The organism is Pyxidicoccus xibeiensis (assembly GCF_024198175.1).
Lineage (GTDB): Bacteria > Myxococcota > Myxococcia > Myxococcales > Myxococcaceae > Myxococcus > Myxococcus xibeiensis.
Window position 1 is genome coordinate 173014 of the sequence record NZ_JAJVKV010000004.1, and the last position, 57671, is coordinate 230684.

At 70.0% G+C, this 57671-nt stretch carries 48 protein-coding genes and 2 riboswitches (2 of these 50 only partly in view); of the genes, 18 read left to right on the plus strand and 30 right to left on the minus strand.

Annotation, left to right across the window (positions count from 1 at the left end; genetic code table 11):
• From LXT23_RS18520 to LXT23_RS18545, 6 genes are all read left to right on the plus strand, one after another.
• A protein-coding gene (locus LXT23_RS18520) for a glycoside hydrolase family 2 TIM barrel-domain containing protein (RefSeq protein ID WP_253981529.1) crosses the window boundary here: on the plus strand, positions 1-593 show its end. The gene continues 2761 nt to the left of window position 1, outside the view; 593 of the gene's 3354 nt are visible here — the last part of the coding sequence; its start codon lies beyond the left edge, outside the window; its stop codon occupies positions 591-593.
• 10 nt (positions 594-603) lie between these two features.
• Complete coding sequence (locus LXT23_RS18525) at positions 604-1161, plus strand: hypothetical protein (RefSeq protein ID WP_253981530.1); 558 nt, start codon at positions 604-606, stop codon at positions 1159-1161.
• The gene (locus LXT23_RS18530) at positions 1158-2402 is read left to right on the plus strand and encodes a hypothetical protein (protein WP_253981531.1); all 1245 of its coding nucleotides are present in this window, start codon (positions 1158-1160) and stop codon (positions 2400-2402) included. The genes LXT23_RS18525 and LXT23_RS18530 overlap by 4 nt, the downstream gene beginning before the upstream one ends.
• Before the next feature lie 139 nt (positions 2403-2541).
• Positions 2542-5859 (plus strand): ELWxxDGT repeat protein, encoded by a 3318-nt coding sequence (locus tag LXT23_RS18535; protein ID WP_253981532.1) that lies wholly within the window; start codon positions 2542-2544, stop codon positions 5857-5859.
• Positions 5860-5941: 82 nt separating this feature from the next.
• Entirely contained in the window at positions 5942-7336 is a 1395-nt protein-coding gene (locus LXT23_RS18540) for a hypothetical protein (RefSeq protein WP_253981533.1), read from the plus strand.
• A gap of 127 nt (positions 7337-7463) precedes the next feature.
• Entirely contained in the window at positions 7464-9062 is a 1599-nt protein-coding gene (locus LXT23_RS18545) for a fibronectin type III domain-containing protein (protein ID WP_253981534.1), read from the plus strand.
• 12 nt (positions 9063-9074) lie between these two features.
• Here the strand turns inward: LXT23_RS18545 and LXT23_RS18550 are convergent, their stop codons facing one another.
• Positions 9075-9875: a hypothetical protein gene (locus LXT23_RS18550; RefSeq protein ID WP_253981535.1), complete on the minus strand. Its 801-nt coding sequence runs from the start codon at positions 9873-9875 to the stop codon at positions 9075-9077.
• Between the two features lie 241 nt (positions 9876-10116).
• Positions 10117-11094, minus strand: a complete 978-nt coding sequence (locus LXT23_RS18555; protein ID WP_253981536.1) for a hypothetical protein — start codon at positions 11092-11094, stop codon at positions 10117-10119.
• A 185-nt stretch (positions 11095-11279) separates the two neighbouring features.
• On the opposite strand from LXT23_RS18555, the gene LXT23_RS18560 reads away from it, so the two are divergent.
• Both LXT23_RS18560 and LXT23_RS18565 read left to right on the plus strand, forming a co-directional pair.
• A complete protein-coding gene (locus LXT23_RS18560; protein WP_253981537.1) occupies positions 11280-12170 on the plus strand; it encodes a DUF2381 family protein in 891 nt (296 codons plus the stop codon).
• An 11-nt stretch (positions 12171-12181) separates the two neighbouring features.
• Positions 12182-12676, plus strand: coding sequence for a serine/threonine protein kinase (locus tag LXT23_RS18565; protein ID WP_253981538.1), 495 nt, complete (start codon positions 12182-12184; stop codon positions 12674-12676).
• A 45-nt stretch (positions 12677-12721) separates the two neighbouring features.
• Here LXT23_RS18565 and LXT23_RS18570 read toward each other — a convergent pair whose 3' ends face one another.
• The gene (locus LXT23_RS18570) at positions 12722-13573 is read right to left on the minus strand and encodes an NAD(P)H-binding protein (RefSeq protein ID WP_253981539.1); all 852 of its coding nucleotides are present in this window, start codon (positions 13571-13573) and stop codon (positions 12722-12724) included.
• A gap of 164 nt (positions 13574-13737) precedes the next feature.
• Between LXT23_RS18570 and LXT23_RS18575 the strand changes: the two genes are divergently transcribed.
• Positions 13738-14604 (plus strand): LysR family transcriptional regulator, encoded by an 867-nt coding sequence (locus tag LXT23_RS18575; protein WP_253981540.1) that lies wholly within the window; start codon positions 13738-13740, stop codon positions 14602-14604.
• Positions 14605-14738: 134 nt separating this feature from the next.
• Positions 14739-14861 (plus strand): hypothetical protein, encoded by a 123-nt coding sequence (locus LXT23_RS49705; protein WP_256560948.1) that lies wholly within the window; start codon positions 14739-14741, stop codon positions 14859-14861.
• 132 nt (positions 14862-14993) lie between these two features.
• Here LXT23_RS49705 and LXT23_RS18580 read toward each other — a convergent pair whose 3' ends face one another.
• The 6 genes from LXT23_RS18580 to LXT23_RS18605 form a co-directional block, all read right to left on the minus strand.
• Positions 14994-15935 (minus strand): type VI immunity family protein, encoded by a 942-nt coding sequence (locus LXT23_RS18580; protein ID WP_253981541.1) that lies wholly within the window; start codon positions 15933-15935, stop codon positions 14994-14996.
• Positions 15932-16375, minus strand: coding sequence for a hypothetical protein (locus tag LXT23_RS18585; RefSeq protein WP_253981542.1), 444 nt, complete (start codon positions 16373-16375; stop codon positions 15932-15934). Before LXT23_RS18585 ends, LXT23_RS18580 begins: the two co-directional genes overlap by 4 nt.
• A gap of 222 nt (positions 16376-16597) precedes the next feature.
• Complete coding sequence (locus tag LXT23_RS18590; RefSeq protein WP_253981543.1) at positions 16598-17314, minus strand: M48 family metallopeptidase; 717 nt, start codon at positions 17312-17314, stop codon at positions 16598-16600.
• An 8-nt stretch (positions 17315-17322) separates the two neighbouring features.
• Positions 17323-20415, minus strand: a complete 3093-nt coding sequence (locus tag LXT23_RS18595) for a type I restriction endonuclease subunit R (protein ID WP_253981544.1) — start codon at positions 20413-20415, stop codon at positions 17323-17325.
• On the minus strand, positions 20408-21703 hold the full coding sequence (locus LXT23_RS18600; RefSeq protein WP_253981545.1) for a restriction endonuclease subunit S domain-containing protein: 1296 nt from the start codon (positions 21701-21703) through the stop codon (positions 20408-20410). The genes LXT23_RS18595 and LXT23_RS18600 overlap by 8 nt, the downstream gene beginning before the upstream one ends.
• Positions 21694-24174, minus strand: coding sequence for an N-6 DNA methylase (locus LXT23_RS18605; RefSeq protein WP_253981546.1), 2481 nt, complete (start codon positions 24172-24174; stop codon positions 21694-21696). Before LXT23_RS18605 ends, LXT23_RS18600 begins: the two co-directional genes overlap by 10 nt.
• A gap of 600 nt (positions 24175-24774) precedes the next feature.
• Here LXT23_RS18605 and LXT23_RS18615 point away from each other — a divergent pair.
• Positions 24775-25662, plus strand: a complete 888-nt coding sequence (locus LXT23_RS18615; RefSeq protein ID WP_253981547.1) for an HNH endonuclease — start codon at positions 24775-24777, stop codon at positions 25660-25662.
• 12 nt (positions 25663-25674) lie between these two features.
• Here LXT23_RS18615 and rapZ read toward each other — a convergent pair whose 3' ends face one another.
• Together rapZ and hprK are read right to left on the minus strand one after the other, a co-directional pair.
• A complete protein-coding gene (gene rapZ / locus LXT23_RS18620; protein ID WP_323379021.1) occupies positions 25675-26538 on the minus strand; it encodes an RNase adapter RapZ in 864 nt (287 codons plus the stop codon).
• The gene (gene hprK / locus LXT23_RS18625; RefSeq protein WP_253981548.1) at positions 26535-27500 is read right to left on the minus strand and encodes an HPr(Ser) kinase/phosphatase; all 966 of its coding nucleotides are present in this window, start codon (positions 27498-27500) and stop codon (positions 26535-26537) included. Before hprK ends, rapZ begins: the two co-directional genes overlap by 4 nt.
• 52 nt (positions 27501-27552) lie before the next feature.
• Between hprK and LXT23_RS18630 the strand changes: the two genes are divergently transcribed.
• The 3 genes from LXT23_RS18630 to LXT23_RS18640 all read left to right on the plus strand — a co-directional run bounded on the left by LXT23_RS18630 (position 27553) and on the right by LXT23_RS18640 (position 30357).
• A complete protein-coding gene (locus LXT23_RS18630) occupies positions 27553-29037 on the plus strand; it encodes a glycosyltransferase family protein (RefSeq protein ID WP_253981549.1) in 1485 nt (494 codons plus the stop codon).
• A gap of 61 nt (positions 29038-29098) precedes the next feature.
• The gene (locus LXT23_RS18635; protein WP_253981550.1) at positions 29099-29443 is read left to right on the plus strand and encodes a histidine triad nucleotide-binding protein; all 345 of its coding nucleotides are present in this window, start codon (positions 29099-29101) and stop codon (positions 29441-29443) included.
• 143 nt (positions 29444-29586) lie between these two features.
• Complete coding sequence (locus tag LXT23_RS18640; protein WP_253981551.1) at positions 29587-30357, plus strand: YoaK family protein; 771 nt, start codon at positions 29587-29589, stop codon at positions 30355-30357.
• Between the two features lies 1 nt (position 30358).
• Here the strand turns inward: LXT23_RS18640 and LXT23_RS18645 are convergent, their stop codons facing one another.
• From LXT23_RS18645 to LXT23_RS18730, 18 genes are all read right to left on the minus strand, one after another.
• Positions 30359-32638, minus strand: a complete 2280-nt coding sequence (locus LXT23_RS18645; protein ID WP_253981552.1) for a spermidine synthase — start codon at positions 32636-32638, stop codon at positions 30359-30361.
• A gap of 24 nt (positions 32639-32662) precedes the next feature.
• Entirely contained in the window at positions 32663-34357 is a 1695-nt protein-coding gene (locus tag LXT23_RS18650; protein ID WP_253981553.1) for a carbon starvation CstA family protein, read from the minus strand.
• A 132-nt stretch (positions 34358-34489) separates the two neighbouring features.
• Positions 34490-35272: an ABC transporter ATP-binding protein gene (locus LXT23_RS18655; RefSeq protein ID WP_253981554.1), complete on the minus strand. Its 783-nt coding sequence runs from the start codon at positions 35270-35272 to the stop codon at positions 34490-34492.
• A gap of 4 nt (positions 35273-35276) precedes the next feature.
• Positions 35277-38780, minus strand: a complete 3504-nt coding sequence (locus LXT23_RS18660) for a serine/threonine-protein kinase (protein ID WP_256560949.1) — start codon at positions 38778-38780, stop codon at positions 35277-35279.
• 90 nt (positions 38781-38870) lie between these two features.
• Positions 38871-40559: an FHA domain-containing protein gene (locus tag LXT23_RS18665; RefSeq protein WP_253981555.1), complete on the minus strand. Its 1689-nt coding sequence runs from the start codon at positions 40557-40559 to the stop codon at positions 38871-38873.
• A gap of 154 nt (positions 40560-40713) precedes the next feature.
• Positions 40714-41238, minus strand: coding sequence for a QcrA and Rieske domain-containing protein (locus LXT23_RS18670; RefSeq protein ID WP_253981556.1), 525 nt, complete (start codon positions 41236-41238; stop codon positions 40714-40716).
• A complete protein-coding gene (locus LXT23_RS18675) occupies positions 41235-41978 on the minus strand; it encodes a cell surface protein (protein ID WP_253981557.1) in 744 nt (247 codons plus the stop codon). Before LXT23_RS18675 ends, LXT23_RS18670 begins: the two co-directional genes overlap by 4 nt.
• The gene (locus LXT23_RS18680; RefSeq protein WP_253981558.1) at positions 41975-43276 is read right to left on the minus strand and encodes a hypothetical protein; all 1302 of its coding nucleotides are present in this window, start codon (positions 43274-43276) and stop codon (positions 41975-41977) included. The genes LXT23_RS18675 and LXT23_RS18680 overlap by 4 nt, the downstream gene beginning before the upstream one ends.
• Before the next feature lie 204 nt (positions 43277-43480).
• Positions 43481-44236 carry a cell surface protein gene (locus LXT23_RS18685; RefSeq protein WP_253981559.1) on the minus strand — a complete coding sequence of 252 codons (756 nt, stop codon included), beginning with the start codon at positions 44234-44236 and terminating at the stop codon, positions 43481-43483.
• Positions 44233-45744, minus strand: a complete 1512-nt coding sequence (locus LXT23_RS18690; protein ID WP_253982359.1) for a hypothetical protein — start codon at positions 45742-45744, stop codon at positions 44233-44235. The genes LXT23_RS18685 and LXT23_RS18690 overlap by 4 nt, the downstream gene beginning before the upstream one ends.
• A gap of 141 nt (positions 45745-45885) precedes the next feature.
• Positions 45886-46097: riboswitch (cobalamin riboswitch) on the minus strand.
• Between the two features lie 46 nt (positions 46098-46143).
• On the minus strand, positions 46144-47181 hold the full coding sequence (locus LXT23_RS18695; RefSeq protein ID WP_253982328.1) for a FecCD family ABC transporter permease: 1038 nt from the start codon (positions 47179-47181) through the stop codon (positions 46144-46146).
• Positions 47182-47575: 394 nt separating this feature from the next.
• Positions 47576-47956 carry a hypothetical protein gene (locus LXT23_RS18700; RefSeq protein WP_253981560.1) on the minus strand — a complete coding sequence of 127 codons (381 nt, stop codon included), beginning with the start codon at positions 47954-47956 and terminating at the stop codon, positions 47576-47578.
• Between the two features lie 135 nt (positions 47957-48091).
• Positions 48092-48970: an ABC transporter substrate-binding protein gene (locus LXT23_RS18705; protein WP_253981561.1), complete on the minus strand. Its 879-nt coding sequence runs from the start codon at positions 48968-48970 to the stop codon at positions 48092-48094.
• Between the two features lie 72 nt (positions 48971-49042).
• Positions 49043-50665, minus strand: a complete 1623-nt coding sequence (locus LXT23_RS18710) for an MXAN_6577-like cysteine-rich protein (RefSeq protein ID WP_253981562.1) — start codon at positions 50663-50665, stop codon at positions 49043-49045.
• Positions 50640-52658 (minus strand): TonB-dependent receptor plug domain-containing protein, encoded by a 2019-nt coding sequence (locus LXT23_RS18715; RefSeq protein ID WP_253981563.1) that lies wholly within the window; start codon positions 52656-52658, stop codon positions 50640-50642. Before LXT23_RS18715 ends, LXT23_RS18710 begins: the two co-directional genes overlap by 26 nt.
• 59 nt (positions 52659-52717) lie before the next feature.
• Positions 52718-52954: riboswitch (cobalamin riboswitch) on the minus strand.
• A gap of 6 nt (positions 52955-52960) precedes the next feature.
• Positions 52961-53488, minus strand: coding sequence for an FHA domain-containing protein (locus LXT23_RS18720; protein WP_253981564.1), 528 nt, complete (start codon positions 53486-53488; stop codon positions 52961-52963).
• A gap of 192 nt (positions 53489-53680) precedes the next feature.
• The gene (locus LXT23_RS18725; protein WP_253981565.1) at positions 53681-53974 is read right to left on the minus strand and encodes a hypothetical protein; all 294 of its coding nucleotides are present in this window, start codon (positions 53972-53974) and stop codon (positions 53681-53683) included.
• A 59-nt stretch (positions 53975-54033) separates the two neighbouring features.
• The gene (locus LXT23_RS18730; RefSeq protein ID WP_253981566.1) at positions 54034-54642 is read right to left on the minus strand and encodes a hypothetical protein; all 609 of its coding nucleotides are present in this window, start codon (positions 54640-54642) and stop codon (positions 54034-54036) included.
• A gap of 305 nt (positions 54643-54947) precedes the next feature.
• Here LXT23_RS18730 and LXT23_RS18735 point away from each other — a divergent pair, with 305 nt between their 5' ends.
• The 4 genes from LXT23_RS18735 (at position 54948) to LXT23_RS18750 (ending at position 57411) form a co-directional block, all read left to right on the plus strand.
• Positions 54948-55223 carry a hypothetical protein gene (locus tag LXT23_RS18735; RefSeq protein WP_253981567.1) on the plus strand — a complete coding sequence of 92 codons (276 nt, stop codon included), beginning with the start codon at positions 54948-54950 and terminating at the stop codon, positions 55221-55223.
• A gap of 286 nt (positions 55224-55509) precedes the next feature.
• The gene (locus LXT23_RS18740; RefSeq protein WP_253981568.1) at positions 55510-55758 is read left to right on the plus strand and encodes a hypothetical protein; all 249 of its coding nucleotides are present in this window, start codon (positions 55510-55512) and stop codon (positions 55756-55758) included.
• A complete protein-coding gene (locus LXT23_RS18745) occupies positions 55755-56105 on the plus strand; it encodes a ComEA family DNA-binding protein (protein ID WP_253981569.1) in 351 nt (116 codons plus the stop codon). The genes LXT23_RS18740 and LXT23_RS18745 overlap by 4 nt, the downstream gene beginning before the upstream one ends.
• A gap of 121 nt (positions 56106-56226) precedes the next feature.
• A complete protein-coding gene (locus LXT23_RS18750; protein WP_253981570.1) occupies positions 56227-57411 on the plus strand; it encodes a serine hydrolase domain-containing protein in 1185 nt (394 codons plus the stop codon).
• Between the two features lie 66 nt (positions 57412-57477).
• Here LXT23_RS18750 and LXT23_RS18755 read toward each other — a convergent pair whose 3' ends face one another.
• Positions 57478-57671, minus strand: the 3' end of a protein-coding gene (locus LXT23_RS18755; protein ID WP_253981571.1) for a hypothetical protein. The gene runs 337 nt beyond the window's last position; only the last 194 of its 531 coding nucleotides appear in the window; its start codon lies off the right edge, out of view; its stop codon occupies positions 57478-57480.

The window sequence follows — 57671 nt, forward strand, 5'->3', positions numbered from 1 at the left end:
CGACGCCCGGCACGTGGTTCTGGTCCTGGGACAGGGAGATGCGCGAGGACGCGCCCTTCGCCGCGGGCCTGGACATCGTCTACCGGCGGCAGCCGACGTCGCGTGACGCCGGCATCGCCATCCTCGCGGATGGCAGCACGGTGGCCTTCGGCAACGCGCCTCCCGCGCGTGACGAGTGGGAGACCACGCTGCGCCTGGTGGGCAACCCGACGCCGCGCCTGAAGCTGTACGGCACCGCCTTCGTGGGCAGCGTGCAGTCGCCCGGCGAGGACGCGCGGCAGATTCACCGCTACGGCGTGGACGGCTCGGCGCTGTACGACACCGTGCTCTTCACGGCGCAGGTGCACCTGAACGACTGGGGCCCGTACGATTACCACCGCGTCTTCAACCTGACGTACCCGCTGCAGCTCGGTGGCGATCTGTCCTACGGCCTCAAGCGCCCGGTGCTCGGCGCGGTGACCACGCGCTTCGGCCTGCGCGGCCTGGTGCGGATGCTGGACCAGTACTCGGAGGGCCTCAGCACGTCGGCCCTGGCCGAGGGGCTCGAGGGCCGTGAATACGAGGTGGGAGCCTATGCAATCCTTTCGCTCTAACGGAGGCGGTATGAAGACGTGGCTCGTGCTGCTGGCCACCGTGGTGGGCACGTCGGGGTGCTACGACCCCGCGACGTTCGTCTACGGCAAGTCGCTGGATGACCTGACGCTCCAGTTCCACGGACCGGACGAGGGCATCTACCCGGACCAGTCCGTGCTGGAGGACCCGAACAACCCCTTCGCGGGAACGCCTCCGGGCGAGGAGACGAAGTGGGTCATCGAGTCCGGCGCCAGCAGCGTGGCCGGGTTCTACGCGTGGGCGACGCTGCTCGCGCGGGCACCGGGAGGTGAGGCCCAGTTCTACGTGGGCGGCAACCTGCTGGGCGTCTACCAGAGCGGTCTGGCGCCCCAGGAGGTGCTGCCCCAGGTGCGGGAGCAGGCCATCCGCGCGTACCAGTCCGTGCTCGACAACTTCCCGGAGGCGGTGACGTACGACGCGTCGGGGACGATTGCGTACGAGCTGGTGACGCCCGCGTACAAGGGCATCGTCGAGATGGGCGGCACGGTGAAGGGCGGCTGGGTGCTGCTGAGCACGGCCAACGGTCAGGAGAGGGCGGTGAAGCCATGAAGAAGCTGGGATACGCGCTGTTGCTGCTGCCGCTGCTGGCCGGGTGCCGTCCGAGCCCGGGGACGCCGGACTACTCGGGGCAGGGCCCCAACAACCAGAACGACGGCGGTCCGGGAACGGACCCGAACGTGCTCCCGGGCCCCTTCCCCTTCCAGGAGGGACAGCGCCGCCTGGGCGTGGGCTTCTACGAGGGCGGCCGCACGGATGACATCGCCATCGACAACACCACCACGCACGTCTACCTGTACGAGGCCACCGTCACGATGGAGCCCTCCACCGACCGCGTGGAGGGCCGCAACGCGGACCTGCTCGTCCATGGGGGCAAGCCGTGGCTGGGCTTCGGCGTCCACTGGGACACGCCGCGCAACATGGACGCGTGGAAGATGCTGCACGTCAGCCTGAAGTCGGAGGACCCCGGCTTCGCCGACGTGAAGATTGGAATGAACGACCCCGACGGGAGCGTCCAGCTCGACGCGAGGAAGTACGGGTACACGAACGATGGCCAGTGGCACCACCTGGCGATTCCCGTGGCGGACTTCGTCGCGGGCGGACTGACGCTGGGAACCGTCAACGCGCCCTTCGTGCTCATCGCGGGCCAGGGGGCGGCGGCGGACAAGATGCTGCTCGACAACCTGTACTTCTCGACGCAGACGTCCGGAAGCTCGGGCTCGGACGGCGGCACCGACGGGGGCACGGACGGCGGCACCGAGCCGGACCTGCTCCCCGGCCCCTTCCCCTACCAGCAGGGACAGGCCCGCCTGGGCGTGGGCTTCTACGAGGGCGGCCGCTCCGAGGACATCGTCATCGACAACGCCACCACGCACATCTACCTCTACGAGAGCACCGTCACGATTGAAGCCTCCACCGAGCGCATCGAGGGCCGGTCGGCGGACGCCCTCGCCCATGCGGGCAAGGCGTGGCTGGGGCTCGGCGTCCACTGGGACGCGGCGCGCAACCTGAGCGCGTGGAAGACGCTGCACGTCAGCCTGAAGTCGGACGACGCCGGCTTCGCCGACGTGAAGATTGGGATGAACGACCCCGCGCGGAGCGTGCAGCTCGACATCAAGAAGTACGGGTACACGAACGACGGCCAGTGGCACCACCTGGCGATTCCCGTGGCGGACTTCGTCGCGGGCGGCCTGCAGCCCACCAGCGTCAGCGCGCCCTTCGTGCTCATCGCGGGCCAGGGCGCGGTGACGGACCGGCTGCTGCTCGACAACCTGTACTTCACCGCGGACTAGCGGCCGCGAGGGGCACGTCCGCCCACAGGCGTGCCCCTCACCCTACCTGCCCCCGCGCATCGGGGGCATTCGCCTTAAGTGGTACGTGGCCACCGCGAGCGCGCCGTATCCTCCCCTCCTCATCCAGGGGAGGAGGACCATGTCGACTGTCTCGCGGTGGCTCGTTGGAGCGGTGCTCGGAGGGGTGCTCACGGCAGCGTGCTCCCAACCCAGGGAGGACGACGCGGAGGCGCTGTCCGTCGGCACGAGCCACCAGGGGCTGACGGGCCTCGGCTCGGCCGTGGCGATGGACCTCCACGAGGGAACGACTTCGTCGTCACCGGGCGAGCTGGTGACGGTGGGCGAGCGCGCCTTCTTCGCCGCGGATGACGGCGTCACGGGCCGGGAGCTGTACGTCAGCGACGGGACGGCGCAGGGCACGGTGCGCCTCAAGGACCTCTTCCCCGGGGCGCAGGGCTCCAACCCCCGGGGCCTGGCGGCACTCGGCGGCCACGTCTACTTCTTCGCGAACGCCACGCCCTTCGCGCAGGGACCGATGGCCCAGACGCAGTCGCTCTGGAAGAGCGATGGGACGGAAGCCGGCACGGTGCACGTGCTCGCGCTGCGGACGCAGAACTACTATGGGCGGCTCGTCGTCAGCGGCAGCCAGCTCTACTTCCTCGACGATGACGACGGTGGGACGGAGCTCTGGAAGAGCGACGGCACGGCGCAGGGCACGGCGCGCGTGAAGGACCTCCGTCCGGGCCGTCTCAGCAGCCAGCCCTGGCAGCTCACCCCCGTGGGAGACGTCCTCTACTTCTCGGCTTCCGTGGCGGATAACGAGTACTCGCTGTGGAAGACCGACGGCACGGACGCTGGCACGGTCCGCATCGGGCAGCACCGCCTCGAGAGCATCGTCGGCGCGGGCAGCCGGGTCTTCTTCTTCAGCGTCGTGCAGGAAGACGGGCAGACCTTCACCGAGCTGTGGAAGACCGACGGCACGGACGCCGGCACCACGCGCGTCCGGCGCCTGGGCGTGCTGGAAGCCTGGCGTCGGACCTGGGCGACAGCCGTCGGAGGGCGGCTCTACATGCTCCACGGCAACGGCGGGCTGTGGACGAGCGACGGCACGGACGACGGAACCGTCCTCTTGAAGTCCTTCCGGAGCCAGGGCTTCAGCGGTGTGAGCTTCGCCACCGTGGGCAGCAGCCTCTACTTCGCCGCGGATGACGGGACCCACGGGCTGGAAGTCTGGACGAGCAACGGCACCGTGGGGGGAACGCGCCTGCTCGTGGACCTGCGCCCGGGCGCCGAGGGCTCCATGCCCCTGGAGCTCCGGAGCAGCGGCGCGACGGGGCTGCTGTACTTCCGCGCGGATGACGGCACGCATGGCCGCGAGCTGTGGCGGAGCAACGGCCTGGACACCGTGCTGGTGAAGGACGTCGTCCCCGGCGCGCTGGAGTCCCTGCCGGAGCAGGCGGTCCCCACCGCCAGCGGGCTGACGCTCTTCTTCCGTGCCACCGACGGACAGCACGGCCGGGAGCTGTGGAAGACGGATGGGACGGCCGAGGGCACCACGCTCGTCCGGGACATCGCCGCGCGCCCGGAGGGCTCCAGCGTGACGGGCTTCACGCGCCTGGGGACGCAGTACTTCTTCGCCGCCACCGACGCGCTCCACGGCCGCGAGCTGTGGGTGACGGACGGCACGCGAGAGGGCACACGGCTGGTGCGCGACTTCCTCCCGGGGCTGGCCAGCTCGAATCCCCGCCATCTCACGGAGTGGAGGGGCGCCCTGTACTTCGTGATGGACAACGACGCGGGCTCCGAGGACCTCTGGAAGACGGACGGCACCGCCGCGGGCACGGTGCGCTTCACCGAGCCCGTGGCGTCACAAAACCTCCACGGCCTGGTGGAGCTCGGCGGGCAGCTCGTGTTCAAGGAGGGCCTCAACCAATTCTGGAAGACGGACGGGACGCAGGCGGGCACGGTCCGTGTCGCCCATACGCAGCCCGGCGCGAGCATCTCGGTGTCGGACGAGGACGAGCCAATGGTGCCATTCAAGGGAGCGCTCTACTCCGCGGCCTACAGCTCCGCGCACGGCATCGAGCTGTGGCGGACGGATGGAACGGCCGGCGGCACCGTGCTCGTCAAGGACGTCTGGCCGGGGCAGGCCTCCGGGCTCCCCATGAAGCTGACGGCCGTGGCTGTGGGGGACACGCTCTTCTTCGTCGCCGTGGAGGAGAACCCGGCGCGGGTGACCCTCTGGAAGAGCGATGGCACCGAGGCCGGAACGATGCGGGTGACGGACCTGGCCCCCGGCTTCACCGTTCCCGCGGTGTCCAGAGCCGAGCTCGCCGCCTTCGGGGGCGCGCTCCACTTCGTGAAGCGGGTCACCACCACCCGGCACGAGCTGTGGAAGACGGATGGAACGGTCCCGGGCACGGTGCTCCTCCGTCCGCTGCCGGCGGAGGGGGACTCCGTGATAGGCGAGCTGACGCCCCTGGGACAGACGCTGTTCTTCGTCGCGGAAGGCCCCAGCGGCCGCGAGCTGTGGCGCACGGACGGCACGCCCCAGGGCACCCGCGAGGTGAAGGACATCCGGCCGCCGCGCCCGGCGAACGGCGTGGAGCCCGGCGCCCCGCCCACCGCGCTCACCGTCGTGGACGAGCAGCTGTACTTCGCGGTGGATGATGCCGTCACCGGCGAGGAGCTGTGGAGGAGCGACGGCACCGCCGAGGGCACCCTGCGCGTGGCGGACCTGTGGCCGGGCTCGGGCAGCTCGCGGCCGCGCGCACTCACGCCGGTGGGAGGCGACCTGCTGGTGGTGGCGGATGACGGCGTCGCCGGTTACGAGCCGCGCCTGCTGGCCCCCGCGTCCGTGACGTGCCCTTCCCTGCCCCGGCAGGAGGCGGGTGGCGCCCTGGGAGCGAACGTGACGTGGCCGCCAGCCGTGCTCGCGGACGGAGTCCCCGCATCCACGCCCATCCAGTACAGCCACGCCTCCGGGAGCACCTTCCCCGTCGGCAGCACGACGGTGGAGGTCACTGCCGACGCGCCCGGCTTCCGGGTGCGCAGCTGCACCTTCGCCGTCAACGTCTCCGACACCACCCCGCCCACGCTGCGGTGCTCGCCGGGACGGAACGTGGAGAGCGAAGGCCCCGTGGCCGTCGACTTCACCAACGTCGCCACCGCCTCGGACACGGTGTCCACCCCCGAGGTGACCTTCAGCATTCCCTCCGGGAGCGTCTTCCAGCCAGGCTTCACCCAGGTGGTCGCCACCGCGACGGACGCGGCGGGCAACACCGCCAGGTGCGACTTCGTCATCACCGTGAACCTGCCCAGGACGGACCCGGGGCCCACGCCGGGAGGAGAGGGTGACTCCGGGTGCGGCTGCGACTCGACGAGCCCGGCCGTGGCGTGGTGGCTGCTCCTCCTCCTGGTGCCCACCGTGAGGAGGCGCATCGCACACAGGTCGTGACAGGACTGACACAGGCGCCTTCACAGGAGAGTCAGGCAGCTGTGGTACTCCCGGAATTCTTCACCCGGAGAGGTCCCCCACCATGAAGCTACGCAGCCTCGCACTCGCCTGTCTCCTGGCCCTCGGCGCCACGGCCTGTGGCCCCACGTCCCCCGAGCCTTCCCCCGAGCCTTCGTCCACGCCGGCGGAGGAGACCGGTGTCTCCACCGCCGCGGCGACGGCCACCCGCATCTACGCGTACGAGCCCACGGGCACGCACGAGCTGAGCTTCGAGACGCTCGGCACCTTCGAGACGCGCAACAACAAGCGCGTGCTCGTCATCCGTGGCACCACCAACCGCTACCTCCAGGACGTCTTCAGCTTCGTGCCGGACGACGCCTTCGGCACGGCGAACATCATCAGCGAGCGCCGCTTCGAGGTGGTGCTGGAGGAGGGCCACGAGCTGAACACGGTGCTCTCCGGGCTGCCGCTCTTCATCTCCATCGACACGTTCACCGGCTACCCGACGCGGTACTACGCGCGGCTCGTCGTGGCGCCGCGGTTCTTCGACTTGCGCGGGTCCACGTCCATCAACATCCATGAGGACGTGGAGCCGAAGTACGTGTGGAACGCGGCGCGCACCGACAACCTGATGTACCGGGGCCGGGTGGACGCGGCGGCCAGCTCGCTCATCGTCACCGCGCCGGACGGCACGCCGGTGGTCACCCGCGTGGACGCGGACACCTTCCAGCTCGACTGGCGCTACCCGGCCGTGCACCAGGCCATCGACCCGCACACGACGCCGCTCACCTTCACCGCCACGCTCAACGACGGCACGGTGGTGAGCAGGACGGCACGCCCGGTGGCGCGTGTCACCGAGCTGGCCATCAGCACCAACGACGACCCGTACAACACCTGGCCGTCCCAGGCCTGCCTGCCGGCCGTGTACAACTGCATCCACGCGCTGCCCGCCAGCACGCTGGACTACGGCGCGTGCGGCACCCAGCGTCAGGTGTCGCGCTGCATGTACGCGAGCGCCTGCGAGGTGCTCCCGGGCCAGCCGCTGTCGCTCACCGAGATTGACTCCGCTTCCCTGGAGCCCGCGCGTCTGGCGTTCAACCAGGGCTCCTCGTCGACGGACTGGTACGCGTTGAACAGCATCGACGCGTACAGCACCCCGCAGTGCCCGGCCACGCCCGTCACCATCCAGGCGGTGATGGACCACTTCAACGCGACGACGCAGACGCTGCCGCCGGCCGAGTACGGCGAGTTCACCGACCGCGCCGGCCTGGTGGACAACTTCTTCTTCGGCTCGAGCAGCTCCCCGCTGCTGGCCGCCATCGACTCGTTCGCGGGCGGTGGCCCCATCCAGGCGTGGCTCGCCTGGGAGGAGATCTCCTGCCACAACTGCCACGACTACGCGGAGTACGCCGTCCTGTACTACCCGAACAGCCGCAAGGTCATCGTGCTCAAGGGCCACCACGGCTACGACTGGTGAGTGAGTTCCTGCCCGGGCCTTGATGGTCCGGGCAGGCTCCAGGCCCCGGCGGCGGGACAGCAGCTTCCGTAACCTGTCTGCATCTACAGCCGGGCGGATTCTCCGCCGGGCGCCTGGAGGGAGTCCCATGAAGCCGCATCGTCCCAATCCGTTGTGGGTTGCTTTCTGTGTCACGTGGTTGGGCTGCGCGGGGGGCGAGCCCGAGGGCTCGGGAGCGCCCGTGTCGGGAGGCGGCACGTGGATGGGCGAAGAGCTCTCCGCGGGGTGCGAGCCCGGTGATGGAGGCACGCCCGGCGCAGACACGGTGCGGGTGACGAGCCACCTGCGCTTCCACACGCTGGTGGGGGTTGCCGAGCGCCCCGAGGACATGTCGGCGCGTCCACCCCATGTGCTCGTCCAGGATGGAGGGACGTTCACCCGCATCGACGGCACGGCCACCGACGGTGGCTACCAGTTCGCCGGAGTGCCGCAGGGGACGTACTACCTGAGGACGGGGAACGCGTACGTCCTGACGGACGCGCGGCACGTGGAGCTCGGCTCGAACCACGTCGGCCGGGTGGACACCGTCTTCACGGGGACGAGCGCGACGCCGATGCAGCTCACCCTGTCGAACCTCGCCCCGTGGGTGTTCATGTGGGACTCGCAGAACTTCTCCAGCCTGGAGGTCATTTCCGGGCAGGTGGAGCTGGCGGGCGAGGTCTACCTCCATGAAGAGCCCCAGGACGGCCAGACGGCCGTGACCGCCAGCACGGCCGAGACCTGGAACCACCTCAACACCGTCCCCGTCTTCGAGGCGGCGAAGGGGGACGCGCTGTATGTGAACCAGCTCGGTGCCATGGATGCGGGCACGCTGCCGGACGGGGGGGCCGTGGTGAGCCGCACCGTGGTGCGCAGCACTCAGACGGCGCCGTTCGACTTCACCGCGGATGGCACCACGCCCCTGCAGGTCAGCGGGGTGATGCAGTCCGTGCCGACGCAAGAGCTGGCCCTGGAGTGGCGCCTCTCCGAGTACACCTCGCGCGCCACGCAGATGCATCCCGCCGCGACGCTCAACAAGCCCGTGCTCTACATCGAGGCCGGCCCACACAGGCCCGAGCATGGCACGGTGGGCGCCTCGGGCCTGCTGCTCCGGCTCGAGCTGCCTGCTCGCGCCGCCTTCAACTTCACGCGTCGCCTGGCGTATGGAAACCCGTTCCCGGCCACCTGGGCCCAGGTGGGCTCCGCGGCGTACCACCTGGGCCACAGGGAGATGCTGCCCGATGGCTCCGGCCGCATGCAGTCCATCTCCATCGAGAACATGGCGACCCGGGACCTGGTGACGAACCTGTTCGCATCGCCCCTGAGTCCCCGCCTGACGCCGCCGCGCGGGCTGGCCATCGACGGCCTCGACGCGAACGTGCAGCGACAGGTGGGCGCCACCAGCCCCGTCATCTCCTGGCTGCCACCCGAGAGGGGCACGCCCACCGGCTACCGGCTGGCCCTCTTCCGCTATGTCGATGACCAGGGCTTCGTCATGGCGGAGTTCGATGGGTACTTCTATGTGCCCGGCTCGACGACGCAGGTGCGGCTGCCTCCCGGCACCCTGCGACCTGCGTCCATCTACAAGCTGCGGGTGCTGGCCATGGAAATCACCGGCCAGGACCTGAAGGGCCGCCCATTCCAGACGCTGGGAGGGTTGCCCCAGAGCTACGCGACCGCCGTCAGCTCCTTCTTCACCACGCCGTGAGGTAGGGCGGCGCTACGCCGGGGTCTCCAGCACCGAGGGCCAGTGGCGGTCCTGCCACCGCTGCCAGAGCGGGCAGCGGCGCGCGCGGACCGTCCGCTCGCTCCAGGCCACCAGGGCGTCGCGGGAGGCATTGCTGTAGGTGCGGTTGGGGACGAGGCCTTCCGCCTCTCCGCCGTCCGGTGTCTCCCAGAAGAGGTGGAGGTTGGCGTTGCCCGGTTCCGGCTGGCTGTAATCAGGCAGGGTGCGTCCGCCCGGCAGCTCGACGTAATAGCGATAGGCGGCCTCGTAGCCCTGCAGCTCGGCGCGGCGCAGCGGCAGTCCGGAGAAGACCGCGTCGAGCACGCCCAGCAGCCGGTCGTAGAGGCGGAGGTCGAAGGCGATTTCGTCCTCCTGCTTGTACGGGTCGTCCTCTCCCCAGAGGCCAGCCCAGGAGATGGCGGTGACGTGGGTGTACGCGGGCTTGCGGCCCAGGCGCGCGTTGGCCGCCCACAGCGCTTCGACTACGGGGCGCGCCGCGGCTGGCGGCAGGCCCGCTGCGGAGAGCACCTGGTAGCGCTTCCGCTTCGAGCCGTCCTCCTGGTGGAAGGCCCCGAAGGACACCTCGTCGAGGCCATCCACGCGAAGGTCGACGGTGAGGCGCCCTTCTCCGATGACGCTCGGAGGCTGCGTCAGGGCGGCGAGGAGCGCCTCCACGTGCAGCGCGAGGTCGTCCGGCGGGAGCGCGCGCAGCAGGGCCGTGTGGCCCTCCTCGTCCGCGGAGAGCCACCGGGCGGCGTACAGGCGCGGGTTCGTGCGGGCGAGGTGTCTGTCCATGTGCCGCAGGATAGGCCAGCCGGAGGACATGCCGCGACGTCCTCCCGTGGCCCAGGAGGCGACGCGTCAGCTGTATTCGATGACGATCCGGTCCGGAGACCCGGTGCTCAGGACATCGGGTCTGTTCTTGTAGATTCGATACAAGAGCTCCGAACTCTTTGTCGATGAAGGAGGTGGGGGGATTCCCACCGGTACTTGGAAAATCTCTCGTCCATGTGCTGTTGCGAGCCGGCAGCAAGCCTCAACGACGCACCGAGGTGGCCGCTCTCCCCTTCACCGTCTTCTTCGCTGCTTTCCGTGCCCCGGCCTTGCTCGCCGCCTTCTTCGCTGCTTTCCATGGTCCGGCTTTGCTCACGGCCTTCTTCGCTGCTTTCCGTGCGCCGGCTTTGCGCACGGCCTTCTTCGCTGCTTTCCGTGGCCCGGTCTTCGCTGTCGGCTCGGGCGCCGTGGCGGCTTCGTCCTGCGAGAGCCACGCGCGGCCGAGCGACTTCAGGTCGTCGAAGTCCGCCACCTCCGAGCCGTGCCAGTCCGCCGCCTCATGGTAGATGAGCACTTGCTCCGGGCTCGTCAGGACGAGCGTGCCGACCCGCTTCGGCCCGCGCTTCGGCACGAGCAGCAGCGGCTGACCCACCATCGACGCCGTCGCATTCTTCATGGCGGCGGGGTCGGTGAGCACCGGGTCGGCGACGTAGCGATTCGCGCCGTACAGGGCGATGAACGCACCGGGGAGTTTGTGCTTGGGGAGGTGTGGCTGGCCGACGCGAAACCCGGCCGCCGGGTCCTGCGAGCGCGAGGCCGGCGCGCCTTTCGGCGCAGGCGACCGGGGCGCGGCGGGCAGGCCCGGCCCGGCGTCATAGGCGGCCGTCCGCCACGCCATGCCCTTGCGCAGGTGCTCGATCCACGCCGGGTGCGTCGGCTGGATTTCGAGCAAAGGGCCGGACCGCTTCACCTTCGCCACGAACGCCTGCGCGTTCGCCTTCATCCACGCGCTGTCAAAGACACTGCGCTCGTCCATTGCCTGCGCGAGCGCCGAGTCCTCGAGGTGTCGGTGCTTGCTGAACGCGGCATCCTCCGACTGCGCAATCGGGTCGTACATCAACATCAATGCGAACACCGCGTGCGGCGCGGACTTGCCGGAGTCGGGGTGCACGGAGGTCACCAACAGGCGGGCAGCCCTGCGGGAGACTCCGAGGACACGGACGGCGAACAGGTCGGACATCACTCGACGCTACCGTGTGCGCTCCCGACCGCGAAGCTCGGAGGGACGCGCGTGAAACCGATGGACTTGCCCCCGGGCGTTCGACAGCGAGTGCCGTATGGCACTTTGAAGAATTGAGGTCGCCTGACCCATCCTGGTAGGTTTGCCGGATGACGCGCTCTACACTACCACCCGGGTATGGCTTGGTGATTGTCCTCCTGGCATCCGCGGCCCTTGCCGGGGAGCGCGAAGCCGCCGCCGTCCGGACCATCCTGCTCTCGGGGCATCCCGCCGAGTGGACTCACACCCTCTACGTCTCCGGCCAGGTCCTGACCACCCTGCGCTTCGAGCAGCCCGTGAACTCGGCGAAGACGAAGATGCTTGGCTGGGAGGGTCGGCTGACGCCACTGGGCGTGCTGGGCAACAAGGTGGTCCTGGAGCCGATTCACGACCTCAATCCCGACGAGCGGATTCCCCTGGTCGTGGCGCTTACTGACGGGACGGAGGTGTCATTCCTGCTGGCTCCGCCAGCACACGAAGAGCGGGCCACGGACCAGCAGGTCAACGTGTTCAAGAGCCGCGAGAGCTACGACGCAGTGCTTTCGGCCCTCTACGACGCGCTCAAGAGGGAGGGCGCGTTGAGGGAGGAGACCGAACGTCTCAAGAAGGAAGAGACCTCGGTCGACCACGCCTTCGCAACGCTGCTCGTCAAAGGAGCAGAGAAGAAGACGCCATTCCGCAGCAGGAAGCAGGCGCTCCTGAAGGACGGGGACGTGAACATCAAGGTCGAAGTCTTCGAGGGGCCAGGCAAGGCGGCGGCCGTGATTCACCTGACCAACACCCACGGCGACAAAACGTGGAGGTTCAGGAACGCACTGCTATCCACCAGCGCGGAGCCCTCTACTTCTCGCCCCTTCGCACTTCGCATGGATAGGACCGAAATCGCCCAGGGCCAGTCCGGGACCATCGCGGTCGTCGCGGACAAGAGCGCGTTCATCACAGATGGGGGACTCCACAACCTAGTCCTGGAGATCTTCCGTGGAGACGGGCTCCGGCAGCTGATCGTGAACCTGGATCACTCACTGCTTCGGGAGTAGAGATGCCGCTCATGCCCGCCGCCAAAGCGCTCCGCATCGCCGCTGTCACCCTGCTCTGTGCGACTCCTGGCTGCACCACGACCCAAGGGAGTGTGGCGCTGCGGCCCGATGGCACTCCGGGTCCCGAGGAATGCCCAGAGGAAGCCAAGAGGACGATGCGGGCGCTGAAGCTGCGAGTGGGAGACACCTCCTGGGTGGAGCTCGACGCGAACCAGATCCAGTCGACGCCCATCATGCTCTATGACGGGCCCATCGAGAGCATGCTGGAGAAAGACTTCGGCACGCTCGAGACCACGACCCGCCTGTATGGTCAGGTCTGGACGGGCGGCCCTCAGGTCGTCATCCGCTATTACGAAGCCCACCCACCGGACACCGAGAAGCTGCCCATCTGCGCGGTGGCGCGCCTGAGCATGAACCAGCTCCGGAAGCTTCCAGAGTCGCGGCCTGGAATTGCCGTCCTGGGCGGATCTTCCGCTGGGGTGGCCATCGTGGATTCGTTCCGCTAGGCGCTCTGGGAGCAAATCCACCACAGCCCGAACAGGCCACCGCTGCTACAGCGCCGCGCGTCGAAGCGCATCCTCGAGTGACCTCGGCGCGCGACCGGTGAGCCGTTCGACATCGCCCGTCGTCACATCGAAGCCACCCGTGGCCCACATGTCCTGAATGCTGAGAACGGCATCCACGACGAACGGAGGCAATCCCGCGGCCGCGAGCCCCTCGCGGTACTGGCTGACGCTCACGGCGGCGAAGCCGAAGCTCTTGCCTGTCACCTTCGCGACCAACGAAGCGCGCGCCGCGCCATCGAGCGCCGCCGGTCCGGTCGCCTGGCAGATGGCGCCGTGGTGCCCCTGACCGGCGAGGATGCCTGCCGCCGCAGCGGCGACGTCGTCTCGCGCGACGAAGTTGACCGGCGTGTTCGAAGTCGCTGCATGAATGCCGCGTGACAGCGACATACGAACTTCATCGACGAACGACTCGGCGTAGTAGGCCATCCGAAGGATGGTCCACTTCTTCGCCAGACGCATCAGTGACTGCTCCGGAACGAAATAGCTCTGCCAGAGGTGCGGGACCTCGGCCGACTTCGTCCCGAGCGCCGACGTAAAGACGATGTGTTCAACGCCTGCATCGACGGCACGCTGGATCGCGTCGTGTCCCTGCGCAGCTCGAACACCGGGACGCATGTCGCTCGAAGGGATGATGAGCAGCCGGTCGAGGCCCGCGAACGCCTTGGTGAGGGAGTCGGGTTGATCGAAGTCGCCGAACCGCGCCTCGATGCCGAGTGCACTCACCTTCTCAGGCGTCCGCGAGATGCCGACGAGATGGGCGTCCGGCGCGCGGGTCTTCAACTCCGCGACCGTCGCTGCGCCGAGCTGCCCACTCGCCCCACTGATTCCGATCTTCATGAGGATGTCCTTCCGGTTGCCTTGCGCACGGCCGGTGCGACTTTCGTTGCGAAGAGCCCGATGCCGCGCGCGACGTCTTCTTGCATGCGATGGAATAGGGGCGCCGCGACTTCCACACAAGACGCAACGGTGCAATACACCAATGCATGAGCGTAACAATTGACGTGGCGCTGCTCGCTGTGTTCGTGGAGGTCGCCGACAGGGCGAGCTTCTCTGCAGCGGCTCGCACGCTCGGGACGACCACGGCGACCGTGAGCCGCAACATCGCGAAGCTCGAGGAGTCCGTCGGCTCGAGGCTGTTCTATCGAACGACTCGGCGGGTTTCGCTGACCACCGCAGGAACGGCGCTTTACGAACGAACCGCCGCGCACGTGCAGGCCCTGACTCACGCCACGAGGGAATTGCCCGAGCACCAGAGTGAGCCGGCCGGCACCCTCAAGCTCACAGCGCCCTATGACCTCGGCGCGACGTTCCTCGGCAGCGTGATTTCGCGCTTCATCGCGCTCTACCCGAAGGTGCAGGTACAGGCGGAGTTCAGCAGCCGCATGGTCGACATCGCAGCCGAGGGATTCGATGTCGCGCTTCGTGGTGACAGCGGCAAGCACCACGACACGTCGCTCACGGCGCGACGGCTCGTCCAGCGAGGTGAGCTCAGTCTGTACGCGGCGCCGAGCTACCTCGCACGGCGCGGCAGCCCTCGGGGACTCGCATCGCCCGAGCACGACTGGCTCGTGGCAGGCCCCCTGCGTCGCGCGTTCGACTTTCCCGCAACGTTCACACCGAGGATTGTCGCGAACGACTTCCTCTTCCTGCGTGGCGTTGCGATATCGGGCGGGGGGATTGCTACGTTGCCCGCGTTCATCGCGCAGCCGTACGTCGCGAGCGGCGAGCTCGTGCGTGTCCTTCCCTCAGTCCGCGTGAGCGTCGGCGGGCTGCTGTTGCTCTACTCATCGACACGGCCGCTCGCGCGCAAGGTTGCGGCGTTTCGCGATTTCATGGTGGAGGTCACCCAGAAGGAGTGGGTGGGCTGAGGGACCGCTGGCCCGCGTGCATCCACCCTGGCTCTGGCTCCAACCTAGTGCCTGAACTCGCACGCTCAAGGAGCCACCACCCGGCTACCCGAGCGCTCCATCATCGAGCAGGTCACCTCCTGGCGAAGAGCGGCGTGCCCGAGTACGTGGGCCGGCTCATCCACTCCAACCGGCAGCTGCGGCCGCCCCGGCGCGAGGAGTGGCGGCCCCACCCCAACTACCTGAAGTGGCACCGCGAGCACGTCTTCAAGGGCTGACAGCGCCCCGCCCTACTCCTTGAGCTGTCGCCAGGCTATTCCAGCGCCAGCTCCGAACCAGGGCGGCTGCGACCCTGGCCTTCTTCCTTCGGGGAGTGTTCGCGTCCTACAGGCGGCGCGTCAGTTACCTCCTCACCCGCTCTGTGCCCCCGCTCGCTGGCAGAGCCGCCGGAACCACCGGTGCATGAATTCCCTGTTCATGGGAGGCCAGTCGCCGCCCTCCTCGCGGAGGTACGGCTCCAGCAGCCGTGCCAGTGCCCGGTACTGGGGAGGGACTCCCCCCTTCTCCGTGTCGATGGCGTCGGGCCACTCGCCCAGGGTGAGGAGCAGCCGCTCGTCCTCCATCGGCTCGAAGGTGACCTCCGAGAAGGAGAGCCGCTGCCGTAGCGCCTCGGTGCCCCCGAGCTGGCCGAGCAGCGGCTGCCCCAGGAACGTCAGCCAGTAGGCCCCCCGCGCCCCGGCACCAATCAGCCCGCTGGTCTCACTCAAGTGGTACAGGTCCAAACCCAGGTAGCGCCGCAGCGGGCCAAGGAGCTCTCTTCGCGCCGCGTACCACGTACCGCGCGGAGCGACGAAGGCGAGGCTGGCGTAACCGAAGCTGAAGGGCAGCTCTCGCCCGAGTTCCTGGGCCAAGGCTCGCAGGTGGGCGGGGCCATGCGCCAAGAGGTACTCGGTGGGAAACGAGAAGGCCATCCCGCTCGTAGCGCCCTCGTCACCAGAGTAGAGGGGAGAGTCGAGGTTCCGGCCGTGATAATCAAAGTGGTAGACACTTGCTCCGCTACAGTTTTCCTCCAGTTCGATGATGCAGGCATTTGTCCGAGGACGTTCGAGAGTCTGCCAGCGAATGTTCTCCCAGCCCTGGTCGTCGAGCGGCAGGGTGTCTCCATCATCCGAGCCGTACCAGCCAAGCGCCTGATGAGGGATGGCGCGACGGTACGCCTGCAAGGCGCGCCACACCGCGGGAGCAATCTCTCCATGAGAGCGGCGCATGAAGAAGCAGAGCACGATGCCGTCTCGGGTCACCTCATCACCACCATCGTTCCGCACCCGGATGACGGGAATGTCCTCCCTCATGGAATCACCCCCTGCCCTGGGGAGATGAGGACGACCTCACCGCCGAGCGCATTCTTGTAGACTTCGCCCTGGCTGAGGTCCGCATAGGCGCTGCTCTCGCCATAACGCGTCCATCTCGCCCGGTTCGTATCGGGGCAGGGAAACTTGTAATCCACGGTGAGCACCGACCGCAGCAGGTCGCGGTCGGCATGGAGCACCAGGTCCGGCTTGATGGTGCGCCACAGCTCCTTGGTGCACCCCTCCTTGATGAGTCGCGCCTCCTCCTCCCGGCTCACCGTCTCCAGGAATCTGGCGTTGGGGTAGTACCGGTAGCGCTGCTCGATGCTGTACGACCCGGGCCACAGTTCCTCCAGCACCTCGCGAGCGCACTGGAGCGCCACCTCGTGCTTGTGCTGCCCCAGCAACATCGCCCGCGTGATTCGCGCTTCACACCCGTCCACCGCCACCTCCTCGCCACAATCGTCGGGGCGGTGTCCCGCGCGAGCGCCGGACGGGCGCCCACGTTGGTGCGTGGCGAGCCGATCGCGCTGGTCCCGGCCCATGGCTGCTGCTCGTGAAGGACGGCGCGCACGAGCGCCCGCCTGCGCGTCGTGGCGTGGTCTTTTTTGGAAGCCGGGGCGCTCTCCCGAGCAGGCGCCTCCCCGCCGATCACCGATCACCAGCTACTCGCGCCACTTTTCCGCAGCGAGAGGCAAGGCGTTGAGCTCCGCGCGTGCCTCCCTCCACGAGGGGTAGTGCTTGTCTAGGAGACCGATGAAGCGCTCGCTATGGGTCGGTTCGATCAGATGCAGCAGCTCGTGGACGACCACGTACTCCACGAGGTCCTTGGGCTTCTTCACTAGCTCGGTGTTGAGCCGAATATTGCCTGCCCGGTGGTTGCAGCCTCCCCACTTCGTCTTCATGCGCTGGAGGTAGTAGCCGGTGACGCGGACCCCGAGCTTCGCCTCCCACTTCGCGATGAGGGGCGGCACCACCTCGTGGAGCAACGTCTTGTGCCAGTCGTGGATGATGTCCGCGCGCTTCGCCGCGCTCGTGCCCGGCCGCACGCGAAGCGTGATCCTGCTGTGACCGAGACAAACGCCGGGCTTCTCGTCGGCCTCGACGAGCGTCAGCAGATAACGCCGCCCCCAGACGTAGTGACTCTCGCGTTCGACGAAGCGTCGCGGCGTCTCTCGCGCCTGGGCCTTCAGCCTTGCTCGCTGCTCCCTAATCCACCCCATCTTCGAGATCGCGTAGGCGCGCGCGACCTCGACACGCGTGGCCCTCGGCGCGACCAGACTGACTCGGCCCGCCGGCGGATGCACCGAGAGGTGAACGTGCTTGACGTCCTTCCGGGTCATCTCGATGGCAATCTCGCCAATTTGGAGCGTCTCGGCCATCAGCGGCCTCAGTACCCCGGCTGGTTCTTGATGATCTCGAAGAGGGCCTGGGTCGCCGTCCTGTCTCGGTCAAGGAGCGGAAACAGCGCGTTCAAGACCTGCGCCTCGCGCGCCTGATCGCCCTTCCACCCGGCCGGGGCGCGCTCGCGCACGACGACATCGATCTGCAAGGCGAGCGCCGCCTTCTCATCGTCGCTCGTCGGGCACTTGAAGTTCGTCGCCGCGACGCTCCCCAGGTTGTTGAACAACACCGAGGCCTCGTGCTTGCCGTGCAGCGCAGCAGGGATGCCCGCCTCGGGCTGCTTCGCCGCGAGCCGCTTCACGAGCGCCTCTGCCTTGCGCAGGAACTCCTCGTAGGCCGCCGCGTCGGCGCGGCTCTGCTTGATAAGGTCATCGAGTAGCTTCGACATCTGCTCGTAGAACCTGGGATCGGTGAGCTGGTCGCGGATGATCGTCTTGCGGACGTTGTTGATGATGCCCTCGGCGATCGCGTTCTTCGAGAGCTTGCCCTTCTCGTTCAGCTTCTTGGCGATGGCGTCGTGGATGCCAGTCTCAATGATCAGCTCGGTCAGCGACATCTCACCCAGCTCACCGAGGTCGGCGGCAGGATCGGCTTGGATGTACGTGTTGATGAGGTGGCGCATGTCCGCCTCGTAGGGCTTGATGTCGAGCTCCTCGCCGGAGTGCTTCTTGATGGCGGCGCGGAGGTCTCTGTAGAGCTCGACCTCCTTCTGCAAGGTGGCCGCTTCCGCGTCGGAGTAGCCGGCCTCTGCGAGGTCCTGCGCGACGGCCGCGAAGGCGCGCACGAAGACGGCCACCGCCTTGTAGAACGAGATGCGCAGCGGCTCGGTCTCACTCAGCGCGTTCGGGTTCGCGGCGTCGCCGCAGAAGTAGTGAAGGAACTGCTCCACCTCGCGGGGATGCGCGACCGGCTCGCACAGGTAGCGCAGCGCCTCACGTGCCTCGTCGAGCTTCTGCTTCCCCTCTTCGAGCCAGTTCTTGAGGTGGACGTTGTTCTCTGCATCGCCACCGTCGTCGATGTCCAGCTCGTCGGAGCTGTAGACGGCGAGGGCCTGCTGCACGTCGCCGAAGAGTTCCTTGAAGTCGACGATGTGGCCGTAGTCCTTGTCTTCTCCGTCGAGGCGGTTGGTGCGGCAGATGGCCTGGAACAGGTTGTGATCGCGCAGCTCGTTGTCGAGGTAGATGTACGTGCAGCTTGGCGCGTCGAAGCCCGTGAGCAGCTTGCTGACGACGATGAGCAACTTCATGTTCGCGGGCTCCTCGATGAAGCGCCGCTTCACTTCGTCTTCGTACTGCTTCGTCGTCTGCCCCTTCTTGAGGACATACTGCGTGTAGGTGTCGAACTTGTAGCGCTCGTCGCTGTTCGCTGGCTCGCGAGAGATGGCGTTGTGGTTCGGCTCGTATGACGTGATGATGCCGCAGTACGTGCCGAAGCTCGTGTTCTGGAAGAGCCGGAAATAGTGGCAGGCGTCGTAGATCGACGGCGCGACGAGGATCGCCGTACCGCGATCATTGTTCAGGCGCGGCTTGAGGCTGAAGTCCTCGATGATGTTGGCGATGATGCGCTGCTTGCGTTCGCCCGCGCTCATCAGCTCTTCCATCGTCGCCCAGCGCTTGCGCAGCACCGCCCTCTGGAAGTTGTTGAGGCCCTTGGTCTTCTGCTCGAACCACTTATCGATAGCCGCCCGCGACGTGAGCCGCTGCGGCACGTCGCGCGCTTCGTACTTCAGGTCGAGCACCACCTTGTCGGCGACGGCCTGGTGGAACTTGTAAGTGTGGATGTACGTGCCGAACACGTCGCGCGTCATCACCTTGTCTTTGCGGAGCAGCGGCGTGCCCGTGAAGCCGATGAAGATGGCGCTCTCGAGCCAGCGCTTCATCTGCTTGTTCATGTCGCCGCCCTGCGTGCGGTGGCACTCGTCGACGAAGACGTAGAAGCGTCCCTTCACGGGCGGCGGCTCGCCCTTCAGGTCGGAGACGTCGAACTTGTGGATGAGCGCGCACAGGAGGCGCGGCGTCGCGGCCCCGAGCTTCTCGACGAACTCCGCGCGCGCGCTGATGCGCGGCGAAACGGACTCCGGGGCGATGACGCCCGCGTTCTTCATCACCCCTTCGATCTGCTTGTCGAGCTCGTCGCGGTCGGTGATGACGAGGATGCGTGCCTCGGGGTCGTGCTCCAGCAGCCACTTGGCGATGAGCACCATCAAGATGCTCTTACCGCTGCCTTGGGTGTGCCAGATGACGCCGCCCTCGCGCTTGCCGATGCGCTCCTGCGCCGCCTTCACGCCGAAGTATTGGTGCTGCCTCGGCACCTTCTTCTGGCCGCCGTCGAAGATGATGAAGTTACGCAGGAGGTCGAGCAGCCGAGTCTTGTTGCACAGCTGCGCGAGCGGCCGGTCGAGCAGCGCGCCTTCGGCGGGCGGCGTGGCCTTTGGCGCCTCGTCCTTCCACTCGACAAAAAACTGCTCCGGGGTCCCGGTCGTGCCGTAGCGCAGGCCCTGCGAGTCGCTGCCCGCGAGCACGACCTGCACCGTGCTGAAGAAGGCCTTGTTGAAGATCTCTTCCTGGTTGGTGATGAGCTGCCGCACGCCGTCGGCGATCTCCACCGAGCTGCGCTTCAGCTCGATCACCGCGATGGCGAGTCCGTTGATGTACAGGACCAGGTCGGGGCGCCGCTCGTGCCCGCCCTTGAGTGTGACCTCCTCCGCCAAGAAGAAGTCGTTCTCCTCGGGATGCTCCCAGTCGATGAGGTGCACGGTCTCGTGCGGCCGCGCTTCGCTTACCTTGACCTGCACACCGTAGCGCAGGAGCTGATACGTGCGGAGGTTGGCGGCGTAGAGCGTGGTGCCCTTGGGGTCGATGGCATTGTGCAGCTCTTCGATGGCGCGCGTGATATGTGCCGCTGAGTAGCCGCGCCGCTCAAGGTTCAGCTCCAGCTCGGGCCGCACGCAGCGGTTCCTCTCTTCCTTCGAGAGGTTGCCGAGGAAGTAGTAGCCGAGGTTGCCCTCGCGCTTGTCGTCGGTGAACAAAGCGACGACCCGGTCCTGGGTCTTGCGCTCGGAGCGGGGCTTCTTAGACACGGGCGCCTCCTGTGGGGACGAGCCGCGTCTTGCCGGTCAGCAGCTCCTGCATCATTGCTTGCTTCAGGTTCCGGGTCTTGTCCCGTCGTGCTTCCAGCGCGGCGAGCTCGGCATCCATGTCGGAAAGGACCTTCGCGATCGCACGCTGCTCGTTGGTCGAAGGCAGAGGAATTTCTGCGCTCGCGACGTGCGCACGATTCGTGGCGTACACCTTCGTTCCGGCAGCGAGACGTCGAAGGTGGGCCGCGAACATAGGGATGTACTGAAGGAACCCCTTGAAGCCATCCGCCAAAGTCGCCTTGTCAAATCTGGCCGCGATCGTATGCAGGCCAGAAACAACTTCAACCGAGTCGCCGATGTCTCTCATTTCAACCGACTTGCTTACGCCTTCAAGATCCTCGGACGCATCGGCAAGAATGAGGTCGCCATCTCGCAGTCGGTCGAGTCGCGAAGCCTTGGTGGATGGAAGGAAGGGAAGGTCACGTGCCGCTAGATGGGTGGCGCCAGAGGCGTGAATGTCCCCGTAGTGCAGGTAGCGAACGCTGCCTTCGGGCAGCAACTCGGCGCGCGAATTCACTCCGTTTCGCAGGAACGTGACGTGGTCGCCAAGTCGCACGAACTTCCACTCGCCGCTGAAACCCGACAGCCGGGTCTGGCCGGTCAAGAGCTGCTGCATGGCGGCTTGCTTGAGGTCGCGCGTCTTGGCGATGAGACCATCCAAGCCACTCAGCAGCGCGTCCACATCGCGCAGTACCTCCTCGATGGCGTGAAGTTCCTTGGCTGTCGGAGGAACCGCGATCAAAAAGTCACGGAGGTTCTGAAGATTCAGCCCCGGCTTGCTTTGTCCGGACTGACTCCCGGCAATCTGCGGGTTGCCCGGCGAATTCGGGGCGAGATAGCGACAAATGTAGCCAGCAGCCGCAGGATCCCTGAGACGGACCAGTCCGACGTGCTGGCTGATGTAGGCCTCGTCGAACGCCCGGTCCACCATGGCGACATTTCCGACGCTGTTGCCAGTAATCGTTATCAGCAAGTCATTCAGCACTACCTTGGTGCGATTGCCTTCTGCTCCAGTAGGAGGGGAAACGTATTGAACGTCCTCAAAGTTGAGTCGACCGTCCCGCACATTCTGGCTGCGAATGAATAGTGCCCCGCTCTTGGTATAGAACCGTGCCCACCCTCGCGACCCGCTTGTGACAAATTCAGCTAGTCCACCGAGCCGCTCGACCTTCCAGTCCTCTGGGATGACACCCACCTCGGTCTCTTTGTAGCCGGGCCTCAGCGCCACACCGCCCCCATCGCTTTCAGGTGCGCGTCCACCCGCGCCGCAAGCGTCACAACGTCGTCGGTGAGCTTGGGCAGCGGCGTGGCGTAGCGTTCGGCCAGCTCGCGAATGCGGCCGGTGAGGGTCTGCGAGACGCGGTCGAGTTCCCCCTGCACAGCAACTGACAACCGGGCAATCCACTTGTCGTCGATGACCAACGTCTTGATCTCGGCCTCGGTCAGCTTGGGGTACTTGGTGTCGATCTTCTTTTCCAAGTCCTCCTGCGCGGCCTTTCGCTTGGCCTTGCTGTCAGCCTGCTGTTCGAGAAGCGCCGCGTAGCCTTCGAGTGCCGCACGCTCGTCGGCGTACAGTGGGTCTCTGCCGATTTCCCTAAGACGAGCCTTCACCGCCTTCACGGTGATCTTCTGCTTGTCGCCTTCGCCCTCGATCACCTCGGCGAAGAGTCCTTCTTCGCCGCTGTTCTCCTCGCGCATCTCGTCGAGCTGTTGCTCCAGCGTCGCGAGGCGGTTGTCGAGCGCTTCGATCGCATCGCGCTCCGTTGCAAAGTAGCGGGCACCGAGCACCGAAGCGGGAACTAGGTCAGATTTGAACCGGCGTTTGCCCTTCACGTAGTCGTGAGCTTCAGGCCAGACGAGTTTGTTCTCCTTGTTCTTGATTTGAACGATCTCGCGCGGCTGCGCGCCCTTCACCCAGCCCTCGGCGGCAAGCAAATAGAAATCGTCCTGCATCGCCTCGGCCCAGTAGCTCATCAGGCGCTGGTAGACGTCGTAGGCGTCGAGCAACGGCACGGAACGAAAGGCAGTGAGGAGTTCCTCGGCGATGTTCTCGATCAGCGCCTTCGGGTGCCCGCCCTTGCCGAACTCGACGAGCTTCGACCTCGCCGTCTTGCTCCAGTCGGCAAAGGTCTTCGTCGCCCGGTGCTGGAACGCGGCGAACTCGGCGTGGCCAAAAATCGAGGCCTTCACGTCGGCAAGCGGTACCTTCAAGCGCGCGTAGGCCGGGCGTCCGGCGGACTCGAACAGCAGGCCGCGCACGCTGGGCAGCACCTTCCAGTACGCCTCGAGTGCGTCGAGATCTCGCTCGGGGATGCCGCCGCGCAGGTGCGCGTCGATGTTGTGCAGATCTTCGGGCTCGCTGCTGTCGATGTAGCGCGGCAGGTTCAGGTTGAAGTCGTTCTTCGCGTCGGCGATCTCGTCGATCGGCACCATGCGTGCATAGCGCGGCACATCGACCTGCTTCACGAAGGTATCGACGATGCGGTGGATGTCTTGCTCGCGAAGGCGGTTCTTCGGGCCGTCCTTGGTGAAGCCCTTGGCGGCGTCGATCATGAAGATGCCCTTGCGGCCCGCGGCGTTCTCCTTGTCGAGCACGATGATGCATGCGGGGATGCCCGTTCCGTAGAAGAGGTTGGCGGGCAGGCCGATGATGCCCTTCAGGTAGCCCGAGCGAACGAGCTTCTCGCGAATGACAGCCTCGGCGTTGCCGCGGAACAAGACGCCGTGGGGCAAGATGCAGGCGGCCTTGCCCGCTCTCTTCATCGAGCGGACGATGTGGAGCAGGTAGGCGTAGTCGCCCTGCTTGGCGGGCGGCTCTCCCCACAAGAAGCGCTGGAAGGGGTCGTTCGATGGTGTGAGGCCGGTGGTCCACGTCTTGTCGGAGAACGGCGGATTGGCGACGACGTAGTCGTAGGTCCGGAGTTGCTCGCCGTCCTTGAACTTCGGTGCGGCCAGCGTGTTCCCTGAGAGGATGTTCGCGGTCGGGAAGTCGTGAAGGATCATGTTCATGCGGGCCAAGCCCGCCGTGGTGACGTCCTTCTCCTGCCCCTCCAGCGTGATGTGCTTGCCTGCCTCGGCCGCGACCTTCAGGAGCAGCGAGCCCGAGCCGCAGGTCGGATCGTAGGCGGTCGTCGAGGCCTTGGTGTTCGCCTTCGAGATGCCGATCACCTTGGCGATGACGCGGCTGACCTCGGACGGCGTGTAGAACTGGCCCTTGCTCTTGCCACTCTCGGTTGCGAAGTGGCGCATGAGGTATTCGTAGGCGTCGCCGAGCAGGTCGTCGTGGTCGGCGCGGTTCTGCGAGAAGTCGAGTTCAGGCTTCTGGAAGATGCCGATCAGGTTGGTCAGGCGGTCGACCATCGCCTGGCCTTCGCCGAGCTTGTTCGGGTCGTTGAAGTCGGGGAAGTCGCTGCGGGCCAGACGGGCGTTGGCGTCGATAAGCGGCTGGATGATCTGGGTGTTGATCTTGTCGCCGATGTCGCTCTTGCCCTTGAGCGCGATCATGTCCTTGAAGCTCGCCCCCTTCGGAATGGTCACGGGCGGGGCGAAGTCGGTGCTGTTCCCGTACTTGTCCGTGATGTACTTGATGAACAGCATGAACAGGACGTAGTCCTTGTACTGGCTGGCATCCATGCCGCCACGGAGCTCGTCGCACGACGCCCAGATCGAGGAGTAGAGGTCAGACTTCTTGATGGCCATCAGCGACGTTCCTTGTCTTGCTCAAGCCCTTCGTGTCTGGCGCCACCCGCGCGGACCCACTCGTCGACCTCGGACAGCTTGAACTTCCAGAGGCGGCCGATCTTGTGAGCTGGCAGGCTGCGCGTTTCGATTCAGCGGTAGACGGAGTCCTTCGCCACGCCCAGGTGCTTCGCGACGTCCTCGACGGAGACCCGCGGCTCGCTTGTCATCGACGCAGCTCCGGCTGTGGATGGACCTTGGCCACGCGAGCAGGCTATCTGCGCCGAACTCTGCCGACAAGACCCGACTAGAATCGGAAAGGTCGGATGTGGGGAGGACCGTGCCTACCCGCGTGGACAACGCCCGCCCACGCCTCTCGCTGCTCGGCCCACGTGCCTGCGTGGGCCCACCGCCCGGAGGGCCCGCCCGGCCATCGGCTCGACACCGTCGACGGCCTCAAGCTCAAGCACGCGCGTAGCACTGCGGCAAGGTGCGCATGGAAGTGCGACCCCAACTGCCCTTCCCTACCTACTGAGATGGGCTCTTAGGGCTAGCGGCCCGCGTGCATCCACCCTGGCTCTGGCTCTAGCCTGGTGCCCGAACTCGCACCGGCACGGAGTCATGACGAAGGCCGTCTTCACCACCTCGGAGAGCTCGGCGTACGACGATCAGCCCGAGGTGCGCTACCACTTCCCGAGGACGTACCTGCGGGCGGTGGAGGCCGCCGTCGGGGACTTCATCGTCTATTACGAGCCGCGCCGCACCGAGGGTGGAAACAGCAGTGGCGGTCGCCAGTCGTACTTCGCCGTCGCCAGGCTGCTTCGAATCGACGAGGACCGTGCGAAGGCGGGCCACTACTACGCCTATGTCGACTCCTTCCTCGAGTTCGAGCGCGCGGTGAAGTTCAGCGAGGGAGCGCACTACTACGAAGCCCGGCTGAGGAAGGCGGATGGGAGCACCAACAAAGGCGCATTCCAACGCTCGGTCCGTCCCCTGAGCGACGACGAGTTCGAGGCAATCCTCCACGCGGGCTTCATGCGCGAGCTGGACGCCTGGGAGCGCACCGCCACCGGCGTCGAGGAGCCACCGCCCGTCTACCCCGAGCGCCCCATCATCGAGCAGGTCACCCACCGCCCCTTCCGCGAGGCCTCCTTCCGGCGCCGCGTCCGGCAGGCCTACTCGGAGACATGCGCCGTCTCCGGCCTGCGCCTCATCAACGGCGGCGGCCGTCCCGAGGTCCAGGCGGCCCACATCCAGCCCGTGGTCGCCCAGGGGCCGGACTCCGTGCGCAACGGCCTGGCCCTGACGGGCACCGTCCACTGGCTCTTCGACCGGGGGCTGCTCTCCGTCGGGGAGGACTACCGCATCCTCCTGGCGAAGAGCGGCGTGCCCGAGGACGTCGGCCGGCTCATCCACTCCAACCGGCAGCTGCGGCTGCCCCGGCGCGAGGAGTGGCGGCCCCACCCCAGCTACCTGAAGTGGCACCGCGAGCACGTCTTCAAGGGCTGACAGCGCCCCGCCCTACTCCTTCTCGATGTCCCGGTCCCACAGCTGCACGCGGGTGTTCGCGTCCTGGAGCCGCCGTGTCAACTCGGCTGCAATTGCCACCGAGCGGTGCTTGCCACCCGTGCACCCCAGCGCCACCGTGAGGTACGCCTTCCCCTCCTTCTGGTAGCGCGGGAAGAGGAAGCGGCAGAGGTCCACCACCTTCTCCAGGAACTGCTGCGTCTCCTCGCGGTCCAGCACGTACGCGGCCACCTTGGGCACCTTCCCCGTCAGCCCCTTCAGCTCCGGGACGAAGTACGGGTTGGGCAAAAAGCGCACGTCCAGCACCAGGTCCGCCTGCGGCGGCACCCCGTACCGGTAACCAAAGGACATTATCGACAGGCTCGGCCCCGCCGCGGGCTCCGGGCTGAAGCGCGCCTGCACCATGCGCTTCAAGTCGTGCACGTTCAGCGCCGACGAGTCGATGACCTGGTCCGCCATCTCGCGCAAGTCGCGCAGCTCCTCGCGCTCGGCCTTGATGCCCTCGGCGACGGTGGCGTTGGGCGCCAGCGGGTGGCGGCGGCGCGTCTCGCTGAAGCGGCGCAGGAGGCTGTCGTCGCTGGAGTCCAGGAAGAGCACCTCCACCTGGTGTCCGGCGCGGCGCACCTCGGCCAGCATGCGGGGCGCGTCCTTGAGGAAGACGCCCTCGCGGACGTCTATCACCAGCGCCATGCGCTCGATGTGTCCACCACCCGCCAGCTCCGTCAGCTTGGGCAGCAGCAGCACCGGAAGGTTGTCGATGCAGAAGAAGCCGGCGTCCTCCAGCGCCCGGATGGCGGTGGACTTGCCGGAGCCGGACATGCCGGTGATGACGACAATCTGCTTAGAGGGGGCGGTCACTCGACCTCTTCTCCCAGGGTGCGGCGCATCGCCCCTTCGGCGATGGCGCGGTTGAGTCGCTCGGCGAACTCTCGCGCCGAGTGGTGGCCCTGCAACTTCAGCAACTGGTTGCGCGCGGCCACCTCGATGATGGTCGCCATGTTGCGGCCCGGACGGACGGGGACGACCGACAGCGGGATGTCCACTCCCACAATCTGCAGGTGCTTGTCGTCCACCCCCAGCCGGTCGTACTCCTGATGCGGGTCCCACTCCTGCAACTCGATGACGAGTTCAATCTTCTTCTGCTCGCGGACGGCGGCAACCCCGAACAGGTCCTTGATGTTGATGATGCCCAGGCCGCGAATCTCCATGTGGTGCTTGATGACGGGGTTGCCGGCCCCGTAGACGGCGCCCTTGCGGCGGGTGACGTCCACGATGTCGTCCGCCACCAGACGGTGGGCCCGCATCACCAGGTCCAGGGCAATCTCGCTCTTGCCGATGCCGCTCTTGCCGAGCAGGAGGATGCCGACGCCGAAGACGTCCATCAGGACGCCGTGCAGGCTGCTTGATTCGGTCAGTGCCTCCTCCAGGAACGTCTGGACGCGCATGATGAAGTCGCTGGACAGCAGCGGCGTCTTCATCAGCGACAGTCCCGCCGCCTCGCATGCGTCCACCAGGGCGGACGGAATCTCCAGCTCCTTCGTCACCACCACGCAGGCCAGGTCCTCTTCGCCGAAGAGCTTGGCCAGCGACTCGCGCTGCTTCTCCTCCGACAGCGTGCGCAGGTAGGAAATCTCCGTGTTGCCGAAGACCTGGACGCGGTGGGGGTGGAGGTGCTCGGTGAAGCCCGCCAGCGCCAGTCCCGGCTTCTGGATGCGCGACGAGTCGACCGTGCGGGACAGCCCGCTCGTGCCGGCAACCAGCGTCAGGCGCAGGTCGTAGTCGCGGTCATCCAGGAGCTGGGAAATGCGGATGGATTTCATCGTCAGGACGTGTGGATATCACCGGAGCGCCCTTTTGAGGTGTCCGCCGACCGTGCCGACCGTCCCTACCCCCGCTCCCACTGCCGGAGCCCCCCTTCTGGCGGCCTCCACCGAGCCCCGTCTCGCCCGGGCCCTGCTGGGGGCAGTCCTGGTGGCGGGGGCCGCCTTCCGGATTCATTGGGCCCTCAACGATGAGGGGATGTACTGGCCGGACGAGGTCTACCAGAGCCTGGAGCCGGCGCACCGGCTCGTCTACGGGTACGGCCTGGTCGCCTGGGAGTTCATCGAGGGGGCCCGCAACTGGGTGCTCCCCGGGCTGGTGGCGGGGGTGCTGGGGCTCGCCCGCCTGTTCGGTGGGACGGAGCCCGGCGTCTACCTGGACGTCACCAAGGTCTTCTTCGGCCTCGTGGGGGTGGCGAGCGCCTGGGGCAGCTGGCGGCTGGCCCGGGCCCACGGGGCGTCGGAGCTGGCGGCGGCGGCGGGGGCGGCCCTCTTCGCCCTGGCGGCGGTGCCCATCTACTTCGCCCCCCGCGCCCTGAGTGAGAATGCCTCCGCCCTGCCGGTGGTGCTGGGGCTGGCGCTGGCCCTGCCCAAGGGGGCCTCGCGGCGGGCGCTGGGGGCCGGGGCGTCCCTGCTGGGGCTGGCGGTGCTGCTGCGCCTGCAGAATGGAATCTTCTGCGTGGGCCTCCTGGGGGTGCTCGCGGCGCAGCGGCGGTGGCGCCCGGCGGGCGAGGCCCTGGCGGTGCTGGCCGGGTGGGCGCTGGCCTACGGGCTGCTCGACTGGCTCACCTGGGGGCGCTGGTTCCACTCGGCGCTCGTCTACCTGGACTTCAACGTGCTGCGGGACGGGGCCTCCGCGTGGGGCACCGCGCCCTTCAGCTACTACGGCCGCGTCCTCTTCAAGGGCATGGGGGCCGTGTCCCTCCTGGCGGGCGCGCTGGCGCTGCTGGCCGCGCGCCGGGCCCCGGGCCTGCTGGCCGTCGCCGCCCTCTTCTTCGTCCTGCACGCGCTCCAGCCGCACAAGGAGCTGCGCTTCCTGGTGCCCGTGCTGCCCCTCTTCGCCGCGCTGGCGGCCGTGGGGCTGGACTCGGTGCTGGAGGGCCTGGGCGCCCGGACTCCGAGGGCCATGGCGGCGCTGGCGGTGGTGGCCGTGGCGACCGCGTCCGGGCTGGGCGCCGGGCGCCTCACCTTCGGGGACGTGGGCCAGTACGAGGACTCGCGGCCCCGGGTGAGCGCCTGGGACGACTCGGGGGACGTCAACCGGCTGCTGCTGGCCGCCAGCGAGCGCAGGGACCTGTGCGGGCTGAAGATTGAGGTCGCCCACCTGGCGTGGACGGGAGGCTACAGCTACCTCCACCAGCCGGTGCCGCTGTACTCCCACAACGGGCCGTCCCGGGAGTCAGGCCTGTACAGCCACGTCATCACCGTGCCCGAGCATGCGCCGGGCGAGGTGGTGGCCCGCTCCGGCCCCCTGGTGCTGGCCCGCCTGCGCGACGGCTGCGCGCCGGACCCGGGCTACGCGTGGCGGCTTCCGTGAGCCAACGGAAGCCCGACGAGGCCATTCCCCCGGGCCCCGCGCGTTGCTAAGCCCGGCAGTCATGTCCGACTGCCTCTTCTGCAAGATTCGCGATGGCCTCATCCCGGCCCGGGTGGTGTACCGCGACGACACCTGCCTGGCCTTCGAGGACATCAATCCCCAGGCGCCCACACACCTGCTCTTCATCCCGCTCAAGCACATCGCCACGGTGAACGACATCACCTCGGAGGACCGGGAGGCGGTGGGACACCTCTTCACCGCCGCCGCCAAGGTGGCCCAGCAGCGCGGCCACGCCGACAGTGGCTACCGGGTGGTGATGAACACCCAGCGCGACGCCGGGCAGACGGTGTTCCACATCCACCTGCACATGCTAGCGGGGCGCCCGCTGCTGTGGCCGCCAGGCTGAGCCCTTCCGGCCTTCCTTCGAGCCCGCCTGCCCTGCCCGGCCATTGACCAGACGGCCGGGCGGGATGACGGTGCAGGACGCCGCGCCGCACCCCACCCGCACGGGTGCTAGCCTCGTGTCGCCGCACGCCGCGTCCCGCCGCCATGCCTTTCAGTTCGCAATCCTCGCCTCGCAACCGCCGCGCCTACACGCTGCTGTCCCTGCTGCTCGCGGGCGTGGCGGGCTCGGTGAACGCCACGGGCTTCGTGGCGCTCGGGCTCCACACGTCCCACATGTCCGGGAACATGGCCATGATGGGCGAGTCGATTGCCGCGCGGGACTGGGGCATGGCCACGCTGGGGGCGCAGGTGCTGCTGTCGTTCCTGGCGGGGGCGGTGGCCGCGACGGCGCTGCTCGAGGCCTCGCGCCACCGCTCGCGGGGACGTCATGCGCCGGCGCTGCTGCTGGAGGCCATCATCCTGGGCGGCATCGGCCTGTGGCTCGTGTCCGCGCCGGCCCGGCGCGAGCCGACCGTCATGTGGTGCCTGTCCTTCGCCATGGGGCTGCAGAACGCGCTCGTCACCCGGGTGTCCGGCGCGGTGGTGCGCACCACGCACATGACGGGCGTCCTCACCGACATCGGCATCCAGCTGGTGCAGATGTTCGCCTGGGTGCGTGACGGCGCCCGGGGCCACGGGGTGCGCGGCGTGCTGCGGCAGGTGCGCGAGCTGCCCTCCGCCATCCAGTTCGAGCGCACCCGGCTGCACCTGGGGCTCGCCTTCGCCTTCCTCTTCGGGTGCACCACCGGCCCGCTGCTCTTCCTCCAGTACGGCCCGGCCATGCTGGGGCTGCCGTGCGCGGTGCTGATGCTGCTGGTGGCGCTCGACGTGAGCCCCGCCGCCCAGCCCGAGACGGGCGTCACGCCGCGCGCCTGAGTCAGTCCGCCGCGGGCCCGGCCACGCGGCCAGGCCCCGGAGGCCCGGAGGGCGCCTCCACGTCCTTGACGTTGTCCGAGGGGCCGTCGCGCCGGAGCACCCGCAGCACGCTGCTCAGCTCGTCCGTCCAGGTGAAGTCCGGCTCGCCGCGAAGGCCCAGGCGGCGCACCCGCACGCTGGCGTTGGTGAAGCTGGGGCCCCAGGAGAACTCGCGGTCCGGGCTCAGCAGCATCCAGTTGCTGCGCAGCGCGTCCCCCTTCGTCTCCTGGAGGACGTAGGCCGCGTGCAGGCCCAGCGTTCGCGCGTGCGCCAGCGTCACGGGGACGAGGTCCAGGTGGACGTTGCTGATGTGCAGCGCCAGCACGCCATGCGGCGCCAGGTGCTCGCGGTAGAGGGCCACCGCCTCGCGCGTGAGCAGGTGCACCGGGACGGCGTCCGAGGAGAAGGTGTCCAGCGCCAGCACGTCGAAGCGCTGGGGCTCGCCGCGCTCCAGCTCCTGCTCCAGGGAGATGCGCGCGTCGCCCTCCACCACCTCCACGCGCCCGGGGCTGTCGCGCAGGTAGCTGAAGTAGCCACCCTCGCCTTCCGCCAGGGAGATGACGGCCGGGTTGATTTCGTAGAAGCGGCCGTAGTCCCCGGCCGCGAGCAGCGCGGCGCTGGTGCCCACGCCCAGCCCCAGCACGCCCACCCGCAGGCCCGCGGGCTGGCCCACCGCCTCGCGCAGCCGGCGCTGCTCGGCGATGGCGAGGCCCAGGCCGGACTCCTCGGTGAAGTAGGTGGTGGGCCGCGAGCGGCGCTCGGGGGCGACGTACTGCCAGCCGTGGGTGATGGCGCCATGGCGCAGGCTGTAGAAGTGCGCCGCCGGGTCGTCCGCGTTCTGCTCCATGACGCGCACCACGCCGAAGAAGTTGCGGGCGTTGTAGCGCGCGCGGCCCGCCTCCTGGCCCACGGTGAGCACCAGGTTCCCCGCGACGATGGCGAGCATCGCCCCGCGCAGCATGCGCCGGATGCGCAGGCTCCGTGACTCGTCCGCGGCCGGGCGCGCCATGCCCACCAGGGACACGACGCAGCACACGCCCAGCGCCAGCGGGTACTCCCAGTAGGCGTGGAAGAGGGCGGTGGCCGCGACGCTGACGAAGAGCCCGCCCAGGACGCCTCCGGCGGACACCCACAGGTAGAAGGCGCTCAGGTGGCGCGGCGAGGGCCGGAGCCGGTACAGCTCGCCGTGGCACACCATGCAGCCGGCGAAGAGGGCCGTGGAGTACGCGATGAGCTGCACGGCGAGCGGCGTATGCGGCCCGGCCGTCTGCGCGTGCGCCACCCCCGCCCCCGAGGCGATGAGCAGCACTCCGCACAGGGCGCGCGAGTAGAAGGACTCGCGCGCGAAGGCGAGGATGAAGGTGACGAGGTAGACGGCCAGCGGCAGCACCCAGAGGAAGGGCCCCGCCGCCACGTCCTGCGAGAGCTGGTTCGTCGTGGCCAGCAGCAGCACGGAGGCACACGCGCTGAGCCCCAGCCACTTCAGCGTCTGGCGGACGTCGGGGCGGGGCTCCGGCGCCACGTCCACGCCCTGCGCCCCGGCAGCCGTAGCGCCTGCCGCCGAGGTGTCCACGGGCACGGCCTGCGCATCCGCCAGGGCCCCCGCCGCCGCACCCGCGACGGAAGCCGCTCCCCCGCTGCGCAGCACATCCACGGCGCACACCGCGCACGCCCCGGCGAAGAGGACGAAGCCCACGCCCCAGCCCCACGCCTGTGCGCCGCGCCCCACCCACGGCTCCACGAGGAACGGGTAGCCCAGCAGCGCCAGCAGCGAGCCCACGTTGGACAGCGCGTAGAGGGGATACGGCGAGCGGCCCGGCCGCGCGCGGGCGAACCAGGACTGCAGCAGCGGCCCGGTGGTGCTCAGCACGAAGAACGGCAGGCCGATGGTGGCCGCCAGCATCGCCAGCAGCCGGGGCACGGGCAGCTCCGTCCCCACCGGCCGCCACTCCGGCCCGGGCGCCACCGGAGAGCCCGCCCACAGCGCGCGCGCGCCCAGCACCGCCACCGCCACCGCGAGCACGCCCAGGTGCACCCGCGCCTGCGTGCGCGGCGCCAGCCGGGACGCGAGCCCGTGCGCGTAGGCGTACCCGCCCAGCAGCGCCACCTGGAAGAAGAGCATGCACGCCGTCCACACGCCGGGCGTGCCGCCGTACCACGGCAGCGCATAGCGCCCGGCCAGCGGCTGCACACCGAACAGCAGGAAGGCGCTGGTGAAGATGGCCAGGGCGTATCGGAACATGGAGGACCCGGAGGGGCGACGAGGTCAGACGGCGGGCGCGGCGGCCTGGGGACCACTGCCCCGGGAGAGCAGGGCCCGGGCGCCCGCGGTGAACAGGGACAGGGCCAGCGCCAGCAGTACCACGGCCACCACGCCGTTGACGCGCGCCGCGGTGGCGCTGCCCGGCAGCAGGGCCTCGCGTATCTGGAGCACCAGGCTGGAGAGCGTGACGGCCCCCACGAAAATCATGGGCACCAGCGCGTAGATGTACGGCCGGCTCGTGCGCTTCAGCCACACGCAGATGCCCAGCAGCGACAGCGACGCCAGCAGCTGGTTCGACGTGCCGAACAGCGTCCAGAAGGAGCGCCACGCCCCGCCGCCCGCGAGGAGGACGAAGGCCAGCGGCACGCCGCACGTCACCGCCGTGCCCACCATCGCGGCCAGCTTCCCCTTCCGGCCCGACAGCTCCTGGAGGATGTAGCGCCCCAGCCGCGTGGACACGTCCAGCGTGTCGAACACGAAGGTGGAGAAGGCCATGGCCCCGAAGGTGGTGGCGATGACCAGGTACTCCTTGCCCAGCACCGTGACGATGAAGCGCCCCAGCCCGGCGCCGTACACCGCGCCCGGGGCCTTGCCCGTCAGCTCGCCCCTGGTGGCAATCATCACCGTGGCCAGCGCGATGAGGGCCACGAAGCCCTCCAGCAGCATGGCCCCGTAGCCCACCGGCTTGCAGTGCGGCTCCTTGTCTATCTGCTTCGACGTGGTGCCCGAGCACACCAGCCCGTGGAAGCCCGAGCACGCGCCGCAGGCAATCGTCACGAAGAGGAAGGGGAACAGCGCGCCCGTGGCGCCGGGCACGTTGAAGCCCGCGAAGGCCGGCTGCTGGATGGACACCTCGCCGGTGAAGCCTCCGTAGAAGATGCCCACCACGCCCACCGCCAGCGCCGCGTAGAGGACGAAGCCGCCCAGGTAGCCTCGCGGCTGCAGCAGCAGCCAGACGGGCGTGAGCGACGCCACGAAGCAGTAGGCGAGGATGAGCGCCGCCCAGCTCTTCGCGTCCATCACCAGCAGCGTGGAGAAGCGCGTCCCCAGCCACACCACGCCCAGCGTGGCCGGCACGAAGATGAGCGTCTGCAGCCACAAGGGCGGCTTGAGGAAGCGGTCCACCAGCCCCATCACCATGGCCAACAACAGATAGGCGATGGAGGCGAAGGCCACCGCGCCGCCGGGGTTGAAGCGGAAGGTGAGCCCCTCCAGCTCCGCGTCGCCGCTGACGAACGTCGCGGCGGTGGCGTCCGTGAAGGCGACGATGACGTAGACGAGCGCCACCCAGATGAAGGCCAGCATGGCCAGGCCCGCCGTGGGCCCGAGGTGGCTGCGCACCACCTCCGCGATGGAGACGGCGCCGTGCCGCACGCTGGCCACCAGCGTGGCGAAGTCATGCATGGCTCCGATGAACACCGAGCCCACCGCAATCCACAGCAGCGCGGGCAGCCAGCCGAACTGCTGCGCCGCGAGGATGGGCCCGGCGATGGGGCCCGCCGCGGCGATGGCGCTGAAGTGCTGCCCCAGCAGGTAGAAGGGCTTCGTGGGCACGAAGTCCACGCCGTCCTGCCGGGTGTGCGCGGGCGTGGTGGCCGCCCCATCCAGCCGGAACTGCCGCGCGATGAAGCTCCCGTAGAAGCGGTAGCCAAAGGCCAGCAGCACGAGGAACACGGCGGCTATCAGGGGCAGACTCATACCCACAGGGTTTCCCGCTCTGGGACGTCCGGTCAACTCCCTGACTTCCAGGAACGGCGGGCAGGCAGCCCGGCGCCCGCCAGGCGGAGGCACCGCCGGCCCCAACACCGCGAACCGCCAGGAGGGTCGGGGTCAGCGCGCCGGGGCCCGGGGCGCGAAGAGGCGCGCGCCCGAGGGCGAGAGCGCCGTCTCCATGGGCAGGCCGTAGAGGGACTCCAGGGCGCCGCGCTCCAGCACGGTGTCCACGGGCCCCCTGGCGAGCACCTGCCCGTCCCGCAGCAGCAGCACGTGGGTGGCGAAGGCAGCGGCGAGGTTGACGTCGTGCAGCACCGCCACCGCGCCCAGGCCCGCGTCCACCCGGGCGCGCACGCGGGCCAGCGTGCCCACCTGGTGGGCCACGTCCAGGAAGGCGGTGGGCTCGTCGAGCAGCAGCAGCTCCGGCGCCTGCACCAGCCCGCGGGCCAGCAGCAGCATGCGCCGCTCGCCCCCGGAGAGCGCATCGCCGGGGCGGTCCGCCAGGGACGCGACGCCCAGCTCCTCCAGCACCGCGCGCGCCAGCGCCACGTCCTTCTCGGAGGGCAGGCCCCACAGCCCCAGGTGCGGGTTGCGGCCCATCAGCACCAGCTCCAGCCCGCTGAAGCCCTCGGCCGATTCGATGGTCTGCGGCACCCACGCCACCCTGCGGGCCAGCTCGCGCGGTGACCAGGCGGCGCGCTCCTGCCCCAGCAGCCGCACCTCGCCACGCACCCAGGGGCCCACGCCCAGCACCGCGCGCAACAGCGTGCTCTTGCCCGTGCCGTTGGGCCCGAGCACCGCCCACAGCTCTCCGGGGCGCACCTCGCAGTCCACGCCATGCAGCACCGGACGCGGCCCGTAGCCCGCGAGCAGCGCCCGGGTGACGAGCAGCGGCTCCACGGGGTTACTCCAGCTCCTTCTGCTTCGCGAGCAGGTCCCTGCGCATCCCCTTCACCTTGCGCAGCGTCTCCGTGTCGTTGTCTTCGCCCGCCGCCTCCACCTCGTCCTTGATGTCCGCGTGGCGGTTGCACCAGAGGCCCAGGGAGACGCAGGAGTGCCGCGCCTTGAGCTTCGTGAAGAGCGCGTTCGTCTCGCGCCACTCCTTCTGCAGCGGCGTGAGCTCCTTGGCGCGGGGCGCGGGGGGCCGCGGCTTCTTCGCGGGCGCCACCCGCTTCACCTGCGCCTGCGCCTGCGCGGGAGGCTTCGGCGAGGGCGGCGCGAGCAGGAGGTCGGACTCGCCAATCTCCTCCTCCGCCGCGGCGACGGGAGCCGATGGGGCCACGGGAGGGCTCGTCGGCTCAACCGTCCCGGTCGGCTTCTGTCCGTTGCGTGCGGCCTCAGCCACCTTGGCGGACGGAGCACCCTCGGGGGCCCCGGCCTCTTCGGCCCGGGCGCCCTCGGGAGTCCCCGCGGCCTCGGCGGAGGCGGCAGGAACTGCCCGGGTATCGCCTCCAGGCCCTTCTCCCGGCGGGGTGGGCGGCTCGAGGTCGGCCTTGCCCGCCTGCGGGTTGGCGGCGCCGGGAGCGTTCTTCAGTGGAGTCGAGGACGGCTGGCGCGACGGGCCTGGCGGCACGGGGAGCGGCAGGCCCTCGGGCAGCGCCAGGTCCAGCCCCATCGACGTCCGCAGCGCGGGGCTCAGCGCCAGCGTCAGGATGGCGCCCGCCAGGAGCACCAGCCCCAGCCCCACGGCCACCCACGTCGACCTCATGCTCCGCTGGGGCGCGGCGGGCATGGCGGTGCGGCGGGTGTCCTCTCCAGGCCGGCGCGCGGGTGACTCGGAGCCCGGGCGAACCGGGAAGCTCGTGCGGCGCGTCTCCTCCGACGGCGGAAGGGATATGCGGACGTCGTCGTCCTCGTCCTCGTCCTCCTTCGCGGGCGCGGGCGCGGGCGCGGGCCGGACGGCGGAAACAGCGCCGGTGCGGCGCGTGGGGCCGGGCATTCCCGGCGAGGAGGCGCGGACACGCCGTGCCCCCGTCCTCGGGCGGCCCGGTGCGGACTTCTCCTCCTGCTCACCGTCGACACCCTCCACGTCGCGCAGGAGCGCCTCGTCCAGCACCACGCGAGGCTGCGTGTCGTCGTGCCGCTGCTGCACGCGCGGGTCGGTGTCCCCATCCCGCGCGACGCGGGGCTGCGTGTCGTCGTTCCGCTCGACGCGCGACGGACGGGCGGCACGCGGCTGCGTGTCCATGTCGGCGGGGCGCCCCGCCTCCAGGTGGCCCATCTCCTCGGGGGTGAGGACCGGCAGCTCCGCCCCGGCCCAGTCACCCGGAGCGTCGTCCGCGGCGGCTTCCGCTTCGGACTCGGGCACGCCGGGCACCACGTCCAGTTCCGCCGCGGACGGTGCCACCGCGAGCGAGCCCCGGGACGGCGTCGCGCCCGCCGGAGGCTGCGCCACCGCGGGCATCCCCATGACCGAGGCGGTGCGAGGTGGCGTCGCGCCCGCCGGAGGCTGCGCCACCGCGGGCATCCCCATGACCGAGGCGGTGCGAGGCGGCGTCGCGCCCGCCGGAGGCTGCGCCACCACCGCGGGCATTCCCGTCAGCGAGGCGGTGCGAGGCGGCGTCGCCCCCGGCTGCGCCATGGTGACGGCGGGCATCATCACCGCCCCCGTGCGCGCAGGCACAGCGGCCGGAGCCGGCGCGAAGCCAGGCGCCGGCACCGGAGCCACGGCCGTCACCGGACGCGAGGGCATCACCGCCGGAGCGATGGCCGGGGGCGGCGCGGGAGGCACGGGTGCCGGCGGCGGAGGCACGCGCGTGCTCACGAAGGCGGCCGGAGGCGGAGGCGGCGGGCGCGGCGAGGACGCGGGCGCCATCGGTGGCACGGGGCGCGGCGCCTGGGTCTCCGTCAGCGACGCGGGCAGCGGCTCGGCCCTGGGGTCCGTCGACTCCGCGGGGGGCGGGGGGGGCGCGTCCTCCCACGGCAGCTCCCGAGCCGCCTCGAGCGAGATGCTGGGCATGGCCAGCTCGGTGGGGCGGAGGTCCGCGGCCACGGCGCGCGGCTCTGGCGGCAGGGCCTCGGACGGCAGCGCCGCCATGGGGACTTCGCGCGTCTGCGAGGGCGGACGGGGCTCGGGCGCCGGCTCGGCGGGCGGACGGGCATAGGCCTCCGGCCGCACCTCCACCGTCGACACCGCCGTCTCCTGCTGGCGGGCGGCGCGCACGCGCGCCTCCTCCTCCAGCGCCTCCATCGGGAAGGCGGGCCGGGTGGACTCGTCCACCATCACCCCGGGGCGCGTCTCGCCGTCGCTCACCGGGCCACTGCCCTCGCGGCTGCGCGGGGTGGGATGGAAGGACAGCGCCTCCACCGGGCCATCCAGGCGGATGGTCTTCGGCGGCAGCAGCGCCTGCATCATCGGCCGCGAGGCCAGCCCGTCCTCCGGCGTCCCCTCACCGGCGGGCATGCGCGGCACTTCCTTGAGGGTCGCCAGCAGCCGGCGCTCGGACTGGAAGTCGGCGGCGAACAGCTCGCGCATGAAGCGGCTGACGCTCTCCGGGCCGGCGCTCGGGTCGATTTCCATCAGGCAGGACTGCAGCCGCCCGCGGAACTCCTCCGCCGTCTGGAAGCGCTGCGACGGGTCCACCGCCAGCGCCTTGGCCACCAGCGCCGTCACCACGCGCGGCGTGAGCGGCTCCACCTCGTCCAGCGGCGCAATCTTCGGGTTGGCCACCACGGACATCAGCTCGCCCGGGTGCACGCTGTCGAAGGGGTTCTTCCCGCAGATGAGCTCGTAGAGGCACAGGCCCACCGCGTACAAGTCACTGCGCCGGTCCACCGGCTGGTGCCGCGCCTGCTCCGGCGACATGTAGAGGAACTTGCCCAGGATGATGCTGGGGTTCGTCTTCGCCGCCGACAGCCGGCTCTTCGCCAGCCCGAAGTCGATGACCTTCACCTCCCCCTCGTAGGAGATGAGGATGTTCTGCGGAGAGATGTCGCGGTGGACGAGCCGCAGTTCCTCCCCGTCGTCATCCTTCTTGCGGTGCGCGTAGGCGAGCGCGTCCAGCACCCGGCCCATGGTGTAGAGGATGAAGGTGAGCGGCAGCGGCACCTGCCTGTCGCGCACCCGCGCGCCCACCTTGCGCAAATCCTTGCCGTCCACGTGCTCGAGGGCCATGTAGGCCTCGCCCTCGTGCAGCCCCATGTCCAGCACCTGGGCGATGGAGCCGTGGCTGAGCCGCACCAGCGTGCGCGCCTCGCCCACGAAGCGCTCGACGAAGTCCGTGTCCGCCGCGAGCTGGGGCAATATCTTCTTGATGACGCACAGCTTCTCGAAGCCCTGCGCGCCCTCCAGCCGGGCCAGGTAGATCTCCCCCATGCCGCCCGTCGCCAGGTGCGACAGGAGCGTATACCGGCCAAAGGGCTGGGGCCGGAAGGGTCTCAGCCGGGCGGGTTGGGTGGAGGCGTTCATGCGGTGTGGGGAGGCACCCCGGGGGCGGGAAGCGCATTGAACCCCGTCCTGGCCGGTTCCATCAACCCGTCAACCGGCCGCGAGGGGTTTTCACCGCAGCCCGGGGTTGGTGAGGGCGCCCATGTCCTCTTCAATCACCTCGAAGGCGGCCATCCGGTCCTTGGGGGGCCGCAGGAGCCGCTCCCCGAGGGGCTGGACGTCGAAGCGGGCCCCCACGGAGGCCAGCACCTTGCCGGTGATGAGCACCTGACCGGGGTTCCCCGTAGCAGCCAGCCAGCCGGCCACCCCCACCCCTTCGCCCACGGCCGTGTAGTCCGAGCGCACCTCGTTGCCGATCATCCCGACCAGGGCGCGGGTGGTGTGCAGGGCAAGGCGCAGCTCGCAGCGCTCGTCCTGGGGGTGCCGGCTCATGGCCCGCTCCCAGTCGGCGCGCAGGGCCAGCGCGGCGCGCACCGCGCGCACCGCGTCCTCGCCCTTGGCGTAGGGCACGCCGAAGAGGGCGCGCATGGACTCGCCCAGGAAGCCCTCCACGGTGGCCTCGAAGCTGAAGACGATGCCGGTCATCCGCGAGTGGAACTCGTTGAGCACCAGGGAGGCCTTGGCCGCACCCAGCTTCGTGGCCAGGGCGGAGAAGCCCACCAGCTCCGCGTGCAGCACGGTGAGGGCGCGCTCCTCCAGGCCGGGCAGGCGGCCGCCCTGGCGCTGGGCCTCGGTGGCGCGGCGCTCGGCCACGTCCGGCGGGTGGAAGCGCCCCAGCGTGCGGCGCATCCGCTCCGTGGCGGGAGAGCCCTCCCTGGGGGCGAACTTCTGCACGCCGGTGGCCACCAGGTGCGCCACGGCGGTGCACGCGTCCAGCATCACCTCCAGGCTGGTGTCACCCTTGGCGGCGGCGTTGAAGTAGAGGACGCCGGCGAAGGGCGGCTCGGTGCCGATGGGGATGCACAGCACGCGGTCCACGCCGTAGAGGATGACGCTCTCGCGGCCCGCGAAGCGGCGGTCGTCGCGCACGTCGCCCACGGCGATGGCGCGGCCCTGGCGCAGGGCCTCCTCGACGATGGCGTCCGACACGGGCACCTCGCCCTTGGCCAGCTTGCCCCGGTGGCGCACGGCGGCGGGCACCATGGCGCCCGACGAGTGCTTGAGGAGCACCACCGCGGTGGTGGCGTCCGTGCGCTCCAGCAGCCGGTCCATCGTCGTGTCCAGGAAGCCGGACAGCGAGGTGGCCGAGGACAGCGCCTCGGCGGTGCGGAACAGCATCACCAGCGTCTCGTGGCCCACGCGCGGGCTGGCCGTGGCGGGCAGCGGCGAGGCCGAGGAGAAGGTGTCGTCGAAGGAGACGGGGCCCACGTTGTCCAGCAGGCGCAGCACGTCCGCGTCCTTCACGTTCCTCGCCAGGAGGACGGAGCCGCCCACGTCCTGCCCGTGGCCGAAGCGCACCACCCCGCCCGCGCCCAGGTCCACCATCTCCGTGGCCGCGCTCTCCACGGTGTTGGGCTGGCGCACGCCCAGGGTGTTCTCCCCCAGCGCCACCATGTCCCCGGGCGCCAGCTGCCGCGAGCCCTGCAGCGGCGCGCCGTTGACGCGGCTGCCGTTGCGGCTGCCCAGGTCCTCGATGCGCAGCACGTCACCTTCGACGTACAGGCGCGCGTGCCGCCGCGAGACGAGGTCCCCGCCGAGGACGATGTCGTTCTCGTCCGCACGGCCGAGACTCGTCACGCCCTCGGGCAGATCGTAGGACGTGTCGAAGTAACCGGGCCCGTTGATGATGATCTGCCACATCGAATGCCCGACATTACACGACTCTCCCGACTCATGAGAGAAGGAGACAGCCCTCTGTCACGGCCGGGTGCCAACCCGGACTGGTGGCAAAGGGTTTTGCGCCGCGTCATGACTGGCAGTACGTCCCTGGCGCCCTGGACGGGGCGGCGCGGACTCAGCGGGGCCGGTGGAGGAAGAGCGAGTCCCCTGCCCTCACGGCCTTGAAGGTGGCGAGCGGGCGTGTGGCCGGCCCGTTGAGCACGCGGCCGTCCTCGGCGAAGCGCGAGCCGTGGCAGGGGCACTCCACCACGCCCTCCGCGGGCCGCCAGCCCACGGCGCAGTCTCCGTGGGTGCAGATGCGCCAGAGCGCCGCGTAGCAGCCGGGCCGGGTGTGCACCACCACCACGTCCAGCAGCGCCTGGGGAACGCGGACCTCGGCGTGGCCCCCCGGCTCGCGCAGCGCGGGGTGGTCCGCGAGCCGCACCTCCACCCAGCCCTCCTCCGGGGTGCCCGGCGTCCCGTCACAGGCCGCGCCCGGCGCTCCGCCGGCATCCGGAGCGTCGAGCACGATGGCCTCCCGCCACTCCCCGCCGCACCCGGCCCCGACGGCGGCCAGGGCGCAGGTGCCCTGCAGCAGGGTGCGGAGCGCGGTGCGGCGGTCCACATCCTTTATATGCGGGGAAGGCGGGGGCCGGCTCACGGGCTGGGCCTCTGCAGGGACTCGCCGTTCACCACGGCGACGGCGTCCAGGTCGAAGCCGCCGGCCGTGTCGCCGTAGCGGTTGTTCCCGCTGTCGGTGATGCGCACGTAGCGAGCGCGTGTGAGCCCCACGGTGGCCAGGTCGAACGAGTCACCCCCCGCCACGGCGGGGTCCGTGGCGCTGACGCCGTTGGCGGGGTTGGCCTGGACGGTGCGCACGCCGGCACAGCCCGGGTAGCCGCCGGCCGCGTCGGTGGAGGCGCAGGCGAAGTCGTGGAAGGTGACGCCGTCCTCGCTCACCGACACCCTGCCCGTCTCCGTGTAGGTCGCTCCGCCTGGCAGCGCGAAGGCGTTCTCGAAGACGAGCAGGTCCACGCCGGGCCCGTCCACCAGGCCCACGTCGTCGAAGCGCAGGGTGATGGAGCCGCCGCGGCCCAGCGACAGCACGTCGAGCGAGCCATTGTCGGGGCCCGCGCCCGTGGGAGGCCCGAGCACCACGCCGGGGAAGAGGTCCTGTCCGAAGCCGGCGCCTTCGCCGGGCGCGAAGGAGACCACCGCGTCGGCGTACGGGTCCGCCGGGCGGCTGCCCGCGTCCGTGCCGCTGTCGGGAGTGCCCGCGTCCGTGCCCGGCCCCGCGTCGGGGGTGGCGGGCGCTTCCGTCTCGTCACCGCAGGCGGACAGGGCCACGAGCACGGCGAGCGCCGCGCCCCGGAGAAGAAGGCTGGAGCCGCGCGAGCTCATGGCGCCTGCTGGAGACGCACGAGGCGGCGGCCGTTCTTGTCACGCAGGCCCACCAGCAGGTCCGGGCCCAGGGGCGCCATCAGCACCACGGAGGTGCACTGGTCCGCATAGGCGAGCACGGGCTCGCGGTCGCCAATGGCCACGTCACTGATGCCAATGGTGAGCGAGTAGCGCGACAGGTCCGTGGAGATGAAGTTGTAGTTCGAGTCATAGCCGCCGCGATTGAGCACCACTCCGTCGCCGAAGGCCGCCGCGCCGTTGAAGTCACTGCCCGCCTCGAACTTCGGCTGGGTCCCCAGCGCGATGGGCGTGCCCGAGGAGATGGCCTCGGACACCTTCGCCGGAGCCACCGCATGGGCCTGGTTCACGTAGGACGGGGGCGTGGCATAGCCCAGCACCACGATGCCATTGCCCGCCACGGCGGTGATGCCACTCGCGCCAGCCTCGGCGGGGAACGACGCCACCTTCGCCGTAGGGAACCGCTCGGCGGAGGTCACCAGGGCGTAGACGCCCAGGTCTCCGGACGTCGAGCCGAGACCGCCGCCATTGACCAGCAGCGCGGTGGAGACGTCGGACGTGATGGCCGCGGCGGAGAAGTTGCGCGGCGCCGAGACATGGGTCGACGCAGCGGGCGTGGCGAGGTCATGGACGGCAATGGAGCCCGTGGGCTGCATCGCATCCGTGGTGTACCCGGTGAAGAGCCGCTTGCCATCACTCACGAGGTAGCCGCTCTGGAACACCCTGGCGGTGCCGGTGCGGTCCGCCTCGGAGACCACGTCCTGGAGCTTCGTGCCTTCGGACTGGAGGGCAGGCCAGATGCCCAGCGAGTACAGGGCCGCGGTGGCGCCGCTGCCGCGCACCGCATAGAGCGTATAGGTGGGCCCGGGCGAGGCCGCCACGGCCAGGACGTCCTCCCTCAGCGCGACGGACTGCCCCACCTGGAACCCCGTCTGGAGCTGAAGGGTGCCCAGCGTCGCGTCATGGGTGGCCGTGACACACGGGTCTCCCGCGTCGGTGCCCGCGTCGGTACCCGCGTCCGTCCCGGCGTCCGTGCCCGCGTCCGTCCCGGCGTCTGTTCCGGGCTGGGAGCCGTCGTCGATGGGCACCGTCTCGCACTTCTCGTCGCGGCACGTCCACCGCTCGCCCTCGGGCGGCTGGCCGTTGTCGTTGCGGCAGTCGAACGCGTCCGAGCACTCGGAGCTGCATCCCGCGGAGCCCAGGGCAAGCATGAGGGTGGCCACGGCGAACGCAGCGGTCCTCGTCCAGGGGGATGTGGGCTTCAGGTTGGCGGTCTTCATTGACGTCCTGCCTCCTCTTCCGCCTCTTCGGGCGGATGGGGCCTCGCGTCCGGGAGCAGCGACGGAGGCCTCGGTGGAATCACTGCACGACGCTCGGGTATCGAGGGCGTCGCGTACCACGGCCCCCCGCCACGTCCACCTGCTCTCGGGTGCAGGCCGCACGCGCCGTGTGGCGGAGCGAGCAAAGACGTGGCGGGAGCCGGCTCACGGCGTGGTTCCCTGGAGGGACACGCCATTCACCACGGCGACGGCGTCCAGGTCGAAGCCGCCGGACGTGCCGCCGTAGCCATTGTTGCCGCTGTCGCGGATGCGCACGTAGCGGGCGCGGCTCAGGCCGACGGTGGCCAGGTCGAAGCCGTCACCGCCCGCCACCGCGGGGTCCGTGGCGCTGACGCCATTGGCCGGGTTGGCCTGCACGGTGTGCACGCCAGCACAGCCCGGGTAGCCGCCAGCCGCGTTGGCGAAGGCGCAGGGGAACTCGTGCCAGGTGACGCCGTCGTCACTCACCGCGACCACGCCACGCTCGGTGAAGTTGAGCCCGGTGGTCACGACGTAGAAGGCGTTCTCGAAGACGAGCAGGTCCACGCCGGGCCCATCCATCACCGCGGTGTCGGTGAAGCGCAGGACGATGGAGCCCGAGCGGCCCAACGAGAGCACGTCGAGCGAGCCCTGGTCCGGCCCCACGCCCACGGGAGCCCCGAGCACCACGCTGGGGAAGCGGTCCTGCCCGAAGCCCGCGCCGAAGCCGGGGGTGAAGGAGACGACCTCGTCCGCATACGGGTCCGCGGGGTCGGTCACCGGGTCGACCACCGGCTCGGTGGAGTCGTCCGTCGGGCGCTCATCCTCCGGCTCGCGCCCCGGGTCCGTCACGGGAACGGGGGCGTTCTCCTCCGGCTCCCCACCGCAGGCGGTGAGCCCCACGAGCGCGACGAGCGCGGTACTCCAGAAGCGCGCGCTCATGGCGTCACCCGGATGCGCACGAGGCGGCGGCCGTTCTTGTCGGACACGCCCACCAGCAGGTCGGAGCCGAGCGGCTCCAGCGCGACCACCGAGGTGCACTGGTCCGCATAGACGAGCACGGGCGTGCGCTCGCCGACGGTGACGGACTGCCCTTCATTCGCGTGCGCCAGCGCGTAGCGCGAGACGTCCGTGGAGACGAACTCGAAGTTCTCGTTGTAGCCGCCGCGCTTGACCACCACGCCCGAGCCGAAGGCTGACGCGGCGTTGAAGTCGCTGCCCACGGTGAGCAGCTGCTGTGAGCCCAGGTCCACCGGCGTGCCAGAGGTGAGGGCCTGGGTGATCACGTCGCGAGCCACCACGCGGGCGCGGTTGGAGAAGTCGGCGCTGCTGGCGAAGCCGAACAGCGCGATGCCGTTCTGGCTCACGGCGGTGAAGCCGCTGGCAGCAGCCTCGCCCGTGGCGAAGCTGGCCACCTTCCGAGGGGTGAAGGGAGTGGTGGACGTCACCAGCGCGTAGATGCCCAGGCCCGCGGACACAGTGCCCAGGCCGGCTCCATTCACCAGGAGCGCGGTGGTCTCACCGCCGGAGAACGTCACGGCGGTGAAGTTGCTCGGCGCGGAGACGTAGGTCGAAGCGGCGGGAGCCTCGAAGTCATACACGGCCACGGAGCCGGGGAACCCGGGCCCCGAGGTGGTGTATCCGGCGAAGAGCCTGCTGCCGTCGTTCGCCATGTACCCACCCGCGAACACCACGGCCGTGCCGGCGCGGTCCTGGGGGGAGACGATGTCGTAGAGCTTCGTGCTGGAGGGCTGCAGGTCGGGCCAGGTGCCCAGCGAGTACATGGCGGCGTTGGTGCCCATGCCGGCGCCACGCACCGCATGGAGCGAGTAGACGGGACCGGGCGAGGCCGTCAGTGCCAGGACCTTGTCCGGAAGCGGAGCGGACTCCAGCGCCTCGAAGCCCGGCTGGAGGCTCAGCGTTCCCAGCTTCGGGTCATGCGACGCGATGGCGCACGGGTCCGAGCCTGCGTCCTCGGGTCCTGCGTCCGGGCTGCCTGCGTCCTCGGGTCCTGCATCCGGGCTGCCTGCGTCCTCGGGTCCTGCATCCGGGCTGCCTGCGTCCTCGGGTCCTGCGTCCGGACCGCCCGCGTCCTCGGGGCCTGCGTCGGTGCCCGCGTCCTCGGCGCCCGCGTCAGAACCGGCGTCCTCGGTGCCAGAGTCCGTGCTGCCTGCATCGCTGCCAGCATCCGAGCTGCCCGCGTCCACGACACCGGCATCCGTGCCGGCGTCTCCCGTCGGAGGCGGCTGCACGGGAACGGTCTCACACTTCTCGTCGCGGCAGACCCACTGCTCGCCCGGGGGCGGCTCGCCCTTTTCGTTGCGGCAGTCGAAGGAGTCCGTGCACTCGGGGCCACAACCGGTGGCGCCCAGTGCGAGCGAGAGCGTGCCCACGACCAGCGCGGCGGCCCTCCTCCAGGGTGGTGTTCGATTCGTCTCAGCGCTCTTCATCTGCGTCCCAGTCCCTCTCCGCCCCCACGGGCGGGTTGGGCCTCCAGGGAGGGATGCGGACGAAGGCAGGGCCCGGGCGCATGCGCGCACGTAGCTGGACGCCTCCGTCGCCCCCCCTCGGAGGCTTCGGTGATGTCCGTGCACGTGCACGGGTCTTCGGCAGGTCTTCGGACTCACAGGCTCGGGAGCCCTGGCGGGCGCCCACCTACTGGCCGTCGCTTCCCAGCCCGAAGGCCAGTGCTCAACGTGACGGCGGTCGTTCCTGTTCACCGCTGCGGGGCAGTCCCGGATTCACACCGGGTTCCCTTGAGCCCTCGCGATTTCACGAGGGCACCGAGGACGCGCGGGGAAGTACGGCGGGTAGAGGGCAATGTCAATGCTCCGACATGGCGCACCCGGTCACACTGTGCTCAGCCTCACGCGGCGCCGCAAAAGGACGAGAAAGAGCGGTCCTCCGAGGAGCGCGGTGACGACGCCGACGGGAAGGTCCTGGTTGAAGAGCGGGTAGGCCAGCCGCGCCAGCAAATCCGAGAGCAGGAGGAACGCGGCGCCGCCGAGCGCGGACAGCGGCACCAGCAGCCGCTGGTCCGGACCGAAGACCAGCCGCAGCAGGTGCGGGACGATGAGCCCCACGAAGCCGATGAGCCCCGTCAGTGCCACTGCGCCAGCCACGCTGACGCTGGAGACCAGCAGCAACCATCGGCGGGTGGCCGCCACTGGAACGCCCAGCGAGGACGCGTCGTCATCCCCGAGAGACAGGAGGTTCAGCCGGCCGGACAGCGCCCACATCGCGGCGAGCGCGCCCGCCTGGAGGAGCGCGGACAGCACCAGGGTGCCGCCGCGCTCGTAGCCCAGGCTCCCCACGAGCCAGTAAAGGATTTCGCCGAGCCGGTTCGGCTCGGACAGCGTCTTGATGAGGGTGATGGCGGCGGACGCGAAGGAGTTGAAGACCACCCCGGTCAGCAGCGCGGCGTAGGGCGTCCTCGCGGCGCCCCGGCTGGCGGAGAGGACGAAGAGGATGGAGGCCCCCGCGCCGAGGAAGGCGAACAGCGCGGGCGCGGACAGGCGGGTCAGCGCGCCGTCCAGGCCGGGGGCCACCTCACCCACGGTGCCCAGCCCCACGGCGATGGCCACCGTGGCACCGAGCGCCGCGCCACCGGAGACACCGAGCACGAACGGGTCGGCGAGCGGGTTGCGCAGGAGGCCCTGGAGCGTGGTGCCCGAGGCGGCGAGACCCGCGCCGACAATCGCGGCGAGCAGCGCGCGCGGCAGGCGCAGCGACCAGAAGATGACGGCGTCCGAGGACGCGGGCTCCCCCAGCGCGGCGGTGAGCGAGATGGGCTGCTCGCCGAAGCGCACGGCCATGGCGAAGGAGACGAAGGCCAGCGCGAGGAAGCCGCCGAGCAGCGCGAGGGCACGCGAGGCCCGGAAGCCCATGGCGCCGCGAGCGAGCTGCCTCCCCGTGTCCGTCACGGAGCGCCCCTCCCCTCGCCCGGAGCGACGGTGTCGGACTCAGACCACGCGAAGGGCGTGCACCGGAACGGCGGCGCTCGCCTGGACGGCCCGGCTGCTGGAAGGAACGTTCCTTCCACGCCGCGGCCTGCCTCCCGAGCCTGGAAGGAACATTCCTTCCACCCGGGACCCGACTCCCGGCGGTCTTCGGCAGGCCCCCTGCGTGTCCCGGGGGTGGATGCGGTCCCGTCACCTCGTAGGTAGAAAGTCCCCATGACGATGAGCACGGAAGCCCCGGCCGCCCGTTCCGGGCAAGCCCCCGAAGCGCCGCTGAGCACCCAGGCGCCGTCACCGTGTGCGAAGCAGGCGCCCATGCCGCTCACTGCTTGGGCCGCATGAGGACGTAGCGCCGGGTGCTGCCATCCACGTCGACGGTGGCTACGACGCGCCAGCCCTCCGCACCGAGCTGCTGGAGCTGCGCGAGGTCCGTCTCCGGGTCCTCGCGGCGCAGGAAGGTGTACTCCACGGCCTGCACGGGCGGTGGCGCGGAAGGAATGGGAGCAGGCGTCGCGGCGGGCGCGGGGGCCTCGACGGGTGCGGGCTTGCGCCTGGAGGCAGGAGGACGGGCTGGAGTCGACGAGGGCGCGGGAGTCACGGCGGGTGCCGGAGGCGTGGCCTGGGCGTGGGCGCTGCGAGGCGACAGCGAGGCACCGAGGAGGAGACCAGCGGGGACGAGGAGGAGCGCGAGGCGGCGGAGCATGGGCGGGGGACCCCAGGGCGAAGACCCGGACGCATCTACTCCGGCCGTCATCGCCCCGAAAGCCCTCTGCATACCGGCCCGTCCGGAAGCTCACCTCGCACCTCGGCTCGGAGACGGAATGAACCGCGGCGTTCCTCACGGCGCCTTCGCCGGCTCCGGGTGCAGCAGCTTGAACAACTCCTCCAGCCCGCGCCCCAGCGACGGGCCGGGCTGCAGCAGCGCCAGCGACGGCACCTCCACCCAGCGCGCCTCCGCCAGTCCCGGCAGGGCGCGCAGCTTGTCCTTGCCCACGTCCACGTCCGCCGCATCCACCACCACGTCGGGCCGGGCCCGCACCGCGCGCTCCACCGAGTACACCGGGTACGCGGAGCCCGCGTCCGCCGCCACGTTGACGCCGCCCGCGTCGCGCAGCAGCTCGTGCGCGAAGGAGCCAGGCCCGGCCACCACCAGCGGCTCGAAGCCATAGGCGAACAGCACCCGCGGCGCGGGGAGCTTCTTCGCGGCCTCGCGGATGCGGGTGCGCGTGGCCTCGATGCGAGTGACGACGGCCTCCGACTCCTTCTCGCGGCCCAGCGCCCGGCCCACCGCGCGCATGGCAGCCAGCACATCCGTCACGGAGTGCAGCGGCAGCAGCAGCACGGGCACGCCCAGCTCCGCCATCTTCTCCACGGGCCGCTGGTTCCCCGGCCCCGGCTGCACCAGGACGAGGTCCGGCTTGAGCGCCACCACCGCTTCCACGGAAGGGTCGGTGAAGCCGCCCACGCGCGGAAGCTTCTCCACCTCCTTCGCCTCGTCGAAGCGGGACACGCCCACCAGCGTGCTCCCTGCGCCCAGGGTGAGCACCATCTCCGTCAGCGACGGCGCCAGCGTCACCACGCGCCGCACCTTCGCCGGAGCCGGCGGGCCCAGCGTGCGGGGCCCCGAGTGCGTGGGGGCACTGGCCGCGTCCGCCACACCCGCGACGAGACACAGCACGGCGGCAATCACGACCAGCCCCACGGGGCGAGGACTCACGTTCATCTTCACGGCGGGCTCACCTTCGAGACAGTCACGGCGACAGAGGGGACGAAGCAAGGACGGACACCTTCACGGCAGCGCGGTGAGGTCGATGGCATTGGACACGGTCCGCCGGGGGTCCACGGGGCACGCCTCCAGCGCGGGGCCCTGCGCCTGGGGCGAGGTGAAGCCCCGGCGCTCCACGAGCTGCCCATCTCGCACCTCCACCACGAAGACGCGGCCGGCGTTGGTGTCCCCCAGGTACACGGCGCCACCCGCCACCGCGAAGCGGCTGGCCACGGCGATGCGGCAGCCCGGGGTGCCGGGCTCGCAGCCCGAGCGAAGCGCATACGACGCCACGGGCACGTCGTCCTTCACCAGCACCAGCCCGGTGGCACGCACGGCGCTGGCGCTGTGGCCCGTGGAGGAGTCGTAGAGGGCCTCGCCCAGGCAGGCGACCACGAGCTGCCCGTCTACCGCCTCGACATAGCCCGCGTTGAGACAGTCCGAGGCGCCCAGGTCGATGGCGCTCACCCCACCGTCCGCCGGGTCGATTTTCGCGAGCATGCCCGGGCCGTTGGGCAGGTAGTTGTTGAAGGGGTTGAGGTTGGTGAGCGCCACGTACACGCCCGCGTCCGTCGCCGTCGCCGAGTACGGCAGCGGCAGCACGGTGCCACCATCGAAGGACTTCAGGTCCAGGCCGGTGAGCGGAAGCGTGTCCAGCGCGCGCGGCTGCTCGGGGTTGGAGACGTCCACGCGGGCCACGGCGTTGCCCTTCTGCCAGTTGCTGCCGGCGGTGCCGAACAGCGGAATGTAGAGAGCGCTGCCCCACTTCGTGACGGCCTGCGGGCTGGTGTTGGTCCCCAGGTTGAGCTGCGCCACGGTGCGCAGCCCCAGGCCGCCCCCCTGGGCGGGGCCCTCGCGCTTGAGCACCTGGAGCGTGTTGTTGATGGAGTCGACGACGTAGACGTACGGCGGGTCCACGAAGATGTCGTTGGGGGAGCTGGCCACCGAGCCCAGCGAGTCCTCCTCCACCACGCCGCCCAGCTCACCGCCCGCGGCCTGGAGCAGCTTGGAGTTCGTCGCGTCCGCGGCGAGCACGAAGCCCTCCCACGCCGCGAGCGTCTGCACGCCCGAGCCGAACTGGCGCCGGGGCCCCAGCCGGTCCGTCCCCGCCTGGATGCCCACGAGCTGCCCGTTGGTGTAGCAGGCCGTCACCACGTCATACGCGCACCGGCCCGCGTGGCACGACTGCACGTCCGGGCACGCGTTGCCACAGGCGCCGCAGTTCAGCACGTCCGCCTGCCCATCCACGCAGGAGCCGCCACACCGCAGCAGCCCCGCCGAGCACCCCTCGCGACACGTCCCCGCCTCGCACACCTGCCCGGCGGCGCACGCCTTGCCGCACGCGCCACAGTTCGCCACGTCACTCGCCGTAGCGACACAGGCCCCACCGCACTCCTCCGTGCCGGAGCGACAACCGCAAGCACCGTCCTGGCAGGTCTGACTGGCGCCGCACGCGCTGCCACAGGCCCCGCAGTTCGCGGTGTCACCGCTCAGGTCCACGCAGGCGTCGCCACAGACGGTGAGGCCCGAGGTGCACACCACGCCCTCGTCCGGACACCCGGTGAGCACCAGGCCTGTCAGCATCACCACGGCCGCGAGCCACGGGCGCGAAAGGAACAGCTCAGGGAGACGGGGCCAGCGCGGCATGAGGCTCCTGGGGAGTGGAGGAGGTGGAAGTCGGGGCGTCGTCCCGGTCGAACGCCACCGCGAGCGTCACGTAGGCGGCGCGGCCCGGCAGCGGGAAGCCGGTGAAGTCGAAGGCCCGCACGTCGAGGAGGTTCTTCACCTCCACGGACAGCGTCAGCTCCGGCGCGCGCAGGAAGGTGCTGGAGGCTCCCGCGCTCAGCAGCGTGCGCGAGGGCAGGTCGAGCGTGCCGGTGCGGTTGGTGAGCTGCGACGTCTGGTAGAGCACCTCGGTGCGGGCGTTGAGCCAGTCCGGGCCCGCGCGCACGCGCCCCACCCACTTGTGGCGCGGGCGGTACGGCAGGTCCTTGCCGAAGAAGCGCGGGTCTCCGAAGCGGTTCTGCGTGCGCAGCCACGTGTAGCTGGTGCTCGCGGCCAGCCACGGGAGCGGCCTCGCCTCGCCCTCCACCTCTACGCCCCACACGCGCGCGGCGTCGAAGTTGTAGGGACGCGCCAGCAGCGGCGGATACAGCTCGTACGCAATGAGGTTCTCGTACAGCGCCGCGAAGCCGCCCACCGTGGCGCTCCACCGCGGCTCCTCTTCACCCGAGCGCCACAGCACCGCCGCGTCCGCGTACAGCGCGCGCTCGGGCTTCAGCCCCGGGTTCGGCAGCAGCGTGCCCTGGCGGATGTAGAGCTCCAGGAAGGACGGCGCGCGGTGGGACTGGCCCGCGTTGGCGCGAAGGCCGAAGCCGCCGCCGAGCGCCACGGACGCGCCCAGCTTCGGCGACAGCAGCCAGTACGGGCCCACGCGCTCCAGCCGCAGCGAGGGCACGACGTCCAGCGTGCCGCCGAAGAGGCGCACCTCGTCCATGGCCATGACGCTCGCGCGCCACCAGGAGGCGGACTGCGCGTCCAGCGCCTCGGTGACGGCCTCACCGGAGGTGGCCACGGTGACGGTCAGCGTCTGCGCGGTGCCCAGGGGCCCGCGGCCCTCCAGCTCCACGCCGCCCACCGAGTGCCGCTGCCTTCCGCCCGCGCCCGCGATGCTGCCCGTCACCTCCAGCCCGTCACGCTGGAAGAAGCCCCGCGCGCTGCCCTGCCCCACCGTGCCGAGCGCGCCCGACCAGCGCAGCCCCAGGGCCAGCCGGCCCAGCTCCTGGTTGCCATTGGATTGGGGGTTCTGCACCGTGCCGGGAATGGCGCGGTCCTCCAGCGACAGCTCCGCGAGCGTGTCCAGCCGCGAGCCTCCGGGCAGCCGGCGCCGGTAGCGCAGCAGCGCGCCGCCTCCGCGAGCGTCGTTGCGCGCGCGCAGCTCCGAGGTGAGCGGGTTGTCGTCCACCGCGGGCAGCTCGTCGAGGTCGTACGCGAAGTCCCCGTCCGAGCGCCCCGCATGCACCAGCAGCAGCGCCTGCCCCTCCAGCAGCGGACCCGACGCGGCCACGTGGCCCAGCAGCGTGTCCCAGCTTCCGTACGTCACCTCGCCGCTGGCGCGCAGCCGCGAGCCGGGCGCGCGGGTGATGATGTTCACCGCGCCGCCCAGGCCTCCCGAGCCGTAGCGCGCGCCCGCGCCGCCGCGCAGCACCTCGAAGCGCTCCACCAGCGCGGCGGGAATCTGCGACAGGTCCGCCATGCCGCCCGCGCCATTGAGAGGGATTCCGTCCAGGAACACGAGCACGCCGTTGGAAGACGCGCCGCGCACGACGAGGCTCTTGCTCTGCCCGTACCCGCCCGAGTCCTGCACCGCCAGGCCCACCGAGCCCACCAGCAGCTCCGCCGTGTCGCGGGCCTCTCCGGCGCGCTCACGGGCGTCGATGACCGTCATCGCGCCGGTGGGGTCCCTGCGCTCCGGAGACTCGGGAGGTGGCGGCGTCTTCCCGCGGACGACGGTGGTGCGGGGAGGCTCGGGCGCGGGCTCGGCGGCCACGTCCGGTGTCCCGGCGTCCTGGGCGCGCGCGAGGAGCGGAGTTGTGAGCGCCAGGCAGGCCACGGGCCCGGCGAGGAAGGTCCACCGCATGCTCCGCCTTCCGCTCTCTCCATCGAAGAGAGAAGGCCACCCGCCCGTGCCGTTTCACGACACGGCCGCACCCTCGGGCAGGTCTCCTGGCTGACGGGCTCCGGAGTCAGGCGCACACCGCGCCATTCCGGAAGGGGCCTTCCACCTTCCCCTGGAGCACGCTGCCAGGGTGGCGACTGCCGAAGTTCCCGGCCCTGACCTCAGGGCTGCCCGTTCACAGTGGCGGGACCGCGCCGGATTCGCACCGGCTTCCCTCTTGAAAGCCCGACATGGGCACCCAAGGGCGCACCCCTTCTAGGGGGTCACCCCCTACGCGTCAAGCGCACCGGGGAGGGCTGGAAGTACGAGCGGACGTACTCCTCGAAGGCACATGGCTGGAGGAAGAGCACCTCCACGCCCCCCAGCCGCAGCGAGGCCCGGCGGAACAGCGGCGCCGGCCGGCCGGGGCAGATGAGCACGCCGTTCTGGTACGTGCCGTTGTGGCTGCCCAGGTCCGTGACGCTCCACACGCCGGTGTGCGGCTCCTGGCGGAAACGCGCGTGCATGCGCGACACGGTGGGCTCGGCCAGCACGATGTCGCACTCGGGGCCACGGCCCACCGTCACCTCGGGTGAGGCACCGCACTGGCGCGGGTGGGCCACGAAGACGATGGGCTCCACCGAGCCGGGCTGGGGCCGGCGCCCCGTGTGGGTGAGGCCCTCCGAGCGCATCACCGGGAGCAGCTGCGCGGGTGCGGACTCCCACACCAGCACAGGCCCGCTCACCGTGCGCAGCGCGGTCTCTCGGTCGGCCCGGAACTGGGAGGCCAGGGTAGAAAGGCGATGGAGCACGAGGACGCTCCTCCGGCGCGAGGCGAGCGGGCGGAACCTGTGCACGGGGGTTCCGCGCGGACACCCCCCCTCATGCGAATTCCGCGTGACGCAACCTCCCCACCGCCGGAGGCCGGTGCTCGTGAGTCAACAGCCCACGCCGCTCCGCCTCCAGCCCGCGAGAAGACAGGGCGCCGGAAAGCGCGCTGTGAACTACGGCTCCGCCGTCCCCGCGTCCTCGCACCCGGTGCCCGCGTCGGGTGAGTCCTCCGCACAGTCGGGGAGCCCCCCGGCCAGTACCTCCTGAGGCGCCCACGTGTCGTCCGGCCCCTCGTCACCGAGGGACTCGGACCCCGTGCCGGAGTCCGGGGGGAGGATGTAGGCGATGGGGTCCTCGACGCTGCAGCCGCCCCAGGCCAGCAGCCCCAGCAGGAGCAGTCCGCCGGGAAGGAGCGCGGGCGCCACCCGGCGGTCGCGGGGACGGGGTGAAGCGGGGGTGCGGTTCATCGGAGGTGACTCTCGCGCAGGTAGGGAGTGGGAACGCGGTGGGAGCCGGTGCGAAGGGCTCATGGGAGGATCATGAACGCGAGGCCCAACCGGGGCTGCACCGCCCACCCGCTGTGGAGCGGGAGGAAGCCCTGCTCGTTGACGTAGCCGATGACGGGCCTGCCGAGGACGACGTCCAGCGCGACGGTGCCCTCCACCGCGACGAGCCGCGACAGGCGATAGCGCACGGAGGTGTCCGGCCCCACGAGGAGCGCGGGCACGAGGCGCGGCTTCGCGGCGTCGACGCCCCGGAAGAGAGGCTCCACGGAGCGCGCGAAGACGAGCACCCCGGCGCCTCCGCCCACGCCCCACCGCCACGCCCCGGACCGCATCACGGCCTGGTCGAGCCAGAAGCCGAAGGTGTACTGCTCCAGGTTCACCTCGGTCCGCTCGTCCCTCAGCCTGTTCGGCAGGCCCGCCAGGAACTGGAAGCGGAAGCGCAGCCCCGGGAACTCCCAGCCGGCGCCAAGGTAGATGCCCTGGTGACCGAGGTCCGAGTACCCATCCAGCGCGCTCAGGCCGCCCACCATCAGTTGCCACTGCACGGAGGAGCGCTGCGCGGCGGGCTCCGCCAGGGGAAGCGCCTGCGTGTCCTGCGCCCGGGAGCCAGCCCCGACGAGGAGCGCCATCACGAATGCGAACCGAACCCACCCGCTGCCCGATGCCATGGCCGGGACGCTAACGCCCGCCGAGGGAACGGGGAAGACCCGCGACGCCCGGGAGTACGTCGGTCGTCGTGGTTCTCCCAGCCGTGCACCACGCCGCCCCGGAAGTGGACCTGGAGCCTGGAGCTTGCCCGGTAGAGAGGCGTCTGCGGGTAGTCCTCACGGCACAACCACTTTCTCCGAGCGCAAACACCCCTCGCTATGATGCTGGAAGGGGCCGTTCGAGGTGCAGGGTGTCATCTCAATACAACGCAGACTGGGGATTCACGATGCGCTGGCGCGACCTTGCAGTCGGCCTGGGCCTGGCATTCAGCGTGGTGGCCTGCGGCGACATGACGAAGGAAGTGCCAGAGCACTTGTTGCCCCTGGGGTCGCTGACCGGCGGCGAATGCAGCGCCAGGGGCGGAGAAGCGCTCATGGACCCGGGGGACGGGAGCATGGTTGCTGCTGGGCGGTGCCCTGATGGAAGGCAGACGCTCGGCTACATCGATTGCTGCGAGGGTGGCTTCTGCTGCGAGGAAGGCGGGCTGTGCGGCAAGCCGTAGCGCCGCGCGAGTGCCACGCCGGCTGAGCGTTCCTGGGTTCGAGCCAAGGGCGCGGGAGCAATGAAGCGCACGCCTCCCGTGCCCTCTTGCCCCCTGAGAACCCACTGGAGCATCGCCGCCCGTCCCTGCTGACGGACGGATTTCCCCAACCTGTACGGTCCTCTCCACACGCTCCGAGGGAAGCCTCGCTGGCACGCCGCCTGCTCATGCTGTCGTCGACCTCAGGCGGTCGAGCTGACGAGGCAGCCGCGCCGTGGTGGCGCGGTGAGGAGTGTGGAGGTGGTCGATGCTGACGGCGGGAAAGCGGTTGGCGGTGTTCTCCATTCGCGAGGGCAAGGGCGGGAGCATCTGGGTCCGGGCGGGCAGCGCGTTCGTCAACAAGGACGGCTCGCTGAATGTCTTGCTGGACGTGCTGCCCCTGGACGGGAAGCTGCACGTGCGCGAGGCGGCGGAGAAGCGGGACACGGCGGCGGCGGGAGGGCGGTACGCGGGTGAGCTGGGGCTGGATGCGGCACCGGTGGGTGGCCACTCGTGAGGCGGCTGTGCGCGGTGGTGCTGGGCCTGCTGTTGTGCGGGCCCGGGGTGGCGGAGGCGGGCAAGCTGCGCACGCAGTACTCGGGCACGGTGAACCTGAACGAGGCCACGGCGGAGCAGCTCGACATGCTGCCGGGCGTCGGGGAGAAGGCGGCCCAGCGCATCATCGAGCATCGCAAGAAGCGGCCCTTCCAGCGGGTGGAGGAGCTGGTGCGGGTGAAGGGCTTCGGGAAGAAGAAGTTCCTCAAGCTCAAGGCCCACCTGGCGCTGGCCGGGCCCACGACGTTGAAGGTCGAGCAGGTGCTCGCCCCTCCTGACGGAAAGGAGGTGGTCGGCACGAACAACTGAAAACCCCTGAACTGAACTCCGGCAAAGGGGGCCGCCGTCCGGGATTTCTCTCGTGGCCCAGGGCGGCGGCCCTTGTTTTTTCTACGCGAGCGGTGACACCCACGCTCGGCGGCAGTGTTTCATGAGCATGAACATCGTGACGGCTCGGACACTCGAAGTGACACTGCTCCCGCGACTGGGGCGCGCGGTGCTTTCCCTCGCCCTGCTCCTCGGCATGGCCGCGACCGCCAGCGGCTGCGGTGACGACGACGAACCCACCCCGTCGTCGCTGCACGCGGACCTGCAGGCCACTCTCGATGACGTCGTCGCCCAGGGAGTGACTCCGGGCGTCGCGCTGGTCGTCACCTCGGGCAATGGCCAGTCCTGGTCGGGAGCGGCCGGTCTCAGCGATGTCGAGCGCAAGCTGCCCATGTCCGCGCAGGACGCCTTTCGCGCCGGCAGCATCCTGAAGACCCTGGTCGCCACCGCCGTGCTGCAGTCCGCCGAGCGGGGCGTGCTCTCGCTGGACGACACCCTGACGGAGCGGCTGCCGGCGAATGTGACGGCCCGTATCGCGAATGCGGAGTCCATCACCGTGGCCATGCTGCTCAGCCACCGGTCGGGCATCCCGGAGTGGGTCACCGACGAGACCAACATGGCCATCATGTCCGACCCGGAGCACGTCTGGACGCTCGACGAGATTCTCGGCATCGCCGCAGCGCAGCCGCCGGTCTTCGCTCCAGGAGCGATGTACACCTACTCGAACACCAACTACGTGCTGCTCGGTGAAGTCCTCTCGGCCGCGGAGGGCCGCAGCTGGCGCGAGGTCGTCCGCGAGCGGGTCATCGCGCGGGCCGGGCTCTCGCACACGACGCTGCCCGAGCCGGGAGACACGGGCTGCGCGGCCTCCTGCGCTCGCGGGTACGTCCCGTTCGAAGACGAGCTGATGGACTTCACCGCCGTCGACCCGTCGATGGCCGGGGCCTCCGGCGGTCACGCCCTCGTGACCACGGCCGCCGACCTCGCCACCTTCTGGAAGAAGCTCCGCGCCGGTGCGCTGTTCGAGCGTGCTGCCACCCTGGACGCCATGCTCGCGTTCCAGCCGGCACCCGAGCCCGAGTCCCGGCTGGTGGGCTACGGCCTCGGAGTGATGCAGCTCGACTCCCAGGGGACCGTCGCCGTCGGGCACCTGGGCGGCACGGCGGGCTACCAGAGCTTCATGCTCTATGTGCCCGAGACCGACCGCTACGTCACCGGGTTCATCAACGTGATGGGTGACCTGGCCGCGGTGCTCGAGCCCATCCTGGCCCGCGCGTCACGCCCCTGAGCCTCACCTGAACCTCAGACAAAGCCGCTGCCCGGGGAACTGGGCGGCGGCTTTGTCGTGCCGACCTCACCGCGGCGGCGGTATCTCGATGCGGATGTCGGACCGGCCCACGCAGTATCCGTAGAAGCCGAAGGGGCCGCACTTGGAGGGCAGCTCCACGTCCGCATGCCCGATGGGGGCGCTGCTCCGAGCGGCCTCACCCGCTCCCTGGGCGACCCAGGCCACCACGCGCCACTTGCCCGACTTCGAGGAGCCGATTC

What these genes read in the sequence shown, in the direction of transcription:
- LXT23_RS18685 (WP_253981559.1), bottom strand. Translation starts at nt 44,236, where the DNA reads ATGAGCGCGCGCTTCTGGAGTACCGCGCTCGTCGCGCTCGTGGGGCTC.
- LXT23_RS18545 (WP_253981534.1), top strand. Translation starts at nt 7,464, where the DNA reads ATGAAGCCGCATCGTCCCAATCCGTTGTGGGTTGCTTTCTGTGTCACG.
- LXT23_RS18695 (WP_253982328.1), bottom strand. Translation starts at nt 47,181, where the DNA reads ATGGGCTTCCGGGCCTCGCGTGCCCTCGCGCTGCTCGGCGGCTTCCTC.
- LXT23_RS18740 (WP_253981568.1), top strand. Translation starts at nt 55,510, where the DNA reads ATGCTGACGGCGGGAAAGCGGTTGGCGGTGTTCTCCATTCGCGAGGGC.
- LXT23_RS18580 (WP_253981541.1), bottom strand. Translation starts at nt 15,935, where the DNA reads ATGAGGGAGGACATTCCCGTCATCCGGGTGCGGAACGATGGTGGTGAT.
- LXT23_RS18725 (WP_253981565.1), bottom strand. Translation starts at nt 53,974, where the DNA reads ATGAACCGCACCCCCGCTTCACCCCGTCCCCGCGACCGCCGGGTGGCG.
- LXT23_RS18710 (WP_253981562.1), bottom strand. Translation starts at nt 50,665, where the DNA reads ATGCCGCGCTGGCCCCGTCTCCCTGAGCTGTTCCTTTCGCGCCCGTGG.
- LXT23_RS18615 (WP_253981547.1), top strand. Translation starts at nt 24,775, where the DNA reads ATGACGAAGGCCGTCTTCACCACCTCGGAGAGCTCGGCGTACGACGAT.
- LXT23_RS18715 (WP_253981563.1), bottom strand. Translation starts at nt 52,658, where the DNA reads ATGCGGTGGACCTTCCTCGCCGGGCCCGTGGCCTGCCTGGCGCTCACA.
- LXT23_RS18680 (WP_253981558.1), bottom strand. Translation starts at nt 43,276, where the DNA reads ATGAAGACCGCCAACCTGAAGCCCACATCCCCCTGGACGAGGACCGCT.
- LXT23_RS18590 (WP_253981543.1), bottom strand. Translation starts at nt 17,314, where the DNA reads ATGGCCGAGACGCTCCAAATTGGCGAGATTGCCATCGAGATGACCCGG.
- LXT23_RS18555 (WP_253981536.1), bottom strand. Translation starts at nt 11,094, where the DNA reads ATGTCCGACCTGTTCGCCGTCCGTGTCCTCGGAGTCTCCCGCAGGGCT.
- LXT23_RS18690 (WP_253982359.1), bottom strand. Translation starts at nt 45,744, where the DNA reads ATGAAGAGCGCTGAGACGAATCGAACACCACCCTGGAGGAGGGCCGCC.
- LXT23_RS18640 (WP_253981551.1), top strand. Translation starts at nt 29,587, where the DNA reads ATGCCTTTCAGTTCGCAATCCTCGCCTCGCAACCGCCGCGCCTACACG.
- LXT23_RS18730 (WP_253981566.1), bottom strand. Translation starts at nt 54,642, where the DNA reads ATGGCGCTCCTCGTCGGGGCTGGCTCCCGGGCGCAGGACACGCAGGCG.
- LXT23_RS18645 (WP_253981552.1), bottom strand. Translation starts at nt 32,638, where the DNA reads ATGTTCCGATACGCCCTGGCCATCTTCACCAGCGCCTTCCTGCTGTTC.
- LXT23_RS18550 (WP_253981535.1), bottom strand. Translation starts at nt 9,875, where the DNA reads ATGGACAGACACCTCGCCCGCACGAACCCGCGCCTGTACGCCGCCCGG.
- LXT23_RS18665 (WP_253981555.1), bottom strand. Translation starts at nt 40,559, where the DNA reads ATGTGGCAGATCATCATCAACGGGCCCGGTTACTTCGACACGTCCTAC.
- LXT23_RS18735 (WP_253981567.1), top strand. Translation starts at nt 54,948, where the DNA reads ATGCGCTGGCGCGACCTTGCAGTCGGCCTGGGCCTGGCATTCAGCGTG.
- LXT23_RS18530 (WP_253981531.1), top strand. Translation starts at nt 1,158, where the DNA reads ATGAAGAAGCTGGGATACGCGCTGTTGCTGCTGCCGCTGCTGGCCGGG.
- LXT23_RS18635 (WP_253981550.1), top strand. Translation starts at nt 29,099, where the DNA reads ATGTCCGACTGCCTCTTCTGCAAGATTCGCGATGGCCTCATCCCGGCC.
- LXT23_RS18565 (WP_253981538.1), top strand. Translation starts at nt 12,182, where the DNA reads ATGCCCGCCGCCAAAGCGCTCCGCATCGCCGCTGTCACCCTGCTCTGT.
- LXT23_RS18750 (WP_253981570.1), top strand. Translation starts at nt 56,227, where the DNA reads ATGAGCATGAACATCGTGACGGCTCGGACACTCGAAGTGACACTGCTC.
- LXT23_RS18660 (WP_256560949.1), bottom strand. Translation starts at nt 38,780, where the DNA reads ATGAACGCCTCCACCCAACCCGCCCGGCTGAGACCCTTCCGGCCCCAG.
- LXT23_RS18525 (WP_253981530.1), top strand. Translation starts at nt 604, where the DNA reads ATGAAGACGTGGCTCGTGCTGCTGGCCACCGTGGTGGGCACGTCGGGG.
- LXT23_RS18700 (WP_253981560.1), bottom strand. Translation starts at nt 47,956, where the DNA reads ATGCTCCGCCGCCTCGCGCTCCTCCTCGTCCCCGCTGGTCTCCTCCTC.
- LXT23_RS18570 (WP_253981539.1), bottom strand. Translation starts at nt 13,573, where the DNA reads ATGAAGATCGGAATCAGTGGGGCGAGTGGGCAGCTCGGCGCAGCGACG.
- LXT23_RS18675 (WP_253981557.1), bottom strand. Translation starts at nt 41,978, where the DNA reads ATGAGCTCGCGCGGCTCCAGCCTTCTTCTCCGGGGCGCGGCGCTCGCC.
- LXT23_RS18605 (WP_253981546.1), bottom strand. Translation starts at nt 24,174, where the DNA reads ATGGCCATCAAGAAGTCTGACCTCTACTCCTCGATCTGGGCGTCGTGC.
- hprK (WP_253981548.1), bottom strand. Translation starts at nt 27,500, where the DNA reads ATGAAATCCATCCGCATTTCCCAGCTCCTGGATGACCGCGACTACGAC.
- LXT23_RS18540 (WP_253981533.1), top strand. Translation starts at nt 5,942, where the DNA reads ATGAAGCTACGCAGCCTCGCACTCGCCTGTCTCCTGGCCCTCGGCGCC.
- LXT23_RS18650 (WP_253981553.1), bottom strand. Translation starts at nt 34,357, where the DNA reads ATGAGTCTGCCCCTGATAGCCGCCGTGTTCCTCGTGCTGCTGGCCTTT.
- LXT23_RS18535 (WP_253981532.1), top strand. Translation starts at nt 2,542, where the DNA reads ATGTCGACTGTCTCGCGGTGGCTCGTTGGAGCGGTGCTCGGAGGGGTG.